Below are 53,744 nucleotides of genomic sequence, written 5' to 3' on the forward strand. Positions count from 1 at the left end.
TTGCAAGAATTTCTCGCGTCAGGGCTTGGTCGATTTCCCGCAATGTTGCAAGAATTTCTCGCGTCAGGGCTTGGTCGATTTCCCGCAATGGCTTGTCGACGGTCTGCAGCACATCCCTGATAAATGCTTCGTTAGCTTTGGAAGCCGCTCTCTTGGAAAGATCGCTCACGGCCATAAAGGAGATCAGCAGCAACCCTGCAACGATGATGATAAACACGGGCAAGTAGGATAGCAGCAGCCGATAAAACCAATTTCTGTACAACCGGATTCCCCCTTGTACGATGAAAGACTTTCCCAGAGCAGCGGCGGCTCACGGAACTGCTCGGCTATTTAATGACGCCGGCCGCTCTTGCTTGTTCCGCATATGAATCGAGAAGAGCTTTGCCGCCCAATTCATTCATGATCTTATCGAGCGTCGTTTTCCACTGTTCCGGCGGCAATTCGCCCAAGGCGATTTTGGCCATCGTTTCATTCTCAAGCTTAGACTGCGCCGGAAGATCGACACCTTGGGGCGGTGCTACATTCGTTCCAATACTCGTCGAGATCGGGTAGCTTCTGAGTTTCTTGATGGTCTCTCTGTCTTTATCCGTTTCTCTTGGATCGATGACTTCCAAACCAATCGTTTGCGCTTCATCCTGATTGAACACTTGATAGATCCCAAGCCAGTTTCCTTTGTCCTCGATATCCCTCTTTACATTCTCGGGCAGGATCGTGATTACATTTCCTTTGCGGGTGTAATGAACGCCTTCTTTACCGTAATGCGTCAACAAGTAGCCTTCTTCGCTCGACAAATAATCGATGATTTGGAAAGCCTTCTGTACCTTAGCCGGATTTTGGGCAGCCGTTTTCGTAACCATGAATCCGGAGCCAGGAAGGTTATCTTGCCAGAACGGAATCCCTTCATTCGGGTTAAATGCCGTCCAGGTCGCTTTCGGATTAATTTCCTTGCTGCGGCTTGCTCCCGAAGTCGGAACGCTCTCCAACCCGAACTTCCCGCTTGCATCACGGATTATGCCAACTTTCCCCTGCACGGCTTTATCGATGTGCGCGGTCCCTTTTTGCAGGAACCAGTCCGGATCTACGGAACCGTCTTTGATCATCTTGTTGATATCCCGCAGAACGGCTTCCGTCCGCGGATCCATCTGATAATGAACAAGTTTGTTGTCCTTCGTATAGAGCACGCCTTCGATCCCATTTGCCGCAAATTGCGGCCATTCGACCCCCGTCCCGTTTCCGCCGGCCGCTACGGAAAATCCGTACGTATCGTTCTTTCCGTTGCCATCCGGATCGTTGAATGTAAACGCATGCGCTACTTTCATGAACTCATCCAGATTGGTCGGAACCTTCAAGCTGAGTTTATTCAGCCAATCCTGACGGATGTAATAGGATACGAGCGTTCTTTTCACGACAGGAATCGGAATCCGCTGAATTTCCGGCTTCGATTTGTCCATTGAATAACGTTTAAATACGACTTCCGGTGTCGTCCATTTAAAATAATTCGGCATTTTCTCCGGACTGACAAATTCGTTTATATCCGCCAGTACCCCGTTCTTTTTGTAATCGAGTCCTGGTGTGCCCCCGCTGATAATAATGTCAGGCGAATCGTTCGATGCGAGGCGAACATTAAGCTTGTTGTACCGATCTGTGCCCTCTACCATATTGTAAGTCAATTTCAGCGTTACGTTAAACTTCTTTTCGATCGCCTGCTTAACGAAATCTTCGCTCTCAGGTGGGAGTGCGCTGTTCGCGTTCGGGTTGTAGCTGTAAATTTCAATGGTTTCCCGTTTTCCGCTGTCGGTTGCTGCAGGGGTTGCCGTAGCGGTATCATTGCCCCGCGGCTGCGGCGTATCGGTATTTTTCTTCGTGCTGCAAGCGGAAACTGCGCCCGTGGCAAGAATCAGCGTCATAATCAGCGCAGATTTAACCATTTTTTTCATTCGGAATGCCCCCTATTGTTCGTCGATTAGCCTTTAACGGCACCTAAAAGCATGCCCTGTGTCAAATATTTTTGCAGAAACGGATAGACCAGCATAATCGGGATGGTGGAGACGATCACGAGCGCCATCTTGAACGTCTCGCCCGGGACTTCGGCCATCAGCTGCGGACTCATCAACTGAAGATCGCTGGCCATAGTCGAACCAACCAGCATATTGCGAAGAACGACTTGCAGCGGCATCAGATCCGGATTGTTGATATACATAATAGCGTTGAAAAAGTCGTTCCAGTGCGATACCCCATAAAACAGTCCCAACGTTGCAATAACCGGCTTAGACAGCGGTAAAATGATCGAGAACAGCAATTGAATTTCGCCGACTCCATCGATTCTCGCCGAATCGATCAATTCTTCCGGGAAATTCTCGAAGAAGGTTTTCATGATGAATAAATAAAACGTCGAGATCAGCCCGGGAACGATCAAAGCGCCAAGTGTGTCAATAAGGCCGGTAGCATGAACCACCAGATAGGTTGGGATCAAGCCGCCGCTAAACAAAAGGGTGAACACCAGAAACATAAGTATAGTGCTGCGAAACGGCAGGCTCTTCGTCGCTAACGGATAAGCCATCAGCATCGTAAATAGCAAATTAGCCAATGTTCCGAGGACGGTGACCGTAATGGTGACTTGAAGCGCCTTTGGGACAAGCGGACTAGAAAATACGGCTTTATAGGCCTGAAAGTTTACCTCGTGGGGAAATACGTTGAATCCGCCGTTCCTGGCTACCTCCGACATGGGTGTAATCGATACGATGAATACATACACAAGCGGAAACAATGCGGAAAAGGCGACAAGCCCCAGCAGCAAGTAAATCCCCATATTCCCTATTCTCGTACTTAAAGATTTGTCAGTTGTCATTTGATGTCTCTCACCTCCTCACGCTACCAGATCCCCGTTTGTCCGAATTTTTTGGCTATCTTATTGGTTACAAATATCAAGATCAACCCGACAAAGGATTTAAACAACCCTACAGCTGTCGCATAGCTGTACTGCATCTGCTCCAATCCTCTTCTAAATACCCAAGTGTCGATAATATCCGCCGTCTTGTAAACGAGCGAATTGTACAACACATAGATTTGGCTAAAGCCCGCATCAAGAATATGACCCACTTTCAAAATCATAAGCAAGACGAACACATTCCGGATGCCAGGCACCGTGATATGCCACATTCGCCGCCATCTGCCCGCACCGTCCATCGTCGCCGCTTCGTATAAATGCGGATCGACACCAGCAATTGCGGCCAAATATATAATGGAGCCAAATCCGACGTCCTTCCATATTTCGGAGGAAACCAGAACGCTTCTGAACCAATCGTTCGATGTTAAGAAGCTAATCGGCTTTAATCCCCACTCTTTTAAGATATCATTGATGAGCCCTGTGCTTGGAGATAGGAACATCAGCAAGATCCCATAAATGATTACCCAGGATAAAAAATAGGGGAAATAGACAATCGTTTGTACAGCCTTCTTATACCAGCGAACACGCACCTCATTTAGCAGCAGGGCAAGAAAAAGTTCCGGAATTGTGCCGAAAATGATCTTGTAGCCGCTGATCACAAGCGTATTGCGCAGCAGACTAACGAAGTCGCGATTGCTGAACACTTCTTTGAAATGGGCCAACCCTACCCACGAGCTGTGCCACAAGCCATCCATAATCCTATAGTCCTTAAAGGCAATAACCAGCCCAAACATGGGAATATACTTGTATACAATGTAATAAACCAAGCTGGGCAGCATCATGACATACAACCACCTATGTCGGTACAACCTTCTGCCGAGTACAGTATTCATTCTTTAGTCCCTTTCCCGAACCCTCTTTTGTACGATCCAAGGATCTGGGTTCTCTCTCCCTTGTTTTCAATACGCGCTGCCAGCTAGCGCTTGTTTGCCAAGATGATTCCTCCTCGCTGCATTTTACCTTTACGATTCCAGCTTCATCATTTCAGCATCCGGCACGATGAGCGATCGAGTGGCCATCCCTTTCGCATCGCCGATTGACTGTAGGCTTACTATAATCCGAACCGCAAAAATACGTCAATAAACTGTTTCCCAGTCACAAACCGAATGGCGAAAATGCCTCGATGCATCGTATAAATGCGGAAATAACAAGAAAAACGGCGTGTTTTGGAGAAGGATATACGTTAACGCGGAGAGGTGCGGGGTATTTTTGATCTTGGATGAGATGCCGCCTGCGGCCTTCACATGATTTCAAAGGCGATCACATTCTCGCGAAGGAGACTCCGTTAGCCGTTCCTTGCTCCTCCAAATTACAAGCATGCGAAAGAACCCGCGGAAAAACGCAGGCTTACATAGGCTACTCAGCGCTTAAAACAAAAAACAAGCCCCTACTAGCATAAGCTGGCTAGGGCTTGTTCATGGATTGGAACGTCCTACTCTCCCAGGGGTTCTCCTGTAAATGATGGTGGTGTGGTAACTTCCATTTTACACGAATCCATTCATGGGCTTCTTTGTGTTTAGCTGTCGCACTTCATATTACAATCCGTCATAACTTTTTTTCCCTCCCGTGTCTCAACCTATGGGAGCATTATAAGTTGTTTTCGTATAAGAGAGTGATTTCACAAAATCTAACTACCAAAGAATCAGACATTATGGACATATTATTTTCACTTATAAAACTAGGGCCTGATGATTTAAAAAGAACTAAGGCCATTCTCAATGAGATCTTCTCATAAAGTTATGCGAACCCTTCACAAAAACAGAAAAAGAGATGCAATGCTGCACCTCTTTACTTTGACCTGTGCCCTTTATGATGGGACATGTTGGACATAGTAATAATTTTACTCTCGCGATCGTCCCTTATTGAACCCATCAAACTGTTATGCTTCAAGGCACATTGACCAAACCGAACGATATCCAACCTAAACAGTTATTTATCATCCTTCTTCATTTTTTCTATAGCAATCGATTTTTTATAGTTAAAGCTTGCATCATTAAACGGATTAACAGTTAGTGGTCTGGACGAAAGTCTGATAGCATTAAACGCTATGTAAAAATCATCCTCAGTTAACTGGTTCCTCGAAGTGGCAACAGCCTCGTATGTAGCTATTTCAAACAATTTCATCAAAACGCGTAGATTTCCACGTGATGCGTAATATAACTTTTCGGCCATATGTGGATCGGAAAGATTTGATCTTTTCTCAAAAGGGAGTTCCTCATCCACAGCTTTCAAGAAAGATCGAAAGTCTTTGTCAAATGTAAAAGGCTTTAACCGTAGCCGATTCATAAACCTATTGTCCAATTGGATATTAACTTTAAAGATTTTTCCGATTCAGGAACACCACAAAGGATTATAGGTATCTTTAAAGTGTTCACAAGGCCCTTAATCCAGTCTGCCACCTTTTGAATTACACGTTTCGTGTCACTATCGATAATATGTTGGAATTCATCAAGGATAAGCATCTGGACTCCACACTTTTCAAAGTAATTTAGAATCCTGCCTCTTCCGAGTATTATCATTCTGGTTCAAAAATAAAATTGTGGCCAACTGTGCACTTTTGTTAATAAACGATAGCTGCTTTCTAAGTCTGTACCCTCGCTTCCACATGTATCTCATAACTCAAAAAATATGACAAGGCATTATCCTACCTAATGAATCGATGACCAATTTTAAACCCCAGCCTCAATGCCGCGTGAGTTGTTGAATCAACACGAAAAAAAGCCCAACCATTTTGATGGTGGGCATAAACGTTATTATGCATAAATATACAAATAAGTGCATGTCGAGATAGATGTGTAATCTTGAAACAATTTCTACAACTTATTATGAAACATTTATAACTTTTGATGAAAAATCACAGAGCCCGGGGCTCCCACCCCGGGCTCTATTTTACGAACAGCGGCTATAGCCGCAGTTGGTGCAGTTCTTGCATCCCTCGGAGTTGACGAGGGAGGCGCTGCCGCACGACGGGCACAGGTCGAGCGACGAGCTGTCGGAGACGACGGCGTACGTGAACGTTGGCTTCTCGGCAGTAGCCGTCACCTCTTGCGTAGCGGTGACGTACTCATCGGCATCGTCCTCGCCGATGTGCGTTTCGAGCGCCTTCGCGACTGCGTCAGCGATCGACTCGACGCGATTCGGGCCGAAGCCGATAGCGCCTGAGCCGCCAATACCTTTCAGATGCTTGATTAGCAGCTGCGCCTTGTTGCCATGATCGCCGTAGCGGAGGAACAAGGAGATGACACGGCCGAGCGCTTCGGACATCGCGAATACGTCGGAACCGGCCTTGCCCACATTCAGGAATATTTCACTCGGGCTGTCGTTCATATCGTTGATCGTAATATACGCCATACCGAACGGTGTATTGAATTTATAGGTAGCGCCCTTCAAGATTTGCGGACGGCGCTTGTATTGCTTGTCGAACACTTGCTGTGTCTTCGGATCGATCGTCACGGCGAGTGTACTGGACAACTCGGCCAATTCGGTCTGAGCAGCCTGAGTTGCTTTCCCATCATCAGCAACATCGCTCGCTTCAACTGCTGGGGCCACCTTAGCCGGCTCTTCCTTCTTCTCGTCCTTAGCGGTAGAGAGCACTTGCACATCACGGCTGCCATCACGGTAGATCGTTACACCCTTACAGCCAAGGTCGAATGCCAGCTCATACAACTCTTTCGTCTCTTCGACGGTGAAGTCATGCGGAGCATTAGCCGTCTTCGAGATCGAGCTATCGACCCACTTCTGAATGGCGGCCTGTACGCGGATATGATCTTTCGCCGATAAGCTCATGGAAGTGACGAAGTAGTCCGGCAAGTCCTGATTCGGGTTCTTGTCTTTCCAATCCTGTGCGATCGGCACGTATTGTTTGTCGAAGCCAAGACGGCTCTGACGGAAATATTCAAAGGCGAAGTACGGTTCAATACCAGTGGACGTTCCAACCATCGTCCCCGTGCTGCCTGTTGGCGCTTGAGTGATGACGGTCACGTTGCGAATGCCTTTCTTCACGATCGCGGAACCGACTTCCGGATAGGAGGCGACGATCTGCTTCATGAAACCGCTCTGTAGAAACTTGTCACGGTCATAGTGCTTGAAGGAGCCCTTCTCACCCGCGATATCCGCWGAGGACAAGTACGCTTCGCGAGCCATGAACCCATATAATTTGTCCAGGAACACAAGCGACTCAGCGCTACCGTAGCGAATTTCCAGCTTGATCATCAACTCGGCCAGTCCCATCGTGCCCAAGCCTACGCGGCGTTCGCCCTGCTGATTGATCTGATTCTCTTCGAAATGATAAGGAGTTTTGTCGATGACATTATCCAGGAAACGTACCGAGTAGCGAACGGTTTTCCCTAGATCATCCCAGTCCACATCATGCTTCTTCTCATCGTAAAACTTGGACAGATTAACGGCCGACAAGTTGCAGACACCCCAAGCCGGAAGCCCCTGCTCCCCGCACGGATTCGTGCAGATGATCGGATTGAAGTACCAGCTGTTGGACATTTGATTGTAATATTCCATGAAGACGACGCCCGGCTCTGCTGATTTCCAAGCGGATTCGATGATCGTATGCCATACTTCACGTGCTTTAACGGTGCGGTATATGCGAACGTTCTTGCCAGCTTCACGCCATTTAGTCAGATCGCCATCCCAAGTGTCATTGTAGGTAGGATCTGTTGTGTCCGGGAATACGAGATCCCAATCGAGATCTTCCTTAACAGCTTTCATAAAACCGTTGCTCACGCATACGGATAAGTTAGCGTTCGTAATTTGCCCCATGGTCGATTTGACCGTAATAAAGTCAACGAGATCCGGATGCCAGTCGTTAATCATGAGCATCAGCGCTCCACGACGGCTGCCGCCTTGTTCGATCAGTCCGGTCGTGTAGCTGAACAGTCCACCCCATGATACAGCACCGCTGGATGAGCCGTTCACGCCCTTCACAACGGAGCGGCGAGGACGCAGAGACGACAGGTTGATACCAACACCGCCGCCGCGAGACATGATCTCGGTCATCTCGGACAACGTGCTCATAATACCGCCTCTGCTGTCATGAGGAGAAGGGATTACGTAGCAGTTGAACAGGGTAAGCTCATCACTAGCACCTGCTCCCGCAGCAATCCGGCCCCCTGGAACGAGCTTCCAGTCGTCTAGAATGTAATTGAATTTATCTTTCCATTCCTTTTGCTTTTCGGGTGTAGCTTCAACCGATGCCATAGCAGTAGCCAATCGGTCCCACATTTGCTCAGGTGTATGTTCAACGTTCAACGTCAGTTTCTCTATGGTGGACTCGAACAATTCTCCGTTCCGCAGCTTGATCGTCACTTGGCGGCCTTGCCGCGCGATAACTTCACCTACGTCCTTGCTCGGAAATTTCGGGTCGTCTTTGGTCAGTACAAGAACGGTATCGCCAACCTTGGTATGCTCCGTATCGGCATCTTTCATGGCGTACCGGTCCAAAAATATTTTCTCGCTCAAGCCTTCCAACCGCTTTGCTTGTACAGTTTCCAAAGAAAAAACCTCCTAAAAAATATAGTTCTTTCGACATGTTTGCCAAACTTTTAGTAATATGATATGTAGAATGGATCTGAAAATGTGTCGGCCTCACCACAATATATAGTGTGCGAAAATCATTATACAATACAATATGTTGTGTATCTAGTGAAGCAGATGCGATTATCAGGAAGAATTCGGAAGTAGAATCTCGTTCTCTCGTTATTTCTCTATCAATCTCTGTTTCTTATAATTTTTTCTCGGCTCAAGCCTGCCGCAATCATCCGAAAACCCAGTGTACTATCTGCTCCTTACTTTGTCCAATCCATTGTTTGTCATCCAGGGAAAGGGTTGTAAATGTGTTTTGACATCGTGTTCGACGCTTGCTACTATTATCAAATCAACGAAAACGAGGTGCCGGAATTGAAGCTGCTGTTAGCCAACAACCGTATCATTTCAAGAGATGAAGCGACCATTTCATATGTCGACCGGGGATACGTATTCGGAGATGGCATCTATGAAGTATTCCGGGTTTACAACGGTAAGATGTTCGAAAGTGAGCCGCATTATCGCAGGCTGGAGCGAAGTTTGAATGAGATTAGACTGCAGTTGCCCTATTCCATCGAGCAGTTAGACATGTATTTGCTGCAACTTATAAACGAAGAGCGGCTTGTCGAAGGAACGGTTTACATACAAATCACCCGCGGTGTTGCACCACGGACGCATGCTTTTCCGCTTCGGACAGAACCTGTCATAACCGCCTTCTGTTCCGAGTTGACGAGGCCTTATGAGACTATGTCCCGTGGGATTGCAGTCGTGACAAGACCGGACATTCGCTGGCTTCGCTGTGATATTAAGACACTCAATCTGCTGCCCAACGTGATGGCCAAGCAAGACGCCCTGGATCACGGGGCAGATGATGTCATCTTCCATCGGGACGGGACGGTGACGGAAAGCAGTTCATCTAATGTACTTATGGTTCGCGGCGGCACCATCTACACACATCCGGCTAACCATCTGATTCTCCATGGCATTACCCGCCTGGTCCTGATCGAACTCGCTCAACAGCTCGGTATCCCCTTCCTGGAGCAGAAGTTCACACTTGAAGAACTGACCTCGGCAGATGAAGTGTTCATTGCCAGCACGTCAGCAGAGATTACGCCAGTCGTCTCGATAGACGGCTCATCTGTAGGGACCGGCCAGTCTGGGCCGATCGTACAAGCGTTGCAGGAAGCATTCCAGCAGCGAATTGATGCGTTGGCTTAGTGAGGTGACTGCACATACTGAGAATAACGGAAAGGATTTCCACTATTGCTCTGCTCCATCCGATGCTGTGTGATTTATTTTGATTTAACGGAAAAAAGTTCCCCTAATTCGAGCCACTCACTTGCGTTTGATGAAATAACGGAAAAAGGTTCCGTTATAAAATAGAACCTGAGGCGATTACCGCTTCAGGTTCCATTCGTCTTGCCCATACTTCTCGCGTGCCAACCGGTCTGCGAGCTCCTGCTCGTAGGGTGTTAGCTCGCTCTCGGTCAGCGTGATGCCCAGCCCTTCGGCGATGCCGGCCTGGAAGGCCGCCTCTGCCTGCGCCAGGGTTACTGGCGGCAGCCCAATCTCGCGGCATACATCGCCAATGGCAACGGCCTTGCGCGCGAATGAATCCATCATGCGCTGCTTGATCTTATCGCTGGAGAAGCGAAGAAGCGAGAACAGCTGCTCGATATCGAGCTCAAGTAAGATCGAGCCATGCTGCAGCACGACGCCCTTCTGGCGGGTCTGCGCGCTGCCTGCAACCTTGCGTCCTTCTACGACAAGCTCGTACCAGGACGGCGAGTCGAAGCAAGCTGCTGATCCAGCGGTCGAATACTTCGTCTTCTCTTCTTCTGACGCAAGGCTGACCATCTCCGCACGCAACYCCAGTCGGCGGAAGCCAAGCACAAGTCCTTCACTCAGAACGCGATAAGCTTCGTTAACTGTGGTGGGCATGCCCGGATAGTCTTCGGACACAATGATGCTGTAGGTCAGCTCCTTGTCATGGAGCACAGCGCGTCCCCCGGTTGCGCGACGAACGAAGCCAATCCCGCTCCGTTCCACTTCGGCGAAGTCTACTTCATTGTCTGCTTTCTGAAAGTAGCCAATGGATAAGGTCGGTGGGTTCCAGCCGTAGAAACGAACAGTCGGCGGAACGAGCCCTTCACTGTGAGCGGTCAAGATTGCTTCATCGATTGCCATATTTTCCGCTGGAGAGCGTAAGCCTGTATGAATGAATCGCCATGTGGGTGTCACAAGGTGTCCCTCCCGATAGTCTGGTATTATTCCGATACGACGGAAGTCATGTAGATTTGCAGATTGCCATTCCTACATGGTACACCTTTTCACCTGGCAATACAAAGAGACTGCATATCATTCGACTACGCTACCTCAACTTCTAAGGGACAGTCGCTGCTCCGGCTTCCAATACAATAGCGCCGCCTTAAAGTGGTGTACATAGACTACTTTTCCATCCACCGTACTGGTGTAGCGAAGCAGGATGTTCATCGCCTCGGTCCGATCAAAGTCCGGGGTCAGGATGCCGTTCAAATTTTGCTCAATAAACTGCTGCTCACTCGCATAGGTGTATGTTCTTTGCAGATCGATAATCTTACAGTTTACGTCAATGCCAAGGCCATACAACAGGTTGGTCAGATGGATATAATCGCGACGTGAAAACTTGATGCGGTATCCCAACTCCTGATGAATATCCCAATAATGCGGCTTCTTCGGTCCACTCGTCATCCCGATCATCGCCAATCGTCTGGCCCCATTATTAAGATTGATCCGAGCTTGATCAATATCCTGCATCCGGTAATAGCAATTGACCCCGAACACGACATCCGCCAACTCATCACCCGGCATCTCTTCCCACTTGGCGTGAACATAGCTCATGTTGGTGAGGCCCATCTCAGAAGCGCCTCTTTCCAGGAATCGCAAGACGCTGCCTGTCGTTAGGCGCCCACACCGCCGCTTCGAGCAGCGCAGAGATTTTCTCTGTTTCTACTTCTTGAGCCTTGCAGCTTCTTACCGCTCTACGGTTTCGCAATATTTGCTGGATCGACATTTACTTGATCTCCTTGTTATAGAGCTCGCAAGCATTCAACCAATTCTGGATCATCCCCGGATTGGAGGCAAAATGAACATGCGGGTAGCCTGCGACCAAGTTTCCGACTGCATATCCTTCTGGTTTGGTACCTGCACGCCCTTGGGACTCAAAAGCCGGAGCAAGTCGCAGCTGTTCACCAGGCTGGAATGTCGAGTAATGAAACTCATGCCCTCTGGCGATGTCCCCGGTTCCAAGCAGGAAGTTACCGTCCATCCCGGTCACTTCTCGATAGCCTAATGCCGCGAACTTCGTCTGCATCACGACTTGGCCTTGGATCAGACCGACCATGGGATAACGGTTGCCTTGCGTATCTTCAATCGAATCCGTCAAGAACATGAAACCGCCGCATTCTGCCAGAGTGGGCAGTCCTTGTTCTATCCGTTGCTTGAACGATTCCTTAACCACGGTCAGCTCAGCTAATCGCCCAGCGAACTCCTCGGGAAAGCCACCGCCGATATAGAGGCCGTCTGCATCAGCAGGAACACGCTCGCCTGCCAATGGGGAGAAGAAGACTAGCTCTGCCCCTGCCTGCTCGAGCAACTCCAGATTTTCCGGGTAATAGAAATGAAAAGCGGCGTCCTTGGCTACAGCCAGGCGTATACCGCGCTTCGAAGTCGGCTGATCCGTGAAAAGCGGCGATTCATTCAGAAGACGCAGCGGAAGTGAAAGCGGCGGACTTTCAGCGATTTCCAGAAGCCGATCCAAGTCGATATGCTCGGCTACTTGCTCCCCTAGCCGTGTGAAGAAGGGTTCGAGCTCCCCCCTACCGATAGAGGGAACGAGTCCGAGATGACGCTCAGGAATACCGAGCTGCATGTCCCGCTTCAAGTGCCCAATGACGGGAACGCCGCATTCCTGCTCAATCGCGTCCTTCACCAGCTTGTAATGACTTTCACTTCCCGCTTTGTTGGCGATAATGCCACCGATCCGTACGCCAGGGGAGAACGACTGGAAGCCTTTCACTATGGCAGCTGTGCTGCGGGCCATACTCTGGACATTGAGCACCAGAAGAACGGGAGCCTCTACAATTTCACTTATATGCGCCGTACTCCCCTCGTTAGAGAGCGAGCTTCGACCATCGAACAACCCCATAACCCCTTCTATGATGGAAATGTCCGCCCCTTTACTGCCTCGATTGAATACTTCCCGAACACAATCTTCGTTCATCATCCAACTGTCCAGGTTACGGGATGGCCTTGACGTTACGGCTGTATGGTAGGTGGGATCGATATAATCCGGTCCACACTTGAAGCCTTGCACGACTAGCCCTCGCTTGCGCAAGGCGGACATGATGCCGATAGTTAGCGTTGTTTTGCCTACACTGCTTCCTGTTCCAGCTATGATCAACCTGCGTTGAATTGCTTCTTGGTTTTGCTTATTCATGTTGAACGACTCCTACGGAAATTGTCACGTTTCCTGATTTTTTCTTGACCAGACTGAGGCTTTCGAGTGCGCCAAGCGAAATAATGATGATAAGTCCTTGGTACTGCGGGAACAGGGCAGGGAACGGCAGCCGCGCACTTCCTTCGAACAGCTGAACCGAGCGCTCCGCTTCGTCCCCTCTGCCGAACTTGCTCATATATTAGACATCTACCGCTTGGCCCAAGCTCCCCTGCAGCGTTCTCGCCATTTCTACGCCATGCTTCGTAATCGCCACGACGGCATAAGTTCCGCTTACGCGGATTGTCGGAATCTCCCCTTCTTGCAGCGACAACATCATGACTTGATCCCTCGGCGGTAGCGGTGTGTGAACGCCTTGTCGTACAGCTTGGAACGATACTCATCCTTGTGATGAATATTCGGATCAAGCGCCCACCCGGCAAGAATCATCGCGTGGGAACGAATGTCCTTCTCCCGCATGTCGGCTTCCATAAGCGGCAGGCGCTTTTCACAATCCCGACCGTAGTATCCGGGGAACGATACTTGAGCAATATTTTTTGCGTCTCCACGATTTGACGGGTTCTCCGTGTACACACCAGCGTCGCCACTTGAGATAACCGCTACTTTTTTACCAGCCTTAGCCTGACGAACGGCTTCCTGTGCGCGGCTCACTTCTTCAGTCATACCGGTGCGAACGACAAGCTGATCCGTTAGTAGCTCTGCAATGATGTCGACGTAAGTGCTATAGCCGATGATTAGCAATTTGCCTTTAATACCCCATGCCTCCCTTACACTGAAAAAAACATAAAAAAAGCATTTCCAACATGGTGAATGTTAGAAATGCTTGGATCTCGACATGAAAAGTAGTTTCCACGAAAAAACAGAAAACACCAATATGACGAACTAGCCTATCTCTAACACTCCCTAATTCCACGTAGGGTCGTAGTGCTGTTGAAATAGGCAGGTCTCCTGACTTGGATTCATTCTCGACGCCTTCCCAGATCTACTGATCCAGTGGCGATTGACGAGAAATGCCTTGTTATAAAGGCAGTCTTTACAGTGGCGGGTCCGTGCCGGCATTACACCGGTCTTCCCTTTTAACCAGACTATTGCGAGTCCGGCACCTATTCCCTTGCATATGCAATTGTACTTGCTATCTTACCACTGCATTTTTAAGAAGTCTAATAGATTGTTAGATTCATCGATGTTCATTCAACAGGACATTTCGATAATCACTTGGATTCATGCCAACCATTCGTTTGAAAATTTTATTGAAATGCCGGTAATTTTCCAGACCGACCAGCTCAGCGATTTCGTGTGTCCGAAAATTTGTAGTTGTAATTAGTAGCTTGGCTTTGTTGATCCGCAGCTCCATGATATATTGAGTAAACGTTCGACCAGTCGCTTTTTTGAACATGGCGCTGAAATATGGTGCGCTGTAGCCAGCTTGTGCGGCCACTGATTCCATACGATAAGACTTGCTAACATCAGCTTTCAGTTGCTGAATGACATACTCCATGACGTCGTTCGGGTGACTGGGCACATGATCACTGATTGGCATGTGCTCAGCATAGACGTGCCCCTCTAGCTTAGGTATAAGCTTCTTTAGCGTTTCGGCAAGCAACGTATCTTGTGCCATGCAGTCTTCCTTCAACAAATACGACGATGCACCCAGATCGATCGCCTTCTGCGCGAGGTGAAAGTCACTATGGCAACTTAAAATGACCATAATCGGCATCTCCTGTTCCAGCTTGGTCAGCTCAACCATCATCTCGATTCCACCCATAACCGGCATCGTCAGATCCGTGACCAGAAAGTGGGGTTTGTGCTCTTTACACAACAGCAACCCTTTTTCCCCGTTCGTCGCCTCCCCCACAACATGGAACAGACCGTATTTCTCGGTGATCATCTGCTTATACACTTCGCGAGCCGGCTTCTCGTCTTCGACAATGATCACTTTATATGGTGCCATATTATGAAGTATCCTTTCTTTCGTAGTCCAGTCTACCGTTAGGAATGAAGATAGAGACAACCGCTCCGTTCCCCATGTTATGAATTTGAAAGTCCGCTTGCTCGCCATAAAGCAGTCTAACCCGCTCCCATACGTTTTTCACGCCGATGCTCTCACCCGGCAGACCTTGTATCAAATTAGTATAAAGCGCTTTCAGCCGATCCGGATCAAATCCTATGCCATTATCTTCAACTTGCAGCAGGACTTTTTCTTCCGAAACCTGGATAGCCCGAACGGTTATTAATCCTTCATCGTCTTCCTTGGCCAAAATACCGTGGAACAGTGAGTTTTCGATCAAAGGCTGTAAAAGCAATTTTGGAATGAGCATTTCGTTTAGACGCTCTTCTATCTCTAATTTCAGGAAAATACGACGATCGTACCGCAGCTGAATTATGCTCACATAATCGGTTAAATAACTCAACTCCCGGGAAAGCGGAACGAGTTGTTCGTAGTTTTCCATTGAATATCGCAGGATCGAGATCAGACTGCGCATCATCGACTTGATTTTTTTATAATTCCTAAGCGTGGCGTAGACGCTGATCGTGTTCAAGGTGTTGTACATCATGTGCGGGTTAATTTGTGACTGCAGCACGCGGATTTCATTACGTCGCTTCATTTCCTCGGATTTCTGTAAATCCTCCACAAGCAATTGCAGTCGGGAAGCCATCTTGTTCAACATTACACCTAAATCGCCGATTTCGTTGTTTGGATACTTCTTGTCTTGCGTGGTGAAATCTCCCTTCTGGATAAGCTGCATATGACGTCTGAGTCGTTGCAGAGGGCTATATAGGCTGTATCCTATTGCCAACGAAACGATCAGACCTAGCAGCATCAACACGAATAGTGCGATCAAGGCGGATTTTGTAATAAAATGCGTGCTCTCCGACAAACGAGTATCGGGAATTTCCGAGACGATGATCCATTCGTGGAACTCTTTCGATTGTTTCACGGATACAAGCGACTGCCCAATCGTAAACGGATCGCTTCGTCCCCTTTGCTGCCARCTGTCCAGAAGCTGCCCGATATGTTTGGTCAGGACAAAGGGATCTTCACTGCTGGTCGAGGCGATCACTTTCCTGTCCGGGGAAAGGATATAGATCGCGCCTTCCGGTCCCAAATCGATGTTCTGAATCGTTTGCTTGAGCGCATTGTTCGACAGGGTAATGATGATAACGCCTTTATAGCCGGTTCTATTGGAATACGGTACTTTCCGCATGAAAAAGCTGTTGTTTTGCAAAAAGGAATCTTCGGCATTCTGGTCAACTACCAATAAAAAAGGTTTGTTCGATTGCTCGAATCGTTCGATCAGTTCAGCGTAACGCGATTGTTTCAGCGGAACAATCGGGTCGAGTGAAGTGACCACTTCGCCGGACTCGACCGAATAGACTCCGATATCGTCGATGTCCCCGATTGCCGTTTTGCCCGTATCCAATACCCGCTGCAGCTCCTGATTCTGTATGACATAATTGAAAAAGTCCTTTTGTGAATCCATTAAATTAATGATACTTGGCGATATCCCGTATTGGAAGCTAACTTGCTGCATGCGCGACATCGTGATATCGATACGCTCCATGGTTTGGTTCACTACCTGCGAATTAAGCATCTTAACTTTGTCTATGACCGCTTGATTGGAGAGGGTTATAGACACATAAGCGAAAATAAGAAGGGGAACGACAGAAACGAGAAACAAAATAAAAATCACTTTAACAAAAAAACTTCTTCGTAAAAAGCTTAAAAACGACGCTCGCATCGTGTCATCGCCGCCTTTCAGCTTCATTATACCTCAACCCGAGGGCCATCTACCTCCCATAAATATGTAAGATTCGCTATTTTCTTATGACTCTTTTTATTCGAGCGTAATTTCCGTTCCTTTTTCCGCGGATTCGTAAATGCCGCACAAAATTTTCATCATTTCTACGCCGTCCTCGACGGGGCTGAGCGTTTCTTTGCGACCAAAGCACATATCGACGAAGTGATCGATCTCGTCTTGGAAGGCTTTGACTACATCTAAGCCTTTGTTGTCGATTTGCGGATCGATGTTTAGAATCGTGTTATATCTTTCAGTAACGAAAGCAAGTTCCGGTTCGATCTCAACTCCGCCTTTGTCGCCGTAGAGTTTGACGATAGCTTCGTTTTTCTTCGCGTGCAGCGTGAAGCTGGTGTCGACGAGAAGTGAAGCGCCGTTCTCAAAGCGGATGAGTGCGTTAGCCATGTCTTCGACGTTGTTTACGTTTTTATCGTAATCGGCTGCTTTGTAGTGAGCCAAATTCTCAATGTTGGAACGGTTGCCGAGCTTCCGATAGGCGTTGCTGCTGATCGTTTTGACCCTTGGACGTCCCATCAAGTACCAGCAGAGGTCGATTACGTGCACGCCGATGTCGATAACCGGGCCGCCGCCGGAGCGCTCCAGATCGGCAAACCAGCCGCCTGGGTTGCCGAAACGACGAATAGAGGAAGCCTTCGCGTAATAAATCTCGCCAAGATCCCCGTTCTCTATAAATTCTTTCACAATACGGGTGTTTGACGCAAAACGGCGGACGAAGCCGACCAGCAGCTTTTTGCCGCTTTTCTTGACGGCAGCTTCCATTTCGCGAGCTTCCTCGACTGTTTTGCAAAGCGGCTTCTCGCATAGGACGTTTTTGCCTGCATGCAGCGCGGCGATACTGATCGGCGCGTGCGAATTGTTCCAGGTGCAGACGCTGACGGCATCGATGCTGCCGTCTTCCAGCAGTTTATTATAGTCCGTGTATACGTTTGGGACGTTGTACTTTTGTGCCTTCGTCTGGGCTCGTTCCTCGTTCAAATCGCAAATGGCGACGAGCTCGACTTCCGGATGGTTGGCGTAAGCGCTCAAATGAAATCCGGAGATCGATCCGGCTCCAATGACGCCGATACGAATTTTTTGGCTCATAATAAAAGCACCTCTTTCTTCTAGTTGTTAACGTTATTCTTTAATCGATCCCAGCATGGATCCTTGTGCAAAATACTTTTGCAAAAACGGATAAATGGCTACTATCGGGATCATAGATATGATGATGGCTGCCATTTTGATGCTGTCGCCAATCTGAGAGGCCGTTTTCTCATCCATGCTATAATCATTATTGATATTTGCTGTACCGACGATAATCATTTGCCTTAACAGCACCTGCACCGTCCACATACTGCTCTTGCTCAAATAAATGACGGCTCCGAAAAACTCATTCCAGTGGCCGACCAGGAACATAAGTCCGAATGTCGCCATAACCGGCATCGAAAGCGGCAGCACGACCGACCATAAGATTCGCACTTCCCCTGCTCCGTCCATTCGCGCCGCCTCATCCAAGCTTTCCGGAAGTCCCTGGAAAAAGGTTTTCATTACCATGATCGTGAAAGCATTTGTCGCACCAGGCAATAACAGCGCCCAGTATGTATTCAACAGTCCAAGCGACTTTATCAGCAAATAATTCGGTATTAACCCGGCCGAGAAGAGCATAGTGAAAAAAATGATCAGCATCATCACGCGCCGGCCCGGCAAAAACTTTTTGGACAGTGCATAGGCAAGCGTTACAGAAAATAGCAAATTGATGGCCGTTCCGACTATTGTGATATAAATGGTATTGCCAATCGCATTTGGAAATCGATTCGTTGATAGTAGATATCTATATCCTTCCAGGGAAAATTCCTTCGGTACTAGGAAAAAACGTCCCCCCATCGATTCCCCGCCGCCACTGAACGAAACGGCCACGATGTACAAGAACGGAAGAAACACCAGCAAGCTGTAGAACAGCATGAAAAATGAATTAGCTGCGTCAAATAAGGTGAATCTATTCTTTAAACGCACGTTTGCACCTCATATCCGGCTTAAAACACACCGTCTTCTCCAGCTTTTTTAGCCAAATAGTTACTGACGATAACCAAAATCAATCCGACTGCCGAGTTGAACAATCCGGCCGCAATCCCGTAGCTGAAATGGGACTGCGTCAACCCTACCCGGTATACATACAAATCGAGAACGTCGGAGACGTCTTGATTGAGCGCGTTGCTCATCAAGAATACCTGCATGAAGTTCGAATCCATAATGCTGCCGATGCGCAGCACTAACAAGATGATGATGGTGCTCCTGATGCCGGGAAGGGTAATATGCCATATTCGCTGCCATCTGCCGGCACCGTCCATCTTGGCTGCTTCATAAAGGTCGGGATTCACGCCTGCAATCGCCGCAAGAAAGATGATCGTCCCCCAACCCGCATCCTTCCAAATTCCCTGAAATACCGCGAGCGGTCGGAACCATTCATTGCTCGTCATGAACCCGATTTCTTTGCCGATCACTTGACCCAAATAATGGTTAATGACACCGGACGGCCCGAAGAAAATGAGCGTAAGCGCTACGATTACGACCCAGGAAAGAAAATGCGGCAAGTAGACAACCGTCTGCACGATTCTTCTCATCAATACGGAGCGCAGCTCGTTCAACAGAATCGCAAAAAAAATGACAAAAGGAAAATAAAACGTCAAATTATAGAGGCTTAGCATCAGCGTGTTCTTTAGTAGAAGAAAAAACGATTCATTTGTGAAAAATTCCTCAAAATGCTTGAAGCCTACCCACGGGCTCTTCCAAAAACCCATAAACGGGCTATAGTCTTGAAATGCGAGCAAGATGCCCCACATCGGGAAATATTTAAACACAATAAAATAGATCATTCCCGGAGCGGCCAGCAAATAAAACCACGCATATTTTTTTGCATTTTTCTTAAATAGAGATTTCGCTGTCGTCCTAGAATAATGCGCTTTCATTTGCAGCCCCGATTGTTCGCCCTGATACAAAGCCATCTGCAACCCCTCCTTCATTCCATGATGCCCTCTTATAGAAAGAGAATTGCCCCCCTGCTTCCGGAAGACAATTCTCTTGTATCCGTTTTACTTTTTCTGGGCGTTATATTGCTCCATATACTCCTTGGCAATCTGGTTGCCGTATGCTTTCTCCCAACTTTCGATTTCGGCCTTTACCGCGTCGATCGTGCCTTCTCCAATGACGTATTTCAATGCGGCGGTACTAAGCTTCTTCAGATTATCCGGATTTTTGGAATTCGTTTCCGAAATCAAACCGTCGAATGGGTTTACGATGCCGATTTTTTCAAAGCTGTCGGTGATGTCTTTCATGACTTTTCTGACGGGAGCAGAAGCGTCTGCATTGACGTATAAATAGGGATCATAACGATTTTCCAGCACCCAGAGGTTCGGCTGTTCTTCCTTGAACAGCTTCAGCTGCTCAGGCGTTTGCTCTACCTTGCCATCCTTATAACTTGTAGAGTGCATGCCGATTAACCCTGCTTTCATGAACGCTTGATTTTCCTCGCTAGCCGTGAAATCAAGGAAATCGACGATTTTCTGAACCTTGTCTTTTGGTGTCGTGCTAGGTATCACCCATAAACCGTAATAACCGGCACTTTTGCTGAGGCCGCCTTTTCCATCCGGACCCTTCAACAAAGGAATGATAGCTAATTCCGCCTTGGCATCGGCTTTACGAATTTGGGCCATGTTGGCGCTTGGGCTGTCATTCAATTCCTGAACATTGGCCGCTCTGGTCCCGACAATACCTTGAAGATATTGAGCCTGGGCCTGAGAGGACTTTAATACTGGGGCGTTCTTGTCGAAAAGTCCATCCGCCCACGCTTGCTTTACCCAATTCAGATACTTCAAGTATTCCGGTGTTTGGATCGCATATTTAGGCACGCCGTTCTCAATTCTCCATCCATTAGGCATGCCTAATGCAAACTGAACCGGTGCGAGCCAGCCGAAAACCGAATATGAGTTTGTAGGGTAGGTGACGATCGGTACGGTCTTCCCTCCGCTGGCCGGATCCTTCTCCTTAAAAGTTTTCATCGCTTGGGTATATTCGTCCAGTGTCTCCGGCATTTTCAAACCGTACTTGTCCAACCAGTCTTTACGGATCGATATGACTCCTTGCGCCCCATACATTTGACGCGGACGGGGGATACCGTATATTTTATTGTCTATCTTCGTTTGGTTCCACGTGATATCAGGGATCAGGCTTAGATTCTTCTTTTCTTTCAGATAGGGTGTAAGGTCATAGAAGGCGCCCTGTTTGACGTAGTTGGCGAACACGGTATCTTTTCCATTGTCAAACAGAATGAGGTCGTAGGCCGACGAATTTGCCATCGCCAAGCTGACTTTATCCGAGTATACATCTTCGATAGCCATTTCGAGTTCAAGCTTGACGTTGCTGCGTTTCTCGATATCTTCCTTCGCTTTGTTAAGGTCCACTTTAGGCGGGTCGCCTATGAGAAGTGCCTTTATTTTAGTTGGCTCGTTGGAAGCCGATACTCCTTTTGAAGGTTTTTCATTCTCGGAACCGCCACATCCGGTCAATGCCCCCGTAATCATGATAACCGCCAGAGAAACAATCGCATGTTTCCTTTTCATTCTTTATAACCCCTTTCATGTTTGATATCTGTAATCTTACTGAACTTTTGGTTGCGCTTACAGGTTCTATTTTAAGCGAAATGTATCCTGATTTACGGGAATGCGGGGGCCCCGGAGCTTATACTTGCAATGATTCCATAAAAAGAACCTGAAGCGATCACCGCCTCAGGTCCCATACCTACCTTCCTTACCCGACTTGCACAACCGGCTCGTCCAGAACAGCGAGCTGCAAGCTGCGAAGCTCCGCCTTCAGCTCAACTACAATCTGTGCATAATCCGGGTCCGCATACACATTGTTCATCTCAGACGAATCGTTCGCCAAGTCGAACAGCTCCCATTCCGGAGGACGCTGCTCATCGACAGACCCTAACGTTCCGAGCGCTTCGGCATAGTAGTAGATCAGCTTAAAGCGTTCCGTCCGGATGCCGTAATGCGAGTACACGTTATGATGCGCGTCCAAGTGCATCCAATACCGGTAGTACATGGACGTACGCCAGCCCTCCGGCGTCCCGCCTTCCCAGATCGTCCGCAAGCTCACGCCCTGCATGTTTTCGGGAATAGGTACGCCTGCATAATCGAGGAATGTGCACGGGAAATCCACATTTAGCGCCATCAGGTCCGTCACCGAACCAGGCTGGATCGCCTTCGGATAACGCACGATGAATGGCATCCGCAGGGATTCCTCGTACATGAATCGCTTGTCGTACCAGCCGTGATCGCCCAGGAAGAACCCTTGGTCCGACGTATAGATGACGATCGTATTGTCCGCCACACCTTCTGCATCCAAATAATCGAGCAGCCGGCCCACATTATCATCGATAGAAGCGACACAGCGCAAATAATCTTTCATATAGCGCTGGTATCGCCACTTCTTGGCCTCCAGCTCGGTCAAGCCTTCGGGAGGATGTCCCTTAAGGTCAACCAGATCATTGAAGTCTCTATCGACACGCATCTTAGCTTGCTTCGCTGCGTCTGATCGCCCTTCATAATCGTCGTAGAACGTTTCGGGTTCCGGGATGTCCACATCCTCATACATGTGAGCATGCTTCTCATCTGGCTCCCATGGACGGTGAGGCGCTTTATGGTGGCACATCAACATGAACGGCTTGCTGCGGTCCCGCTTGTCCAACCAATTGACGGAGAAATCTGTAATCAGGTCGGTCGCATAGCCCTTCACCCGCTTTAGCTCACCCATCTCGATGAACTCTGGATCATGGTACTCCCCTTGTCCTGGCACGACCGTCCAGTAGTCGAATCCGGTAGGATCAGCGTTCCCTCCATGCCCCAGATGCCATTTACCAACCATCGCAGTCTGATAACCATTAGCCTGCAGCAGCTTGGGAAATGTCGTCATGCGGCCGTCCAAGTCATCTTGCAATGACTTAACCCCATTGATATGATTGTACGTTCCGGTCAAGATAGCAGCTCTGCTCGGTGAGCATATCGAATTCGTGCAAAAGCAGTTGTCAAACCGCATTCCCTCGTTCGCGATCCGATCGATGTGTGGCGTCGTATTCACCCGACTCCCATAACAGCTCATCGCATGCGAAGCATGGTCGTCTGACATAATAAACACAATGTTAGGCCGTTGATCTCGTTGCATTTTGAATTGCCTCCCCAATGTTGTACGAGTGTCGATTATTCCATCTATCCATTATAGCTGATTATCTTGGTCGAATAAAAAAGTCAATTTCATGCGACGAATCAAATCCAGCACTTCACGTGTACGCCGCATATTAAATTTCTTCAACAGTTTGTTGATTTGCGATTTGATCGTTACTGGTTCCACATTACGCATGCGGGCGATTTCTTCCACTTTGCGATTTTCCAACAGCAGCCGAATGATTTCTTTCTCTGCCAGCGTGATTTGAGATAAAATATTGATGAACCAAATCATACTTTGCTCGTTCTGCTTCAACCTTGAAAATTCACCATGAATCTTCGAAGATACGGACGGCCTGTTCTTTTCTTTTTCATAGTAGGCTTGTTTGATGCTCTGAATGATCTCGTCATGTCCCGACGACTTTACCAAGTAATTTTTGGCGGCAGCGATCGAATAAGCTTTGAATATCGTTTCATCGTCCTCGTGCACCGTGAGAAAAATAATTCCCGTATCCGGCTTGCTCGCCGAAATAATTCCAGCCGCCTCGATCCCGTCATTGTAAGACGCCATCTCGATGTCCATCAAGATCATGTCCGCATCCCCGTTCAGCGCCAGCTTCACAATCTCCTCACCGTTTGCCGCCGCTCCGACCAACTCCATCTCCGGGCATAGCTCCACCATCTCACAGAAATCTCTTCGCAACACCTCGATATCTTCGGCGATCATTACTTTAATCGGTACTGTCATAGTTCGCCACCATCCCCGTTCTCCCCTCGATACAAGGGCAGGAACACATAGAAGTTCGTACCTTCCCCTTCCGTGCTCTCGAACCGGATATAGCCGAAATGCGCTTTTATCGTTTGCTGCACATAGGAAAGGCCCAGTCCCCAGTTGCTGCTCGAGTTTTTTTGCGTATAAAAAGGATCGAATATACGTTTCAGCTTACTTGGAGCAATGCCGACGCCGTTATCCCGAATTTCCAGTATGGCCATATCCTCATCATGGTAACAGTTGAACATCACCTGCCCGTTGTCCTCCGAGCGCTTCAACCGTACGGCCTCAACGGCATTGACCAAGATGTTGTACACCGATTGAACGAGAAAGGGCTGATCCGCCATGATCTTGCCATCTTCGAAGTGCCGGGTCACAAGGGGAACCTCATTGCCCGACTCCGATAATTTGTGAATAGAATCATTGTACAGTTCGCTCAGCAGGAGCGGCTTCAACCGCATCTTGTTCGTCTTGAACGTCTTGTACAGATCGTCCATTCTTAGCAGAACCTGGTCATTCCCATTCTCCAGCTCCTCGATATACTTCCATACTTGCTTGCTACCATTAGGCTCGTCCTGCAGCACCTTCTTCAGATTTCGAAGCGACACTTTTTGCGCTAGCATCTGGTTTTTCATACCATGCGTAAATACCCGGACCCCCATATGATTCTCGCCCAGCTTCTTCTCCAGAATAAGATCAGGCTTGCCGAATTGCCGCTTCAGCCGACTGTATTTCCATAACGCATACGTGCCCAGGAACGTGACAATCACACTGAGAATCGACAACAACAGCCATTGCAGGAAGGAGAACTGATCCCCGAATCGCAGATTACCCCAGTACGTAGCGCCCAGACTAACCGCATAACTCACCTGCAACGGAGCGACAACACCGAACAGCACGAACAAAAACTGTAAGTTGAACATTGAGAGAAAGATTAAGCTGAACTTGTTCTTGAGCCATGGCATCTTGATGCGGTTGCGCTTGCGGATCAGTAAGTAGTTGGCTATGGCGAGACAGATGAAGTTCACGGTTCTGATCGAGAAATCCAGCGTCTCTAGGAGCTTCTCGGACTTGAAAGCCACGATATGCGGATATACCTTCGGCTCATATAACACATAATTGAGCAACGCTACAGCTGTTCCTACTGCGTACAGTAGGGTTCGAGTCCGTTGACGCGGAATGTCGCACAACCGGATGACGAATATGGCAAAAAAGAACAGAAACAGCGCACGCCCGACACTAAGCAGCCTACTGATTTCATCCAACGTAACGATGGCATACTGAAACTTTCGCTGAAGTGTAGGGTGGATGTAGTACACCATCTGCATCCCATAAGGAATTCCACCGTTCTTGGCAAAATAAAACATAAACCCAACCGTCATCAGCGCAACTCCGGCGAATACTCCCATCAACCAGGAAGCCGTATGTCGAGCTTGAGTGAATAATATAGCTAGTCCAGCTACAACCATAATAGCAATTATGAATACAATCATAGACATCCGCTTTCATATGCAATAGTGACGAAAGTTTGCACTCTCGCCACTATTGTACTCCAACCATCAGAATGTAAGCCATACAAGCGGCAGCGTTACTCCACTTTTTTGAGCAAAGGGAAGACTACATAATTGTCAACCGGTTCTGCTTTCGTCAATGTTCCGTTGCTGAGGAACAGCTCTTGTTGCTTCTCGAACCATTTCTTAGCTGTACCGTCATTGAACAACTGGCGTACTTGCTTGCCTGTCAGCCAATCGGCGGAATCTTTCTCCTGAACAACCGATTCTTTCGGCGTATCATTCAGCTTCGCTACCATGTCTACAACTTCATCGAGGTGCTCGCTGCGATAATCCATCGCTTTGTGCAAGCCTTTTAGGAAACGGATGAGTTTGTCTTCGTTTTTCTTGATATAGTCCGGTGTTGCTACCCAGCTGGACGGGAATACGAATTCATCCTTGAAATTCGAATTGTTCGCAAGCATCGTGACGTCGTTGCCCATTCTCGCCTTAATCTCGGACGTGTATGGCGACCATACCGCTACCGCATCGACTTTACCTGCAATGAAAGCAGATACCGCACCGGCCATGTCCATGTTGACCATCTTCAGATCATCTTTCTTCATCTTCGCCTTCTTCAGTGCTAATTCAAGTACGATATCACCAGATGTTCCGAATTGCGTAGCGACTGTCTTGCCCTTGAGATCTTCGATTTTGCTAATGCCGGATTTCTTGCTCACTAGAATTTCATCCGATTTGCTGATCGTGTCCATGGATAGAATGTTCACTTTACCTTGCACGGCAAGGAAATGTGCCCCGTGGCCGATATAGCCAGCATCGATGTCACCTGAGGTCATAGCCGCAACTTCAGGAGGACCGCTTGTGAATTTGACCAGCTCGATTTGGAGGTTTTGTTCTTTGAAATACCCTTTGTTAATCCCTGTAATAATTGCGGAGGAGCCTCCCATGTTCGGATGGTAGGCGATTCTCAGCTTGTCCACCTTAGCCTCGGACGTCGTTCCGTTTCCTTGTTTAGGCGTGGTGCTAGTGTTGTCTTTCGCGCAGCCGGCCAGTCCGAATGTGGCCATAGCGGCTACTACTGTTGTCAATATAAGCTTCTTCATGTTCTATTCCCCTCCATTTATTTGCGAGATGCCAAGTATTCGTGGTACACCTGGCCCCATATTTCATTCTTAATATCTGTGAACTCAGCCGACATTCGGGTCTCTTGCGTTCTAGGGTAATCTAGCGGGATATCGATTATACGCTTAATTCTCCCAGGACGGGCACTCATTACGACGACTCGCTGCGCCAACATAACGGCTTCCTCTACATCATGGGTAATGAAGAAGCAAGTCTTCTGCTCCCCTTCCCAAGCTGCCAGTAGCTCGGTCTGAAGTTGGGTTCTCGTCTGCGCGTCCAAGGCGCCGAACGGTTCGTCCATCAGCAGCAACTTCGGATTAACAGCGTATGCTCTGGCAATCGCAACCCGCTGCTTCATCCCGCCGGATAACTCCTTAGGGAGCGCATTCGCGAAATCCTTCAGTCCGACCATCTCGATATATTTCTCGACCAGCTCTCGACGCTCACCTTTGCCAATCTTCTTCAGCTTCAGCCCGAACTCTACATTTTGCTTCACAGTCAGCCATGGGAATAAGGCATATTGTTGGAACACGACCCCTCTGTCGCTGCCCGGACCGTTGATTGTCTCGCCATCGATGCGAACTTCTCCTGATGTTGGGACATCAAGTCCAGCTAATATGTTCAACAAGGTCGACTTGCCGCACCCCGAAGGTCCTACTACGCAGACGAACTCATTATTGCGAATCGTCAGATTCGTCTCGGACAGCGCTACCACTTCTCCCCTGCTGGATTGAAACACTTTGCGGACATCGCGGACTTCTACTTTATGATCTGCTGCTGCATTTGCCTGGGAATCTGGAACGACTAATCCTGACGCACTTCTTGCCATCCCGCTAGCCTCCTCTCCAAGTACAACACCGTTTTATCTAAAATAAATCCGATAATCCCGATGATCACGATGCCGAGCAGGACAATTTCCATCCGGAAGTATAAGCTGGCTTCTTGAATCATCTGCCCCAGCCCCATCTGAGCCCCGGTCAACTCAGCGGCTACAAGCGTTGTGAGTGCTGCGCTTAGACCAAGTCGTAAGCCAACCAAGATGAATGGGAACGAGGCGGGTACCACAACGCGGAAGAAAATGTCGCGGTCTCTTGCTCCGAGCACTCGAGCTGCCTTAATCAGCGTATTATCTACGCTCTTCACGCCTTGATAGATCGAGACGACCATGACGAGGAAGGAAGCGATGAAGATGACCGTGATTTTGGCACCTTCTCCTACCCCTTGCGCTACGATAACTAAGGGAATGTAGGCAATCGGCGGAATGTTGCGGACGAACTGAATCCACGGCTCGATGAGCATCCGGCATACTTTGTACCAACCCATCAGGAAGGCGACGGGAATGGCTGCCGCTAAGGCAAGAAGAAACCCAGCCAGGACGCGGAACAAGCTTGTATACGTATGCTCCAGCAGCTTGCCGCTGCCTGCTTCATGGATGAACGCCTGGAAAGTTTGTGCGGGACTCGCGAACACAGCGCCTGCTATCGACTTGGAGATTAACTGCCACACCAGAAGTCCTAGTGCGATCGATATGAGCAGGAATATGCGGTGATCGGTTTTATCGACGATCTTGCCAAGCTTACCGATGATGCCGTTTTCATGTTGTTTCGTATTCACTGCTGACCCTCCATTTCTGCTTTATACTTAGCAAGTATAGAGGACGTTCCGATGTCTGGTTAGTATGAACTTTTATACAACCCTGTGGGGCATAAAAAAGAGCATTTCCAACATGATGAATGTTAGAAATGCTCTGGTTTAGCTTACGATTCCGTGGAAATATCGTTTAGCCGCAAGTACAGTTCAGCACTGGCTTACGGGCTGCTTGCGTCTCATCCATCCGCTTCACAACCGTCGTGTAAGGCGCATTGACGACCAGATCCGGGTTGTCTTGCGCTTCCTGTGCGATCTGGATCATCGTGTCGATAAAGCCGTCAAGCGTTTCCTTGCTCTCCGTCTCAGTCGGCTCGATCATGATACACTCCTCCACGTTCAGCGGGAAGTAGATCGTTGGCGGATGATAGCCGAAGTCCAGCAGCCGCTTGGCAATGTCGAGTGTCCTAACGCCAAGCTTCTTCTGCCGGCGGCCGGACATGACGAACTCATGCTTGCAGGCTCGTTCGTACGGCACATCGTAGTAAGGGGCGAGACGTCGCATCATGTAGTTGGCGTTCAGCACCGCATATTCGGATACGTGGCGAAGACCGTCTGGACCTAGTGTACGGATGTACGTATAGGCACGGACCAGAATGCCGAAATTGCCGTAAAAGCCCTTAACGCGTCCAATCGACTGCGGATAGTTATAGTCAAATGCATAGACGCCTTCGTTGTTGCGGACAACCATCGGAGCTGGCAGGAACGAAATAAGCTTTTCCTTCACACCTACTGGACCAGCTCCAGGGCCGCCGCCGCCATGAGGGGTGCTCATCGTCTTATGCAAGTTCAGATGCACAACGTCGAAGCCCATATCGCCGGGACGGGCGATGCCCAGAATGGCGTTGGAGTTCGCACCGTCGTAGTACAGCAAGCCTCCTGCTTCATGCACGATCTCGGCGATCTGCACGATCTGCTCCTCGAACAAGCCGAGCGTGTTCGGGTTCGTCAGCATGAGTGCAGCGGTGTCGCTGCCCACTGCTGCGCGCAGTTGATCCAGATCGACGAGTCCCTTGTCGTTCGACGGGATCGTGATCGTCTCGAATCCAGCAACCGTAGCGCTGGCTGGATTCGTACCATGTGAAGAATCCGGCACAATGACTTTCGTGCGGACTTCGCCGCGGCTCTCGTGATAGGCGCGGATCATCATCAGACCGGTCCACTCGCCGTGTGCGCCTGCGGCAGGCTGGAGCGTAACGCGGTCCATACCTGTAATCTCAGCTAGGTCATTCTGCAGCTCATATAGCAATTGCAGCGCGCCTTGGATCGATTCCTCAGGCTGATACGGATGTATCTTGGCAAAGCCTGCATAGCGGGCTACATCTTCATTGATCTTAGGGTTGTACTTCATCGTACAAGAGCCGAGTGGATAAAAACCGTTGTCGATCCCGAAGTTGCGACGCGACAACGCCGTGTAGTGGCGGATGACGTCCACTTCATACACTTCCGGCAATTCCGCCGGCTTAGATCGCAACAGCGAGGATGGAATCAGACTCGCTACATCTTCCTGCGGCACGTCGCATTCCGGCATGGAGTAGGCGACGCGGCCCGGTTGGCTTAATTCGAATATGAGTGCTTTATCGTGTTTCATGCGTGTACGACCTCCTCCAAGCTTGCTGCGAACTGATCGATGTCTTCCTTGCTGCGTTGTTCGGTTACGGCGACGAGCATATGGCCGGCCAGCTCTGGGTAATCGCGGCCCAGGTCATAGCCGCCGATGAAGCCTTGCTCCAGCAGCTTGTGGTTCACGCTGCTCAAGTCGGCTCCCTCACCCAGCTTCACGACGAATTCGTTGAAGAACGGAGCGCTGAACGGCAGCGACAAGCTGTCGTTGGAACCAATCGTGCGCGCAGCATAATGTGCCTTCTGTACGTTCAAGTTCGAGACGTCGATCAGTCCTTGTTTGCCCATCGTGGACAAGTACACGGAAGCGCATAGCGCGAGAAGCGCCTGGTTGGAGCAGATGTTCGACGTCGCTTTCTCGCGTCGAATGTGCTGCTCCCGCGCTTGCAGCGTCAGTACGAAGCCGCGCTTGCCGTCGCGGTCGACGGTCTGCCCGACGATGCGGCCCGGCATGCGGCGCATCCACTTGTCGGCGACGGCGAAGTAGCCGCACGTCGGCCCGCCAAGCGAAGCGGCGATGCCGAACGGCTGGGCGTCGCCGACGACGATGTCCGCGCCGAGCTTGCCCGGCGCTTCGAGCAACCCGAGCGAGAGCGGGTTGCTGCTCACGACGAGCAGTCCGCCTGCGGCGTGGATGACAGGCTCGATCGCCGTCAAGTCCTCGACGCAGCCGAAGAAGTTCGGCGACTGCACGATGACCGCCGCCGTATCTCCATCAACGGCGGCTTGCAGCGCCGTCAAATCGGTCACGCCGTTCGCGTAGCCTACCTCGATGACTTCGAGGTTCAGGCCTTTCGCCGTCGTGGCCAGAATGCTGCGCGCTTCCGGATGGACCGCGCGCGACACGACCAGCTTACGGCGTTTCGTCGCGCCATGGGCGAGCGCCCCGGCTTCCGCAAGCGCAGTCGAACCATCGTACATTGAAGCGTTCGCCACAGCCATGCCGGTCAGCTCACAGATGTACGACTGGAACTCGAAGATTGCCTGCAGCTCGCCTTGGCTAATCTCCGGTTGATACGGTGTATACGCCGTATAAAACTCCGAACGCGAAATAACGTGATTGATCATGACAGGCAGATGATGGTCATAGATGCCAGCGCCAAGAAAGCTCGCGTAGCGATCAAAGTCGGCGTTCAAGCCGGACAGCTTGCGCATGTGGCGAAGCATCGCGGGTTCAGTCAACGCTTGCGGAATGTCAAGCTCGCCTTGAAAGCGAACCTGCGCGGGAATATCCGTGAACAATTCCTCGATGGAGGAGATGCCGATCGTCTCAAGCATCTGTTCCTTATCGCGTTCGGTCATCGGTAAGTAACGGTGGGTCATGATGAAGGTATGGCTCCTTTCGGCTTGCGCCGTATATTTGGGAATAGAGGAACGGAGTTCTCTTATTTGCACAATTTAGCTCATATATCCAGAAATAGAGGATCTCAGTTCCCTTATTTCAGCTGAAAAGGGTGGTATCGATGCCACTTGGCGGCAATAGAAGAACTGAGTTCTGCTATTTCGGTCGGAGAAGGCCGTGTTTGGCCAATAAGGGAACTCCGTTCTCTTATTGGCTTCCGCCCAGCTCGCAAGCACTGTTACAGCTGCTACTGCAACACCTGCTAGCAATCGCTATTTCTTAGCTCTGCTATAGAACGGCGTCTTCACGACGACGGCCTTCAACCGCTTGCCGCGAATCTCGATGAACACTTCTGTATCGAGAGCGGTGTAAGCTTGATTCAGCAGCGCCATTCCGACATTGCGTTTGAATGTCGGCGATTGCGTCCCAGTCGTCACTTCGCCAATTGGCTCGCCATCTGCGTTGAACACGGGATAGTGCGAACGCGGAATGCCGCGGTCGATCATCTCCACGCCAACGAGCTTACGTGGCAATCCTTGCTCCTTCTGAGCAACGAGCGCCTCACGGCCGATGAACTCGCCTTTGTCCAGCTTGACGAAGATGCCAAGACCCGCTTCCAGCGGGCTGATGCTCGCCGAAAGCTCCTGACCGTACAACGGCAGCCGCGCCTCGAAGCGAAGTGTATCGCGGGCGCCAAGTCCGGCGGGCACTAGCCCTTCAGCCGTACCAGCAGCAAGCAGCTTCTCCCATACCGTCGCCGCATCCGACGCGCTCACATACAGCTCGAAACCGTCTTCGCCGGTATAGCCGGTACGTGATACAAGAGCCTTTACTCCAGCTACTTCGACTTCTGGCTCGAATCGGAATGGGCGCAGCTCGCCAAGAGACGCTTCGGTCAGCTTGGCCATAATCGTCGGCGCATTCGGTCCTTGCAGCGCAATCAGGGCAGTCTCATCCGACACATTCACCAGAATAACATCATCTGTCGATTCCAGATGCTTCTCCAACCATTCGAAATCTTTATCGATATTCGAAGCGTTTACGACCAGCATAAAGCGATCATCACCCAGCTTGTAGACAAGCAGATCGTCCACGACACCGCCATCAGGGTAACATAGCAGACTGTATTGCGCCTGATTCGTCTCCAGCCGGTTCACGTCATTGGTCATCATACGTTGTATGAAAGCTGCCGCCCCTGCTCCAGTCAACATGAACTCGCCCATATGGGAGACATCGAACAGGCCGGCCTGCTGACGCACCGCATCATGCTCATTCTGAATGCCGGAAAATTGCACCGGCAAGTCCCAACCGCCGAAATCAATTGTCTTTCCACCATGTTGAGCATACAGCGGAAATAACGGCGTTTGCTTCAATGTTGCCATGTACTCACCTCGTTATTATTATTTTCGTGACTATCTTGCCCTACTTATCCCATACAAAAAAAGGACAGAGCAAAAAAATGTATTGATCTACATTTCTTTGCTCTGTCCTTGTACCTGAGAGTTCCCTCTCGTCCTCCCAATCAACTAAGACGGGTTGTTCGAAAGTTACCCCTTGGGTGGCCTCATTCGCCGATAGGCGTTCCGCGCTCTCCAGAGATGCGTCCAGCACAAGTCCCTGTTGCCTGAGAGATTCACCATTTCGGCTTACTCCTTCGGCGTTACCGGCCACTTCATGACGTCCCGGTAATCTCTCCTTGTACCTTCATCCGCTCGATATTCAGTTATCGTCTAACACACTCACCCATTTTACAACAACCTTCGACAAGAGGAAAGTGAAAAGTTATGTTTCCTTCTAATTTGGTGAATACTGATCTAACATGTGCCCCTAACTGGAGGAGGAGATCCCGTGCTCAATACCGACAAATCCGAACACATTCGACCGATTCACGACCGACTGAACATCCACTTCGACCGGGCATGGTTTGAAGAATTGGAATCCAGGACGCTCAAGAATGGACCATGGGACGACTGGACGCTGTACCAACTCGCCTATGAAGCGGAGCAAGCCGGTCTCGTAGCTAGCTTTGAAGATTTGCAATGCTTGAGCCATATCCCGCAATTGAAGCCGCTACCTCACCAGATCGATACGGCCAAGAAAGTGCTGCACCAAATGCGCGGCCGAGCAATCCTTGCGGACGAAGTTGGTCTGGGCAAGACGATCGAGGCTGGTCTCATCCTGAAAGAATATTTGATCCGCGGTCTCGTACGCAAAATTCTCATTCTTGTTCCGGCTTCACTCGTGCTGCAATGGGTACGTGAGCTGAATCAGAAGTTCGGCATTCCTGCAGTCGCACAAAAGAAAGAATACATGTGGACCCAATATGATGTTGTCGTCGCCTCCATCGATACGGCCAAGCGTGACCCGCATCGGGAAATTGTGACCAGCATGGAATATGATATGCTCGTAATCGACGAAGCGCATAAGCTGAAGAACAAACAAACGACCAACTACAAGTTCGTCACCGAACTGCGCAAAAAATATTGTCTGCTCCTAACCGCAACGCCTGTTCAGAACGACCTGAGTGAGTTGTACAACATGATTACATTGCTGAAGCCAGGCCAACTCGGCGGCGTCGACCAGTTCGCTTCCAACTTCGTTGTCGACAAGCGGCAGCCCAAGAACGAGGACAAGCTGCAAGAAGAACTCGCCAAGGTGATGATCCGCAATCGGCGCGGCGACGGGGATATGAACTTTACGAAACGAATTGTGAAGAATGTCCCGCTTACGCTATCACCGGAGGAGATGGCGCTCTACCGAGGTGTTTGCGACTTCGTCAAAGGACGTTACCAGGATGCGGCTGGAACCGGTGACATGAGCAGTATGTTATCACTCGTTACCTTGCAACGCGAAGTATGCAGCAGCCGCGACGCAGTGTTCCTTACGCTGTTCAATCTATTCAAGAAGACGACAGAAGAATCGCCGATCCGAGCGAAAATCTGGGAATTGGTCGAGCTGATCAAAGGTATCCAGGCGAATACGAAAGCCGAGAAGACGATGGAGATTATCCAGGAGTTGAACGACAAAGTTATCGTATTTACCGAATATAGAGCTTCACAAGAGTACTTGTTGAAATTTTTCAAAGATCACAATATTACAGCTGTCTCGTACCGTGGCGGGATGAATCGTGGAAAAAAGGACTGGATGATGGACTTGTTCCGCAATCGTGCGCAAGTCATGGTCGCTACAGAAGCCGGGGGCGAAGGCATTAATCTACAGTTCTGTCACAACATCATCAACTTCGATCTGCCATGGAACCCGATGCGGGTCGAACAAAGGATCGGGCGGGTTCATCGTCTGGGCCAGACCGAAAATGTGCGTATATTCAACTTGTCCACAGAAGGAACGATTGAGGAGCACATCCTGTCTCTCCTGCATGAGAAAATCAACATGTTCGAGCTGGTGATCGGTGGCCTGGACGTTATTCTGGAGCGATTGGAAAAGAAGACCTCGCTCGAATCCAGCTTGTTCCGAATCATTGCCGAGTCGCGTTCGGACGAAGATGTAAAGCGCCAGTTCGACAGGCTGGGCAAGACGTTCCATGATGTCGCCGAAGAAGTCGCACATGAGGCCCAGAGCGGCCCTAGCATCGGCTCTGTCATGGACGCTGTCGGACAGACGATTCCAAGGGAGGCCAAGTCGAGACCGTGAATACGAAGCAAATTCAAAAATTCGTGATGCGTTATCTGGATGCGACCGAATGCCACATTATCGAGAAGCACCCGGCCTACGTAACTGTCAAGCTTTCCCCATGTGCCGACAAGAGCTTAACGAATCGTCCCTACTATTGGAGCTTCGTAGATCGAACCGGAACGCCACCGGAAACGATGAGCTTCAAGTTCGTATTCGATCCGGAGCGGCTGCTCGCAGACGAGAATGCATCGACCAAGACAGCACATTCCCAAGGTCGACCAGCTGCAGGTAGTTCAGGCTCAGTTGGCGGATCGATCCCGGGTGTGCCCCTTGGAGCAGCTCCCATCGGTGGCGGAGCTTCAGGAGTAGGCGCTCCTGTTGATGGACAGCCCGCTGCCACTGCTGATTCGATTCTGGGACGATACTTCGGTATCGTCGTCCAGCAGACAACTGGACCAGGGCGCATTCAGAAGGATGAAGTCACATACGGCAGCCGGCGGTTGGAGCAGCTGTTCCAGGTCGTCAAGACTGACGGCAAATTCGTTCAGATGTTCGAGGAACCTGGCATTGCTTCACGCGGCCCTTCCTCAGTGGCTTACACATCTTGGCTCGGCGTCAATTTCAAAGTCGAGTTCCTGTGCGATATGAAGCGTGACGAGCAGCATTCTCTAGGTGTTGACTTGAACTCGGGCCAGATCGTCACCCGGTTCCATGAATCGTTACTGGAGAGGAGGCTGTCGCCCCGCTTCCCAGCTAACAGTCATATCCCCCGACAGCAGCTGACTATTACCCGAGGACGAACGATTCTGGAACAATACCTGGAGAAGCTGCTTAAGCAGTTGGACCATAGTTGGGCTACCGCCGCTCATGACCGACTAATCGACGAAATCTCACGCGTAGACGGTTATTATAGCGAATTGCTGGATGGTAGTGAACCTGACAAGAAGGCTGGCGTAGCGGCCCAATGGGAGAGCCGTAAGAAGGAAATGGAATGGCAGTACATGCCCCGAATTCAAGTATCCGTCATAAACTGCGGAATCTTTCATCTCCGAGATGAGCATCCCGCACGATTAGACGTAAGACGCTAAAACTTCTTATAAAAACAAGCAAAAAAAAGGGACAGCGGTGACAAGTTGTAACAAACTTTTGCAGGCATATCCGTTACAATGTGGACATAAGCTAGTAGTACACCGCTGTCACTTAAAATCTCAATGCAAATCCAGGTCCCTGAGCCATCTGAATAAGGGATACTAGTAGGTGATAGGATGAACAAGCTGCGGCTAGCGGTGACTTCGCTTGCACTTGGTGCCGTAATATTCTTAAGCTTCACTCCGTTTCAATCGGAAGGCAAGCCCTTAGACAACACAACGTTAACGTCTGCGGACGTTCGCTTGTCGGCTCCACTGTCAATTCCGTCTACAAGTGTGAATCAGCAAGATGAGCTAGGCAAGATGATCCAGAGCTGGATTGATGCCTTATCCGTCCAACAAGGATTCGAAGCGTGGAAAACTTCCGTTTGGAACCGTTATCCGCTCGGTCCTGGCACCCATGGTTGGATCGTATTATTGAAGCAAGGCACGCAAGAAATCGGCTACATCGTCGTAAGCGCGACGCCGGAAGGCAGCTGGGTGATGACCGAATATGGTACTGGCAGTAATCCGTTATTCAGTTTGAACACGCTGTACCGCTCATTCGTACAGCTTGAACTTATACCCGATTCCTACGATTCTACATCATTCCCGACAAGTGTTCCCGTGACCATTGAACGTCTCTATCACAGTCCGCTGCATGCAGTATGGCAAGTGAAGACGGCAGTTGACGGCCCGAATGGTACGCTGTACCTGGACGCTACAACCGGTGAACAGCTCCCCTTGTCAGCAGACAGCTTCAACAACATGCACCTACATCGAACCGTTGATTTACCCGCTGATCCGACCACATTGCGAATGCAGCAAGCTACAGTGCTTCCAAGCTTTGATCCGTTCCATAACACGTATTGGTCTCATGGCAAGCCTCTCGACATCAAGAATTTCGCACAGCTCCAGATCTCGCTCGAGAAGGACACATCCATTACCTACGTAGCGGATCTATTCAATAAACGCGTTCTAGCTCCTTTTGCCGTAACCGGCTACACCCAATGGAGCGGACTTGACTCCCCGTTCATACGTCTTGAACAGGAAGGCTCGCGGTATATCCCTATTCAGGAGCTTTTTGAGAACGGTTTCTTTTTCCCTTAGTTATTTCTCCTCCTCTTCTCTATATATTGGCACCTCCGTCGAGTCGTTAGATTGGGGTGTCCTTTTTTTGCTGTTCCAGCCTCCCATCCACATCTGTATCGCAATAGGCACCATGCCGAACCATTTGCTGCTCCAGGCTTCCTTCTGACTTTGTAACGATTTGCGCTGCTCCTTGCGGATCTCAGCCGGTGTTTCCATATATGTCACTACTTGCTCCGTAATGTATTTGATCAGTTCATCGCTTTTTATCGCCATTCCGACACTCTCCCTTCCCCATCAGTGTAACCAATGGTTCCGTTCCATAATCTAGTTCATATTTGAAAAACCTGGCCGCAGCCAGGTCCTTGGTGGGGATCTCATGTCCGGTTAAACAAAACAACCCCGAAGCATTATCCAGCCTCGGGGTTGCATATTGTTTATACGTATAATGACCGGGCTTAGCCCCCAATGGTCAAAGGTTTACGGACCAGCGTTGATTCATTCGCGGTTAGTGTTACTTCCAGCGTCCTCATGGCATCGGCATAACTACTACGGATCGCAGTTTGTGATCCGCTCGCAACCGCTTCGACGAACGTCCGATTCTGCTCCAGATAGAAATCCGTCTTCGACGTTTCCACAATATTCTGGTTCGCATCGATCAGGGTAAGGACGGTACCGTTTTTGCTTAGCTGCAAGTAGAAGTCGGTCCCATATACTTCCACCTCGGCACGGGTATATTGACGGGACAAGCAGGAATCCGATACATAACCGGTTACCCCGTTCTCCAGCTTGAAGGCGGCCACACCAGCATCATAGATCGTAGCATCCGGGTCAACCGATTGAAGCGATCTCTGCTCGAACTTGGCGTCTATCTCCACAAATTCTCCGCACAAATACCGGATCATGTCCACTTGGTGAGTCGCTGTATCGACGAAATGACCGCCGGACAGCTCCAGACTACGCCACCACTTCGAAGGATGCAACCCCCCGAAACGGTATCCATTGATCATGTGGTACGATTTGCCCTGCAAATACTGTTTCGCCTTCTGAACGGTATCCAGGTAACGCAAGCAATAGCCTGCGGAGTTAATAATTCCAGCCTCTCGAATCGCTTGTTCCTTGCGCCTCACGATGTCCATCTTCAAGCCAAGCGGTTTCTCGGCGAATACATGTATCCCCCGTTTCGCTGCCGTTTCCTCCAGCTCTTCCCGGGCGAATTGCGGGGTACAGATGAACACGGCGTCGATCCGTGATGGATCGAGAACGCGGTCCGCACTATCCATTACGTCGGCACCGATGTCAGCTCCAACCTTCTGTGCTGTCTCCAGATTCGCATCGTATACACTTACGACCTTCGCTTGCGGAACTTTCTTCAACGTTGTGATATGATATTGGGCCATTCCCCCAACACCTACAAATCCTAATCTTACCGTCATCACTTGAGCCTCCTGCTAAATTAGTGGATCTGGGCTTCTTCTTGCAATCGGTACAAATGCCATTCGGAAGCACCATCACGGGTTAACAGCCATATATCTTGGAAAACATAACGGGAACGCACCATAAGCTCGGCATTCGCAATAAAATGCGTTAATCCGTACATGGTGGAAGCGTTCCGAATTAATAAGGAGATCGGATAGTCGAGTGTGACGGAAGCAAAGTTCGTTTCCTTTCTCACAATGCGACTGTTCAATTCGACCAACAGCTGTTCGAAGCTCTCCGGCCCGCAATCTTCTTGATCCGAGCGGCCTAACAGCCGTTTGGCCTCGCATTCATTATAGTACAGATGCGTAATCTCGACGCCCAGCTGGCCTCGGTTGTGTGTATTTTCCAGCACGGCATCCGGACGCTCTCGCTGGTAGAGCAATCGGACCTGATCGTCGCACCGGGCATTATTGAGCGATATGAATAGCTGAATAGCTTCGCGCTCAAGCCGACGTTTCTCCATGTCATGCTTGCTTATAGCGGTGTCCTCCTTCCGAAGGAGTAACCTTGATGTAGTTTCTTCCATTATAGACGGGGGCATTTGGTGTGTAAAGCAGAGAAATCGGACGAATGATCGTCCGATTTCTCTGCTTCGTTACGAATCTCTCCTACAGCTACGCCATCACGATTCAACGCTATTACTTCTCCGGAGGCAGCAAGACGATCTTGCCGTCCTCGACTGCCACCCGCACTCGGCCGGTGCCGGCCGCACCGATCGACTCCAGATAGCCGGAAGGAATTTGCAGCCTTCCCGCCTTATCCACTACCGCGTATTCGATGTGTGAGTCTTTCTCCTGCTCGGCAATGCCCTGCTCCAAGTCGGCCAGCTCTTCGGCATAGGACCTCCTCCTCACCATCTCGGAGGACGTCTTCCCGTCACGAATCGCTACGACCCGATCGACCTTCTTCGCTAATTGCGGATCATGAGTAACGATTACGACGGTCAGCCCGAAGCTGCGATTGAGATGGCGGAACAAGTCGAGAATCTGATTAGCCATCTTCGTGTCGACCGAGCCTGTCGGCTCATCGGCTAGCAGAAGCTTCGGCTTATTGGCGAGCGCGATGGCAATGGCTACCCGCTGTTGCTCCCCGCCGGACAGCTGGCTCAGCTTGTTCCTGGAGCGATGGCTGAGCCCGACCGCATCCAGCAGCTCAAGCGCCCGATCCCGCTTCCGACGACCCTGCAGCAAGATCGGCAGTTCGATATTTTCCAAGGCTGTCAAGTAAGGGATCAAGTTGCGCGCATTGTTCTGCCAGACGAATCCTACTGTCTCGCGTTTGTACTTAACCAGATCGCGCTCCGTGAATTTCAACAAATCTTTTCCGTCCACTTGCAGGTTGCCGGCCGATGGCCGATCCAGTCCACCCAGCATGTTGAGTAATGTGGATTTACCGCTGCCGCTGTTGCCGATAATCGCGGTCAACTCGCCCTGCTCGACATGTAGATCGAGCCCTTGCAGAGCGACTACTTCCAGATCGGATACTTTGTAGATCTTGACCAGATTCTCGCAATGAATCATGCTGTTAATCCTCCCCCAGCTTGACCGCTTGATGGATTTTGATACGAGAGAGCATCATTCCGATAATGATCAAGCCTATTCCGATCATGAACCCGACGATACCATACAAGTTGATACGATCCGCAAGATGATAGGTGACCTGGAACGGCGGTACTTGTGTGCTCGGATCGAAGGTCAACTGGAAGAACGGTACGAACAGATAGCTCGTCACGGTACCGGTGATGGCCCCGATCAATACAGCCGCTCCAGAGGTTAATAGCTGTTCGGCGGTCATCATCCCGATAATTTGCGAGAAGGATAACCCCATCGCCCGGAATACACCGAATTGCAGAATGCGGCCAAACAGCGACAACACCCAATACAACAGAAAGCCGATAAAACTGATCCATATCCCAATCATGAATCCGAGCGTCATGACTCCGTTGATGGCCAGCTGGAACGGATCGTTCTTCGTGGCGATCAACTGCTGCTTCGTATCGATCAAATCGATGATCGGCATATTTTTTTGCTCCATCGCCTCATACAGTTGCTTGCTCGTTGCCTCTGGCGTCAGCTTTAGCCAGGTGTCATACGGCTCAACAGCCAAGTTATTCTGCATATAGGACAAGTGGCCGACGGCTAGCATCGGCAATTTGACCTTCGGCGTGTTGGCTGGCTTGGCACCCGCTGCACTCGTACTTGTCGGGGTTGCCTTGAGCGCAGCATTCGGACCCGGATTCGGATTCCAGCTAGGCCAAAAGTCAATAATGCCGTACACCTGGAACTGTGCTTGACGGATACCGTTCCAGCCCAGCATGACGACGTCGCCTACCTTCACTGCGTACTGATCTGCAACCGACTTGGAGATTAATACGGCCTTCGGATCGGATGCAAGCAAATTCAAATAATCGTAGAAGTGATGGTCCAGCAGCTTATCTCTGAGCCAAGCCGTTCGTCCGAATTCGTCGGTGTCGATACCCATGAGTTGAATGGCGGAATTGCTTTTGCCGAAGGTGAATACACCATCCTTCTTATTGAACACTCGAGCCGCATTCGCGACTCCAGGTAGCTGGACATAAGGGAGAAAGGGTGGCTCCGAATACTGAATCCGCTTGGGAGAAGATCCCATCACAGGAGCAGGCGGCTGCCCACCTTCACCGCCGCCCATATCTCCCATATCCGGCGGTGGCGCATCGTTCTCCCACTTGGTCTTCAGTACGATGTCAGCACCATTCTTATAACGCAGCGTATCCTCAATATTCTGATTCATCGTACGCGCCGCGCTCGAACTGAACAAGCCGGTAGCCATCGTGAGGATCAAGAACAGCATAATAAACTGATACTGAGTTGCCGACCGTCCTACTTGCAAAAGGGCTGAATACAGATAGGGGGGCCACCATTTGCGACCGATCGCATAGATAATCCTTAGGACCAACGGATATACACGTAGTACGAGAAGGCCCATCGACAGCATGAACAGTGCAGGCACAAGGAATAGCAATGGATCGATCTTCAAATCCTTGGAATCCAGTCCCAATGCGACCAAATCGCTCATCCTGCGATGAAATGACTGGAGCAAATAAATCGAGACACCCATTAAGAGAACATCAATATACGTCCTATGCAAGAACGACATCTTCATCTGTCTAGCCATGGACTGCTTGTGCCCCACGATGGTTGCCCGCGTAGCGTTCAATACAGGTATGAGGGTCATAATCACCGACGCGACAACCCCGATAATAGCGTAACGGTACGCATCCCCGTTCAGCTTGACATCAATGGCTGCCCGTTGTACAAATTCCAGGAATCCATTCGAGGCCCCTAATATTTTCGTAAGTTGAAGCCCTAGGAAGGGTCCAATCGCAAGCGCTATTGCGCCAAGTAAAATTCCTTCCAGCGTATAGCTAAGCATCATCTGAATTCTGCTCGCTCCACGGCTTCTTAATACGGCGATCTCGGTCTTCTGTCGCTCCGTAATCAGATTAGCGACCATGAACAAGTAGAAAGCAAGCAAGATCATGACAGGTACATTAAGCGACCAGAGCATCTGTCGAAGCTGCTTTTCTTTTTCATAATAGGTGGAAATAATCTTAATAATCGGTGCCCTTACGGCATTGTTGTAATTACCGCCGAATCGTTCGCTTATGAATTCTTCCATACGGACGATTGTGTTCGTGAAGCCATCCACCGAACCTAGCTTCAACTTGGAGTAATCAAGTGCATGGTACCAGTACGAAGAGATGACTTTCAGTTTGAATCCCTTCGTGATCTCTTTCTCGAACAGGTCGTAGTCTACGAAGAAGGTAGAACTGTATTCATGCAAATCCGTTTGCCAAAAAACGTCATTGTAATCCTTCCGGTCGAATACGCCAACAGGCTTGAACCGAATGTTTTCCTTGATATTATCTTCCTTCACGGTGAATTCGTTGCCCAACACCAGCTTCAGGTTGCCTAACAACGCTTCTGTCACCATGACCTCATATACTCCGTTAACCGGCTCAGACGAAGGATATTTACCGTCGATCAGCTTAATATGGTCCTTGATCCCGGTAATAGCAGATATTTCGGCATATCGGGATTTGGAAGAATCCGCTTGACTCGGGTCGGTTGGTACGATATTGAACCCCATCGTGCTTCGTTGTATATAAGACTCGAGTAACGGAATCGTGAATTTACTTTGCTGGTCACGATAAAACGCATCAGCAAGCAAGAGCTCATCCCTCCATTGCTCCGGCGTCGCCTCATTCGTCAAATACACAAAGGTTGAAATAGCGCCTGGGAACTTTCCAGAATCGCTCTGCAACTTCTCCAAATCTTTGATCAGCAATCTCTGTAGAATAGCATGCGTATAGATCGGCATGGAACTGGCCAAGGCGACAGAGACGACTAGCCCTAATAGAAGACTAAGCTCCAGCCACTTGTTCTTGGCCATCTTGCGAAGAATCATTACGAATAAGGCCACGGAACCACTTCCTATGCATCGATTGTTTAGTCATTAATTGTTCAGGATGATCTTTTGCCCTTCCTTCAGGCCCTTGCGAATTTCGATATCCGTTGATGTTTGCAGCCCTTTCTCCACATCTACTTCTTTACGGCTTTCCCCGTCCAGAATTTGCACATAATCTCTGCCGAGATATGACCTCAGCCCTGCGCGAGGAATGACGATGACGTTCTCCGCGCGATCGGTTACGATCAGTACAGTAGCCGTACTACCGATCTTGGCTTGCTCCTGGAGCTTGTCAACGCCGAATATGATCGTCTTCGCATTTCGTTCCGCCTGAGCTTTGATTTCGGTAAATGGCGAGCTGGACGGCGTTTGCAGCACCTTCCCGGGTACTTCGGCGTTCTGAAGCTTGACCTTGACTTCCATCCCTACCGCAATCCCGCTCAGTTCATTGGAGTTGGAGTTTTCATAGACGAGCTGCACCTTATTCGGGTCGGATACCGTCACGACCGCTCTGTATGCTGTCACTTGATCACCGGTCTTGAGTGAATCCATATAAGTAACGATGCCGCTGATCGAGCTGACCAGCTTCGTCTTCTCCAACTGCTGATGGAGTTGATCCAGCTGGATCTGCGCAGCCTCCACATCGATCATCCTCAGACGAACCGTGGTGATGTTCCCCAACGTCTCCTGCTTGGCTTGCTCCAGCGCGATCTTGACCTTCTCGAGATTCAATTGCTGAACGCGAATCTTACTTTCCAGATCCCCCTTATCCAACTGAGCCACGACATCCCCAGGTTTGATCACATCCCCGAGCTTGACATCAATCGATTGAATGCGCGGTCCGGTTTCCTTGAAGAACAAGCTCTCCGTACTACTGGAATTAACGGTCGCGGTTGCATTCAGCTGTTTCGTAAGCGTTCCTCGCTTCACTTCGTATAACTCGAAATTCTCCTTCACAGGCTTAACAAGCGGTGGCTTCAGTGCTTCTTCCTCGGCCGGGCGCAAGGAGCAGCCGCATATAAGGACAAGCACAGCGCAAGTTGCAAGCGATTTCAATAATGTGTGTTTAGCCTTCATCGACAATGATACCATCCTCCAGTGAGTATACTTGATCGACGACTTCCATAATGGCCGGATCGTGCGTCGTTAATATAATCGTCATTCCTTGCTGCACCAAATCCTTGAACACCTTCAGCACCTGCAAGCCCATCTTGCTATCCAGCTCCGCTGTAGGCTCGTCCGCTAAGATTAAGGCAGGCTGATGTGCGATCGCTCTAGCAATAGCAACCCGCTGCTGCTCTCCACCGGACAATTCATATGGTCGATGCTTCATCCGCGGCTTCAAGCCAACGAAATCAAGTGCTTCCTCAGCCAGCTTCCGATATTGACTCGACGGTGTCCCCGCTATTCGAAGCGCGAACTCTACGTTCTCGTACGCCGACATATATGGAACAAGGGCGAACGACTGGAAGATCAGCCCCATATTACGACGTCTTATCCCGTCCCGCTTCTTCTCCGACAACCCGGTCATCTCTTGTCCGGCAAAATAGATCGCTCCTTCAGTAGGACGGTCTAACGCTCCTAACAGATTAAGAAGGGTCGTCTTCCCCGAGCCGGAACGGCCTCTTAACGCAACGAGTCTCCCTGGGCGGATAGACAAATTGGCGCCGCGTAGAGCCACGACTTCGCCTGCTCCCTTGCCGAACGTTCTCTTGATCCCGATCGCCTTAATAATTGGTTCCTGATGATCTGGTACTTGGTGCATAGCCTCCGCTCCCACTAGTTAGAAGTATCCTATAATATCCTTTTATCACCATATAGTTCAACTCTATCCTGAGTCCAATCAAAAAAATAGACACCTTTTTGTTCGAAATGGTGTCTATTTGTTCGACAGTTCATATTCCTTTGGCGTACATCCGACTATTCGCTTGAACGTCTTGAGGAATGTCTTGGAGTCAGGGAATCCGACTGCTTCGGCAATCTCGTATACCTTCATCTCCCCCGACCGCAGTTTCTTCTTAGCCGCTTCCATCCGAATGAATGTCAACGTCTCACTTAAGGACTCCCCGGTATCCTTGCTATACAGATCACTCAGATAGCTGCGGCTCAGCTTCACATGCTCTGCGATATCTGCTGTACTGATGTTGCGGTGATACTGGTCTCTCATGAATTGAACGGCTTTCTTTACGAATGGGGATGACGTACGGGAAGCCGTCGTCTGTTCAGGCCCGATAACCCGCTGCATCCCCAGCTCTCCATAAGCACGCACCAGCAGCTTCTGCACTTGTTCGATCGTGGCACAGCGCCGCACCACACCTGAATGGACGTACTGGCGCTCGAATTGCTCCGCATAGGTGGAACCAGATTCTCTGGCGTAGCTGGCGGTAAGCGTTAAAATGTCCGCTACGAACGCGGTCACTTCTGCAATCGGCCTCTTCGCAATAGCAAGCCGCTCACCTAGTTCCTTGGCGTGGAACTGATACCCGCGCGTGTTCTCGTGCGCAACAGCACGAAGCAGATCACTTCTACACTCGATCGGCAAGGGTAATTCCAATGAAGCTGATGTCGGTTCCATGACGATGCGATCCATTGTACCGTTATAGAAACGATCGTGAAGTTGACGAGCATGCCATTGTTGGACTAGAGCCAGATCGTCCATGCAACCCGCTCGAACACCAGTACCGATGAACCAGTCAAAAGGGATTGCTTCTTGCCCCTTCTTGAACTCGTGCTCCAGCAATAGTTCGATTCGATCAATAAGCTGCTGACCACGTATCCAATATGCAGCATCATGGTATGAGGCCGGATCGGTCTCTTCGAATAACATGATCACCTGCTCAGTCTCCAGACTTGCCGCCGCGTGGAAGCCTAGCGTTTCCCATCCTAACTCTACCTGGGACGAGAGCTCCCCCTTGTGAAAGAACAGCATGCTGTACAGAAGCTTGCCATTCCCGAACAACTCCTGTTCGAGCTGCGCATCCGCTTGGCCGTTCACTAGATACGCCTGCAGCTTTGCATTAAGCTTGGCCTGCTTCGTCTGATTCAACTCCTGCCGCAACCGTAACACCCGGTCCCGCTCTATCCGACGTTCTTCCAGCTCCTGCTTCGCCTCCATCATGATGTGCAGTAATTGCTCTGGTTCCATTGTAGGCTTCAGTATGTAGTCCTTTGCTCCAAGCTTCATCGCTTCCTTCACCCAGACGAAATCGTCCATGCAACTGAGCACGATCGAACTTACGTCTCGATCGCTCTCTCTGATTTTGCGCAGCAGCTCCAGACCATCCATTCGTGGCATCAACAAATCCGTAATAACCAAATCGACCCCTAGTGTCCCTATGAGTGTCCATGCTTCCTCCCCGTCTTCTGCTTCACCAACAAGACAAAGCCCTGCACTGTCCCAATCGAGCATGGAACGCATGCCCGTACGAATAATCGGTTCATCGTCTACGATCAATACGTTCATGGCCGTCTACTCCTCACTTTGATGCACAGGTAGAAACATTTTTACAGTTGTGCCCTCCCCAGGCCTGTTGATAATGAACATCTTGTAATCGGGTCCGTAGTAGAGCTTGATCTTCTCACGGATATGTGCAATTCCAACCCCGCTCAACCGCTCTTTCGCGAGAGTCCGTCGCTTCACAGGATGTGTCAGAGCAGCAGGTTCATATTCCCCAGCCGCCTTCGACGCAATGCCGACACCATCGTCTTCTACTTCACAGAGTAGCAAATCCCGGTCCACATATGCACGAATGGTAATGACCCCTTCCCGCTTGCCAGGTTCTATGCCGTGTAGAATGGCATTCTCAACAAGAGGCTGCAGAATCATTCTGGGGACGAGACAGCCCGCAGCCAGCTCATCGATTTCAAATGCTAGTCGGATCCGTTCACCATATCGAAAGCTCTGAATGTCCATATAATCTCGAATGAGCCCAGTTTCTTCACGTATGGTAATGAAATCGCCTTTCTTGCCCAAGCTGGCCTGCAGCAGCCGTACTAATGAGCTGACCACTTCAGAAATTTGCGGTGTTTTATGAATTTTGGCTACCCACTTGATCGTATTAAGCGTATTGTACAGAAAGTGTGGATTGAGCTGGTATTGAAGCGCTTCCATCTCTGCTTCTTTCTTGAGTGCTTCTTCCTGCTTCACTTGCTTGATCAATTCTTCTACCCGGTTCAGCATCTGGTTATAGCTCTGACCCAGATCGTTTAACTCGTCCATGCCATCATCAATCCAATACGCCTTCAAGTCACCCAGCTCCGCACGTTTCATTAACCCTCTCAAATGATGCAAGGGCTTGGTCACATGTCCGGCAAACCAGATCGAGCTCACAACCGACACGATGGCAAGTAACATAAACAGCCAGATCAACAAATTTCTCATATTGATCAATGAAGCGTTTGGTTCGACCTTCAGTTCAAGCGTGGAGGACCATTCCACATCAGCCACCTCTAGCTTCGATTGCGACTGCACCGTACCTTTGCTGCTCCAACCGGAACCGGGTACCATTCCAGAACTCATACTCGACGTATAGATGAGACGTTTCTCTTCGTCGTAGATCGCCATCGCACCTTGAAATGACTTCTCTTGAGCGTCTACGATGATTTGATCAATGGAGAATAAGGCGTAAACGGTTCCTGTCTCCATTCGAAGTCTGGCGTCCATGATCGGTTCTGTGTATAGCAGTTTCTGACTGCCTGCACTTGAGCTCGTCTGCGTCTGCGTCTGCGTAGTGATGGAAACCGGAGAGGCCACTGGAATCAGCTTTCTCCCCGGGCGTCCCAGCACAGTGTCGAAGGGGACTTGAGCAGAGCCAGACTGGGCACACAGCGCCTGACCTGCTTCTTCCATCGTGATGCACATTTGCAGGATATACCGATTTTGTGAGAGCTCTTTTTTGAGCAGGAAGTCGATGTATTCCCGTATTCGCTTCTCCTCGGCCATGTCCAGCGGCTGGGAAGTACGACTAACGTAACGGCCAACCCCGTAATCATCCGCAACATGCCTCAACCCCTTGTCAATGGCGACCAACTCGAGCTTCGCCCGTTCCAACAGCCGTTTATGCGTTTGCTCGACGACCGCGGATTGTTCCTCCGAAGCATAGGAAGCCGATTGGGCATAGAAGACAAAGGTCGCCACTATTAGCGGAATCGAACCGACTAGCAGCAAGAACAACAATAACCGAAGTTGAAATCGATTCAGGAAAGCCGAGAATAACGAATTCATGCCGTCACCTGGACCAATCTTGATGCGTGGACCGCTTAAATCCATACATCAGGTAGTACAAGCAGCCGGTCACAAGTGCGAACACGATAATAAATTGCTGGGAGTTGGGGTTGCTTAGCGCAGTAATCGTATCTGCGACAATATGCAGAGGCCGATTGATCAAATCCCATGAATTCCATCTCAGAAAACGGCCCAAGTATACGCCGATACTGCTCAACAACAATACGCACAAGGCAAATATATGTGCCCCAATCGCGTTATGCCGCATTCGAATTAAACGATGGAGCCGGTACAGGGACAACACACCCAGCAGCCAGCCATTGATCGCGCCTAATGCATTGATCGAAATATCATAGTATAGCAGGTTAGGCTTACTAGGTTTGCTGAAATAACCGATATGCACCAGGTCCGTTATAATGTAGGAACAATTCGGGTAGAAGAACAGCCATGCCAGTCCCATGACAACAATCCCCACATTCCATCTCCCGGTTCGCTCATACAAACGGCAGATCCAAGCCGACAGGATGTAGGGAATCCAAGCCAGAACCAGATTCGGGACAAGCCATTGATAGTAATGTTGGTCTGTGACGACCATGCGGATGGCTATCAGCCCCCAACACAAGGCTGTACACGCTAGCAGCGCCAATAGGACGCTGTTTCTTCGAGTCATCTCGATCATAGTCATATTAGCTCCTTGCTGACAAGTTCTGTCTACACAGTATCATACCTAACTTTTTGATAGCAACACAACTCCTTCGCCATCGATTCTTTCCCCACATCCCGACAAGTTTCATTTATTCCCCCCCTGAGAATCGATATGATGCCCTCGAGAATCGATTCGGATCTCTGGAATCCGAGTTTAAAGGTTTCCGTATCGAGGTGCTTATTCGGAGCCGATTGAGGTAACGGATCCCCTAAGCAATTTGACGTACAATTGATGCGTTGACGGTTCCGGGTCAATACCTAACTCCAGCTGAAGTCCGTTGACAAATGCCTTATAATGGTGCCGCAGCGACACATAATCGTTCAGACGTGCATAAGCTTCCAACAAGAGACAGCATACTTCTTCCGAATAAGGATCCTTCTCTTGTAACATACTTAGTCGCTGCAAAGCTTTTCTATTCCGTCCTGCGTTCAAATCATACTCGGATATGCGTTGCATTAAACTTACATATTGCTCCAACAACCTTTTCCTTCTGGGCTTAGCCCAAGCGTAGTCGTATTCTTGCAAGTAATCGCCACGGTAGAGCTCCGCTACGCTCTCCATTAGATCAAGATTGTGTTCTGTAATAACGGGATGCTCCTTCAACTTCTGCTCGAACAAGTCCGCATCCGTCTGCAAGTTCGGTCCCCCCAGGCTATAGCTTTCTTGCTCGAACAGGACGGTCGGCTCGATCCCCCGTTCCTTCAACAGCTTCCTAACCTGATACACCGATGTATGCAGATGAGTGACCGCCTTTTCCGCATCAAGCAATGGCCAGATCGTATCCAGCAAGACGTCACGAGTCATCCATTGTCCGGAATTGTGGAGCAAGCAGGCGAACAGTTCTAGTGCCTTTAACGTTCGCCATTTCATCCGTTTGTCCGAATCTCCCTCCAGCACGAACTGCATGCGTCCAAAGCATAGCACATTCGGCTGCAGGGCATAAACGGATTTCAAGGACAACTTATTCATGAAATGCTGATGCAGCCGATCTAGCGTCTTCCCCAACCTGGCAGGATGGACCGGCTTCAGTACATAATCGATCGCATACAACTCGAAGGCTTCGAGCGCATATTCGGAAAATGCAGTAATATACACGATACGGACATCCGGAGCAATAAGCTGAATGTAGCGCGCGGATTCCAGGCCGTTCATTTCCGGCATACTAATGTCCAGAAACACGACATCCGTCTCCGTGCTGGTGAGATGGTCGAGCCCTTCTCGCGCAGTTGTATATTTACCCGTAATCTCAACTCGGCCGTCCGCCAACAGCAATCGTTCCAGCTGAAGCAGTGCCGGTTTCTCGTCATCAATCAGAATCGCCCTCATCATGCATATTCCTCTCTTCCCTGACTTAAGATGTGCGAATGAATTCGTTTCGGCACTTCGAAGCGAACGGTAGTCCCTTTATTCCATTCGCTCTCAATATGAATACCTCTTCCGTACAGAGCAAGCAATCGTTTATGAATATTGATCAGGCCAATACCGCCCTTTGAACTCGTGTTCCTGGATAGCAGCTTATTCAATTTATCCGGGCTTATCCCGACTCCATCGTCCGTAACCGCCACTTCGATGAGGCTATCCGTCTCCCTAATCCGTATGTGAACCGTCCCTCCAGAAGCCCGTTGCATGATTCCATGCCGGACCGCATTTTCTACAATCGGCTGAATGCTGAGCGGCGGAATCAAGCTCTCCGAGCTATCGTCCACCTCATACTCCACTTTAAGCCGTTCGTCGAATCGGGCTTCTTCAAGAATCAGATAGGACTTTACGAGCTCCAATTCTTTACTCAACGATACCAACTGCTCCCGATTCTGGAAATCGAAGCTGCCCCGCAAATACTGGCTGAGCTCGATAAGCAATCCGGTAGCTTTGTCAGGATCGACTGAACATAAGGAAATGACGGTATTCAGTGCATTGTATAGAAAATGAGGCTTGATCTGGGCTTGCAAGAAAGCCATCTCCGTCTGGATTGTAATCTGAACCGATTTGCGCAGCTCCAACAAAGTATGTACACGGGCTCTCAGCTCCCCGGCATCAACCGGCTTGGACAGGAAATCATTAACACCCGCCTGAAAACCGGTCATCATATCTTCGGGTCTGCTTCTAGCGGTCAACATCAGCACGGGAAGCTCAGAGAGCAGGTAACGACTGCGGATGCTGCGGGTCAGTTCGACACCTGACATGCCAGGCATCATCCAATCGGCAATGACCAGATCAATCTTCGGATTCCGTTCGATCTCTTCCCAAGCCGTTCTTCCTCCATCCTTCGCAATGACGACATAACTTTCCTTAGCCAACAAATTAATGAGCACTTGCAGATTGACTGGATCGTCGTCGACGATGAGAACAGTGCGATCTCCTGCTTCTTTGGGAGCGAATGAGGCAGCCGCTTCCTGTATTCCTCTTCCTATGCTCTCGATAGGTTGTACACTGTAATTACTTGCGGTGCTCTCGGGATGAATGACCGGCACTTCAACCGCAGCGGGCAGCGTAAAATGGAATATGGAACCTAGGCCTACCTCAGACTCGACCCAGATGTGTCCGCCCCCCAGCTCGACAAGCTTTTTCGAAATGCTGAGTCCTAATCCCGTACCGCTGAAATCCCGGTCAGTTCCCTCCCCTCCCTGATCGAAGGAGTTGAATATAGACTCATATCTCCTCTGCTCAATACCTATGCCCGTATCGGCGATAGATATAACAACTTGCTCGTCGTGAACCTCTGCATATACCCGAATTTCACCTTGGATCGTAAACTTGACGGCATTGCCTAACAGATTGAACAATATTTGCCGAAGCCGCTCTTCATCCGTATCCAGATAAGGCAGAGCATCCGGCCATTGCTCTACGAATTCAATCGGCTTGTTGCCTGTCATATGGATGACTACATCCATTACCGACCTAACGACCGTAGGGAGATGGACAGGTTTGCGCTGTAAAATAATATCTCCGTTCTTCAACTGGGAGAAATCCAGAATGTCGTTCACTAGCAGAGACAACCGCTTCCCGGTCGTGACGATCATCGACAGATGACTCGCTTGCTTCCCGTTCATCACCCCCGCAGCTCCATCAATAAGCGATTCTGCCAGATTCACGATACCATGCAGCGGGGTTCGCAGCTCGTGCGACGTATTCGCCAGAAACTCATCCTTCAGTCCGTCCAACGTTAGCAGCTTTCTAGACAACTGCTCGACGTCGAAGAACGATTTGGCAAATCGAATGGCCAACAATGCGGTTTGGGTTAGAACAAAGATCACCATCTCATACGGGACGACGTCCTGTGGAACCACCATACCCGCTAAATTCATCAAATTCACTACGATGACTAGTAAGATGCTGATCAAGCTAATTGCGCTGAGGAATTTATACTCGTACTTCCCCCTCAAGCTTCTGATCATGGCGAGGCATATGCACAATATGGAGATAACCGCAATACTGTTCCACACCCCTTCCAAGCGTGAGAAGAATACGGAAGGCAGCAGTAAAGCAATCAACAATGTACCGATCGTCACAACCCGAGAGAGCTGTAAGATTCGCAATGGAATCGTGCTCGGCATGGAGACCGACACATATAGAATCAAGAAATAATAGAAAACGGCCGATGAGGATAGCTGCAACTTGATTATGGCTTCGTACGGAATCTCGTTTACAACCGCAGGAAGCAGCTTCTCGCCATGGGTTAGCACGTACAATACCGCCGACAAGCAGGAGATGCCCAAGTACAGGAGGGACCGCTCTTGCTTGCGTAGAAGGTACAGGGCCAAGAAGAATATGCCTGGCATCAAGAATCCCGCTGTAGTTATCAGATCACCCGCAATCGCCCATTCGCGGTTGCTCATCACGGCATGCTGATCGCCGAATTGGATCGGCATGATCATGCCACCCGACGAATAGCTGTAATTGGATACTTGTACGATCACATCTACTTGATCTCCATCAACTGGGGTCATCCCTGTGTAGGGGACATTGTTCGGCACGTAATCCGCTTCCGATGTTGCTGGAAAACCGCTGGCTCCGACTTCTTGTATCCCGATAAACACCCGGTTGGCTATGCGAATATTCGTCGTATGGACACCGTATACAGTCTCATTCCCGTTCAGTATAATCCGTAAGCGATATGTCCCATACCCCAGCGCCTCACGTGAGCCATCTGCTCCTAAGTAATCATTCCATTTACCCTGTACGCTTACGATCGCTGACAGGTCAGGGCGAGGAGCATTGGCGGGTCGGTCAACTTGGAACGAGGCCGGAGTCAACAATTGATTTCTATAAAATTCCCATTCCCCGCGTAGAGGGACGGTGCCGCTCTCAGAAAAATTCCAATGTCGTAAATCCATGACACCGGATACCGCCTTGGGATCGTGTTTGGCATCGTATGTCCATTGAGCAAGCCAGTAAATGGGAAGTAATACAACAAGGATGAACACGGCGCTCCTAATCAGCCATCTTCTTAACACAATCTGTCCCCCGCGATCCATCGTACGTAATAACCATACAATTCTAGATAGTGGCGGGATTTTCCTGTGCGCTCGGACAACAAAAAGGCTCTGGACAGTCTTATAAGGCTGTCTCGAGCCTTGCTCATATTTCATTTTCAGATAAAATATGTATTCCACTTAGTTAATAGATTGGTCGGAACAAAATCAGCAAGCCATACTCCATTGTTTGCATAATAGAATTTTATCCCTTGCTCTGCCGCTTCTTCAGCATTTACATGAACGGATTGCCATTAGTAATTCTTGAAGTCCACAGTACCCCTCGTGATCCAGAATGATGCCAAATTGTTCTGGTGCGTGCCTGAGCATTTTACTCTTGAATTTGCAGAGATTTTCTTCCTGTATACTTATTAACATATTGCCTCCACTCTCCAGGAGTTTTAGCTTGAGTGTACCACAGAATCGAATTCCTGCTTGTAATAAACTGGATGTATCTATTAGAAATAACATTTATACTGAATATATAACATTATTGAAGGAGTAGTAGTTATGTCAAAGTTCATGTTCCCAAATATCGAGACCGAGAGACTGGAAT

Annotated in this window: 44 protein-coding genes, 2 pseudogenes and 2 riboswitches; of the genes and pseudogenes, 4 read left to right on the forward strand and 42 right to left on the reverse strand. The window is 49.6% G+C overall.

The annotated features are described in order from the left end of the window. The 7 genes from AC1DWB_RS17620 to AC1DWB_RS17650 all read right to left on the reverse strand — a co-directional run. Positions 1–262: hypothetical protein (locus AC1DWB_RS17620; RefSeq protein WP_477542391.1), on the reverse strand; the 262-nt coding region annotated here is incomplete at its 3' end. A gap of 64 nt (positions 263–326) precedes the next feature. Further along, positions 327–1,937: a type 2 periplasmic-binding domain-containing protein gene (locus AC1DWB_RS17625; protein ID WP_477542392.1), complete on the reverse strand. Its 1,611-nt coding sequence runs from the start codon at positions 1,935–1,937 to the stop codon at positions 327–329. 26 nt (positions 1,938–1,963) lie between these two features. Beyond that, positions 1,964–2,848, reverse strand: coding sequence for a carbohydrate ABC transporter permease (locus AC1DWB_RS17630; protein WP_477542393.1), 885 nt, complete (start codon positions 2,846–2,848; stop codon positions 1,964–1,966). 23 nt (positions 2,849–2,871) lie between these two features. After that, entirely contained in the window at positions 2,872–3,780 is a 909-nt protein-coding gene (locus AC1DWB_RS17635) for an ABC transporter permease (RefSeq protein ID WP_477542394.1), read from the reverse strand. 1,096 nt (positions 3,781–4,876) lie between these two features. Then, complete coding sequence (locus AC1DWB_RS17640; RefSeq protein ID WP_477542434.1) at positions 4,877–5,233, reverse strand: hypothetical protein; 357 nt, start codon at positions 5,231–5,233, stop codon at positions 4,877–4,879. After that, positions 5,230–5,466: a TniB family NTP-binding protein gene (locus AC1DWB_RS17645; protein ID WP_477542395.1), complete on the reverse strand. Its 237-nt coding sequence runs from the start codon at positions 5,464–5,466 to the stop codon at positions 5,230–5,232. The genes AC1DWB_RS17640 and AC1DWB_RS17645 overlap by 4 nt, the downstream gene beginning before the upstream one ends. A 370-nt stretch (positions 5,467–5,836) precedes the next feature. Further along, a complete protein-coding gene (locus AC1DWB_RS17650) occupies positions 5,837–8,386 on the reverse strand; it encodes an adenosylcobalamin-dependent ribonucleoside-diphosphate reductase (RefSeq protein ID WP_477542430.1) in 2,550 nt (849 codons plus the stop codon). Positions 8,387–8,857: 471 nt separating this feature from the next. Between AC1DWB_RS17650 and dat the strand changes: the two genes are divergently transcribed. Continuing rightward, positions 8,858–9,700, forward strand: a complete 843-nt coding sequence (dat, locus tag AC1DWB_RS17655; protein WP_477542431.1) for a D-amino-acid transaminase — start codon at positions 8,858–8,860, stop codon at positions 9,698–9,700. A gap of 177 nt (positions 9,701–9,877) precedes the next feature. Here the strand turns inward: dat and AC1DWB_RS17660 are convergent, their stop codons facing one another. From AC1DWB_RS17660 to gcvT, 23 genes and pseudogenes are all read right to left on the reverse strand, one after another. Continuing rightward, positions 9,878–10,669, reverse strand: coding sequence for a lipoate--protein ligase family protein (locus AC1DWB_RS17660; RefSeq protein ID WP_477542432.1), 792 nt, complete (start codon positions 10,667–10,669; stop codon positions 9,878–9,880). A 189-nt stretch (positions 10,670–10,858) separates the two neighbouring features. Next, a complete protein-coding gene (locus AC1DWB_RS17665; protein ID WP_477542396.1) occupies positions 10,859–11,377 on the reverse strand; it encodes a hypothetical protein in 519 nt (172 codons plus the stop codon). A 1-nt stretch (position 11,378) separates the two neighbouring features. Then, entirely contained in the window at positions 11,379–11,534 is a 156-nt protein-coding gene (locus AC1DWB_RS17670) for a nitroreductase family protein (protein ID WP_477542397.1), read from the reverse strand. Further along, complete coding sequence (locus AC1DWB_RS17675) at positions 11,535–12,959, reverse strand: cobyrinate a,c-diamide synthase (RefSeq protein WP_477542398.1); 1,425 nt, start codon at positions 12,957–12,959, stop codon at positions 11,535–11,537. Further along, the gene (locus tag AC1DWB_RS17680; RefSeq protein ID WP_477542399.1) at positions 12,952–13,155 is read right to left on the reverse strand and encodes a hypothetical protein; all 204 of its coding nucleotides are present in this window, start codon (positions 13,153–13,155) and stop codon (positions 12,952–12,954) included. The genes AC1DWB_RS17675 and AC1DWB_RS17680 overlap by 8 nt, the downstream gene beginning before the upstream one ends. Before the next feature lie 3 nt (positions 13,156–13,158). After that, positions 13,159–13,296 carry a hypothetical protein gene (locus AC1DWB_RS17685; RefSeq protein ID WP_477542400.1) on the reverse strand — a complete coding sequence of 46 codons (138 nt, stop codon included), beginning with the start codon at positions 13,294–13,296 and terminating at the stop codon, positions 13,159–13,161. After that, a pseudogene (locus tag AC1DWB_RS17690) lies at positions 13,293–13,442 on the reverse strand (precorrin-4 C(11)-methyltransferase); the annotation flags it as partial. The gene AC1DWB_RS17685 and the pseudogene AC1DWB_RS17690, both read right to left, overlap by 4 nt. Positions 13,443–13,450: 8 nt before the next feature. Next, positions 13,451–13,715: pseudogene (locus tag AC1DWB_RS17695) on the reverse strand (hypothetical protein); the annotation flags it as partial. A 183-nt stretch (positions 13,716–13,898) separates the two neighbouring features. Then, a riboswitch (cobalamin riboswitch) is annotated at positions 13,899–14,099 on the reverse strand. 55 nt (positions 14,100–14,154) lie between these two features. Then, positions 14,155–14,928 (reverse strand): response regulator transcription factor, encoded by a 774-nt coding sequence (locus tag AC1DWB_RS17700; RefSeq protein ID WP_477542401.1) that lies wholly within the window; start codon positions 14,926–14,928, stop codon positions 14,155–14,157. Between the two features lies 1 nt (position 14,929). Continuing rightward, on the reverse strand, positions 14,930–16,744 hold the full coding sequence (locus AC1DWB_RS17705; RefSeq protein ID WP_477542402.1) for a sensor histidine kinase: 1,815 nt from the start codon (positions 16,742–16,744) through the stop codon (positions 14,930–14,932). Positions 16,745–16,813: 69 nt separating this feature from the next. Beyond that, positions 16,814–17,878 (reverse strand): Gfo/Idh/MocA family protein, encoded by a 1,065-nt coding sequence (locus AC1DWB_RS17710; protein WP_477542403.1) that lies wholly within the window; start codon positions 17,876–17,878, stop codon positions 16,814–16,816. Positions 17,879–17,911: 33 nt separating this feature from the next. Then, a complete protein-coding gene (locus tag AC1DWB_RS17715) occupies positions 17,912–18,787 on the reverse strand; it encodes a carbohydrate ABC transporter permease (protein ID WP_477542404.1) in 876 nt (291 codons plus the stop codon). A gap of 20 nt (positions 18,788–18,807) precedes the next feature. Next, positions 18,808–19,776 (reverse strand): ABC transporter permease, encoded by a 969-nt coding sequence (locus AC1DWB_RS17720; RefSeq protein WP_477542405.1) that lies wholly within the window; start codon positions 19,774–19,776, stop codon positions 18,808–18,810. 87 nt (positions 19,777–19,863) lie between these two features. Beyond that, on the reverse strand, positions 19,864–21,390 hold the full coding sequence (locus AC1DWB_RS17725) for a type 2 periplasmic-binding domain-containing protein (protein WP_477542406.1): 1,527 nt from the start codon (positions 21,388–21,390) through the stop codon (positions 19,864–19,866). A 187-nt stretch (positions 21,391–21,577) separates the two neighbouring features. Further along, positions 21,578–22,993, reverse strand: a complete 1,416-nt coding sequence (locus tag AC1DWB_RS17730) for a sulfatase family protein (RefSeq protein WP_477542407.1) — start codon at positions 22,991–22,993, stop codon at positions 21,578–21,580. A 51-nt stretch (positions 22,994–23,044) separates the two neighbouring features. Then, positions 23,045–23,740, reverse strand: a complete 696-nt coding sequence (locus AC1DWB_RS17735; RefSeq protein ID WP_477542408.1) for a response regulator transcription factor — start codon at positions 23,738–23,740, stop codon at positions 23,045–23,047. After that, entirely contained in the window at positions 23,737–25,257 is a 1,521-nt protein-coding gene (locus AC1DWB_RS17740) for a sensor histidine kinase (protein WP_477542409.1), read from the reverse strand. The genes AC1DWB_RS17735 and AC1DWB_RS17740 overlap by 4 nt, the downstream gene beginning before the upstream one ends. A gap of 95 nt (positions 25,258–25,352) precedes the next feature. Next, positions 25,353–26,378 (reverse strand): aliphatic sulfonate ABC transporter substrate-binding protein, encoded by a 1,026-nt coding sequence (locus tag AC1DWB_RS17745; RefSeq protein WP_477542410.1) that lies wholly within the window; start codon positions 26,376–26,378, stop codon positions 25,353–25,355. A gap of 17 nt (positions 26,379–26,395) precedes the next feature. Next, positions 26,396–27,226, reverse strand: coding sequence for an ABC transporter ATP-binding protein (locus AC1DWB_RS17750; protein ID WP_477542411.1), 831 nt, complete (start codon positions 27,224–27,226; stop codon positions 26,396–26,398). Further along, positions 27,202–28,011 (reverse strand): ABC transporter permease, encoded by an 810-nt coding sequence (locus tag AC1DWB_RS17755; RefSeq protein ID WP_477542412.1) that lies wholly within the window; start codon positions 28,009–28,011, stop codon positions 27,202–27,204. Before AC1DWB_RS17755 ends, AC1DWB_RS17750 begins: the two co-directional genes overlap by 25 nt. Before the next feature lie 166 nt (positions 28,012–28,177). Continuing rightward, a complete protein-coding gene (gene gcvPB / locus AC1DWB_RS17760) occupies positions 28,178–29,635 on the reverse strand; it encodes an aminomethyl-transferring glycine dehydrogenase subunit GcvPB (protein ID WP_477542413.1) in 1,458 nt (485 codons plus the stop codon). Continuing rightward, the gene (gene gcvPA / locus AC1DWB_RS17765; RefSeq protein ID WP_477542433.1) at positions 29,632–30,990 is read right to left on the reverse strand and encodes an aminomethyl-transferring glycine dehydrogenase subunit GcvPA; all 1,359 of its coding nucleotides are present in this window, start codon (positions 30,988–30,990) and stop codon (positions 29,632–29,634) included. Before gcvPA ends, gcvPB begins: the two co-directional genes overlap by 4 nt. 291 nt (positions 30,991–31,281) lie before the next feature. Next, positions 31,282–32,391, reverse strand: a complete 1,110-nt coding sequence (gcvT, locus tag AC1DWB_RS17770) for a glycine cleavage system aminomethyltransferase GcvT (protein WP_477542414.1) — start codon at positions 32,389–32,391, stop codon at positions 31,282–31,284. A gap of 219 nt (positions 32,392–32,610) precedes the next feature. Then, positions 32,611–32,717: riboswitch (glycine riboswitch) on the reverse strand. 140 nt (positions 32,718–32,857) lie between these two features. On the opposite strand from gcvT, the gene AC1DWB_RS17775 reads away from it, so the two are divergent. The 3 genes from AC1DWB_RS17775 to AC1DWB_RS17785 all read left to right on the forward strand — a co-directional run bounded on the left by AC1DWB_RS17775 (position 32,858) and on the right by AC1DWB_RS17785 (position 36,879). Further along, entirely contained in the window at positions 32,858–34,660 is a 1,803-nt protein-coding gene (locus tag AC1DWB_RS17775; RefSeq protein ID WP_477542415.1) for a DEAD/DEAH box helicase, read from the forward strand. Further along, on the forward strand, positions 34,657–35,730 hold the full coding sequence (locus AC1DWB_RS17780; RefSeq protein WP_477542416.1) for a YqhG family protein: 1,074 nt from the start codon (positions 34,657–34,659) through the stop codon (positions 35,728–35,730). Before AC1DWB_RS17775 ends, AC1DWB_RS17780 begins: the two co-directional genes overlap by 4 nt. A 177-nt stretch (positions 35,731–35,907) precedes the next feature. Continuing rightward, positions 35,908–36,879, forward strand: coding sequence for a hypothetical protein (locus tag AC1DWB_RS17785; protein WP_477542417.1), 972 nt, complete (start codon positions 35,908–35,910; stop codon positions 36,877–36,879). On the opposite strand, the gene AC1DWB_RS17790 is transcribed toward AC1DWB_RS17785, so the two are convergent. From AC1DWB_RS17790 to AC1DWB_RS17845, 12 genes are all read right to left on the reverse strand, one after another. Further along, a complete protein-coding gene (locus AC1DWB_RS17790) occupies positions 36,880–37,134 on the reverse strand; it encodes a YqzE family protein (RefSeq protein ID WP_477542418.1) in 255 nt (84 codons plus the stop codon). A 182-nt stretch (positions 37,135–37,316) separates the two neighbouring features. Beyond that, positions 37,317–38,294, reverse strand: coding sequence for a Gfo/Idh/MocA family protein (locus tag AC1DWB_RS17795; RefSeq protein ID WP_477542419.1), 978 nt, complete (start codon positions 38,292–38,294; stop codon positions 37,317–37,319). A 20-nt stretch (positions 38,295–38,314) separates the two neighbouring features. Then, on the reverse strand, positions 38,315–38,803 hold the full coding sequence (locus AC1DWB_RS17800) for a hypothetical protein (protein ID WP_477542420.1): 489 nt from the start codon (positions 38,801–38,803) through the stop codon (positions 38,315–38,317). Between the two features lie 175 nt (positions 38,804–38,978). Beyond that, a complete protein-coding gene (locus AC1DWB_RS17805; RefSeq protein ID WP_477542421.1) occupies positions 38,979–39,860 on the reverse strand; it encodes an ABC transporter ATP-binding protein in 882 nt (293 codons plus the stop codon). A 4-nt stretch (positions 39,861–39,864) separates the two neighbouring features. Beyond that, positions 39,865–42,801 (reverse strand): ABC transporter permease, encoded by a 2,937-nt coding sequence (locus AC1DWB_RS17810; RefSeq protein WP_477542422.1) that lies wholly within the window; start codon positions 42,799–42,801, stop codon positions 39,865–39,867. A gap of 33 nt (positions 42,802–42,834) precedes the next feature. Then, entirely contained in the window at positions 42,835–43,863 is a 1,029-nt protein-coding gene (locus AC1DWB_RS17815; protein WP_477542423.1) for an efflux RND transporter periplasmic adaptor subunit, read from the reverse strand. Then, positions 43,853–44,551, reverse strand: coding sequence for an ABC transporter ATP-binding protein (locus tag AC1DWB_RS17820; RefSeq protein WP_477542424.1), 699 nt, complete (start codon positions 44,549–44,551; stop codon positions 43,853–43,855). Before AC1DWB_RS17820 ends, AC1DWB_RS17815 begins: the two co-directional genes overlap by 11 nt. A gap of 114 nt (positions 44,552–44,665) precedes the next feature. Then, positions 44,666–46,249: a response regulator transcription factor gene (locus tag AC1DWB_RS17825; RefSeq protein ID WP_477542425.1), complete on the reverse strand. Its 1,584-nt coding sequence runs from the start codon at positions 46,247–46,249 to the stop codon at positions 44,666–44,668. A 6-nt stretch (positions 46,250–46,255) separates the two neighbouring features. Continuing rightward, a complete protein-coding gene (locus AC1DWB_RS17830) occupies positions 46,256–48,010 on the reverse strand; it encodes a sensor histidine kinase (RefSeq protein WP_477542426.1) in 1,755 nt (584 codons plus the stop codon). Between the two features lie 4 nt (positions 48,011–48,014). Further along, positions 48,015–48,689, reverse strand: coding sequence for a DUF1361 domain-containing protein (locus AC1DWB_RS17835; protein ID WP_477542427.1), 675 nt, complete (start codon positions 48,687–48,689; stop codon positions 48,015–48,017). Positions 48,690–48,893: 204 nt separating this feature from the next. After that, on the reverse strand, positions 48,894–50,045 hold the full coding sequence (locus AC1DWB_RS17840) for a response regulator (RefSeq protein WP_477542428.1): 1,152 nt from the start codon (positions 50,043–50,045) through the stop codon (positions 48,894–48,896). After that, entirely contained in the window at positions 50,042–53,170 is a 3,129-nt protein-coding gene (locus AC1DWB_RS17845; protein ID WP_477542429.1) for an ATP-binding protein, read from the reverse strand. The genes AC1DWB_RS17840 and AC1DWB_RS17845 overlap by 4 nt, the downstream gene beginning before the upstream one ends. Between the last annotated feature and the right edge of the window lie 574 nt (positions 53,171–53,744).

Source organism: Paenibacillus sp. P4_E11, from assembly GCF_056401635.1.

Coding starts and splice junctions, on each gene's coding strand:
- AC1DWB_RS17745 (WP_477542410.1), bottom strand. CDS start 26,378: ATGAAGAAGCTTATATTGACAACAGTAGTAGCCGCTATGGCCACATTC.
- AC1DWB_RS17665 (WP_477542396.1), bottom strand. CDS start 11,377: ATGGGCCTCACCAACATGAGCTATGTTCACGCCAAGTGGGAAGAGATG.
- AC1DWB_RS17815 (WP_477542423.1), bottom strand. CDS start 43,863: ATGAAGGCTAAACACACATTATTGAAATCGCTTGCAACTTGCGCTGTG.
- AC1DWB_RS17670 (WP_477542397.1), bottom strand. CDS start 11,534: ATGTCGATCCAGCAAATATTGCGAAACCGTAGAGCGGTAAGAAGCTGC.
- AC1DWB_RS17750 (WP_477542411.1), bottom strand. CDS start 27,226: ATGGCAAGAAGTGCGTCAGGATTAGTCGTTCCAGATTCCCAGGCAAAT.
- AC1DWB_RS17625 (WP_477542392.1), bottom strand. CDS start 1,937: ATGAAAAAAATGGTTAAATCTGCGCTGATTATGACGCTGATTCTTGCC.
- AC1DWB_RS17710 (WP_477542403.1), bottom strand. CDS start 17,878: ATGAGCCAAAAAATTCGTATCGGCGTCATTGGAGCCGGATCGATCTCC.
- AC1DWB_RS17795 (WP_477542419.1), bottom strand. CDS start 38,294: ATGACGGTAAGATTAGGATTTGTAGGTGTTGGGGGAATGGCCCAATAT.
- AC1DWB_RS17685 (WP_477542400.1), bottom strand. CDS start 13,296: ATGATGTTGTCGCTGCAAGAAGGGGAGATTCCGACAATCCGCGTAAGC.
- AC1DWB_RS17630 (WP_477542393.1), bottom strand. CDS start 2,848: ATGACAACTGACAAATCTTTAAGTACGAGAATAGGGAATATGGGGATT.
- AC1DWB_RS17725 (WP_477542406.1), bottom strand. CDS start 21,390: ATGAAAAGGAAACATGCGATTGTTTCTCTGGCGGTTATCATGATTACG.
- AC1DWB_RS17825 (WP_477542425.1), bottom strand. CDS start 46,249: ATGAACGTATTGATCGTAGACGATGAACCGATTATTCGTACGGGCATG.
- AC1DWB_RS17700 (WP_477542401.1), bottom strand. CDS start 14,928: ATGGCACCATATAAAGTGATCATTGTCGAAGACGAGAAGCCGGCTCGC.
- AC1DWB_RS17640 (WP_477542434.1), bottom strand. CDS start 5,233: ATGAATCGGCTACGGTTAAAGCCTTTTACATTTGACAAAGACTTTCGA.
- AC1DWB_RS17805 (WP_477542421.1), bottom strand. CDS start 39,860: ATGATTCATTGCGAGAATCTGGTCAAGATCTACAAAGTATCCGATCTG.
- gcvPB (WP_477542413.1), bottom strand. CDS start 29,635: ATGAAACACGATAAAGCACTCATATTCGAATTAAGCCAACCGGGCCGC.
- AC1DWB_RS17835 (WP_477542427.1), bottom strand. CDS start 48,689: ATGATCGAGATGACTCGAAGAAACAGCGTCCTATTGGCGCTGCTAGCG.
- AC1DWB_RS17840 (WP_477542428.1), bottom strand. CDS start 50,045: ATGATGAGGGCGATTCTGATTGATGACGAGAAACCGGCACTGCTTCAG.
- AC1DWB_RS17645 (WP_477542395.1), bottom strand. CDS start 5,466: ATGATAATACTCGGAAGAGGCAGGATTCTAAATTACTTTGAAAAGTGT.
- gcvPA (WP_477542433.1), bottom strand. CDS start 30,990: ATGACCCACCGTTACTTACCGATGACCGAACGCGATAAGGAACAGATG.
- AC1DWB_RS17740 (WP_477542409.1), bottom strand. CDS start 25,257: ATGATTGTATTCATAATTGCTATTATGGTTGTAGCTGGACTAGCTATA.
- AC1DWB_RS17830 (WP_477542426.1), bottom strand. CDS start 48,010: ATGAATTCGTTATTCTCGGCTTTCCTGAATCGATTTCAACTTCGGTTA.
- gcvT (WP_477542414.1), bottom strand. CDS start 32,391: ATGGCAACATTGAAGCAAACGCCGTTATTTCCGCTGTATGCTCAACAT.
- AC1DWB_RS17800 (WP_477542420.1), bottom strand. CDS start 38,803: ATGGAGAAACGTCGGCTTGAGCGCGAAGCTATTCAGCTATTCATATCG.
- AC1DWB_RS17790 (WP_477542418.1), bottom strand. CDS start 37,134: ATGGCGATAAAAAGCGATGAACTGATCAAATACATTACGGAGCAAGTA.
- AC1DWB_RS17785 (WP_477542417.1), top strand. CDS start 35,908: ATGAACAAGCTGCGGCTAGCGGTGACTTCGCTTGCACTTGGTGCCGTA.
- AC1DWB_RS17675 (WP_477542398.1), bottom strand. CDS start 12,959: ATGAATAAGCAAAACCAAGAAGCAATTCAACGCAGGTTGATCATAGCT.
- AC1DWB_RS17735 (WP_477542408.1), bottom strand. CDS start 23,740: ATGACAGTACCGATTAAAGTAATGATCGCCGAAGATATCGAGGTGTTG.
- AC1DWB_RS17720 (WP_477542405.1), bottom strand. CDS start 19,776: ATGGCTTTGTATCAGGGCGAACAATCGGGGCTGCAAATGAAAGCGCAT.
- AC1DWB_RS17635 (WP_477542394.1), bottom strand. CDS start 3,780: ATGAATACTGTACTCGGCAGAAGGTTGTACCGACATAGGTGGTTGTAT.
- AC1DWB_RS17730 (WP_477542407.1), bottom strand. CDS start 22,993: ATGCAACGAGATCAACGGCCTAACATTGTGTTTATTATGTCAGACGAC.
- AC1DWB_RS17680 (WP_477542399.1), bottom strand. CDS start 13,155: ATGAGCAAGTTCGGCAGAGGGGACGAAGCGGAGCGCTCGGTTCAGCTG.
- AC1DWB_RS17820 (WP_477542424.1), bottom strand. CDS start 44,551: ATGCACCAAGTACCAGATCATCAGGAACCAATTATTAAGGCGATCGGG.